This is a genomic window from Leucobacter faecis (assembly GCF_054456635.2).
Genome location: NZ_JBTJEP020000009.1, coordinates 1 through 46864, shown reverse-complemented (window position 1 = coordinate 46864; position 46864 = coordinate 1). Strand labels below are relative to the sequence as shown.

Annotated in this window: 41 protein-coding genes and 1 tRNA gene; 23 read left to right on the top strand and 19 right to left on the bottom strand. The window is 65.1% G+C overall.

Annotation, left to right across the window (positions count from 1 at the left end):
* The first annotated feature begins 914 nt into the window (after positions 1–914).
* Entirely contained in the window at positions 915–1244 is a 330-nt protein-coding gene (locus ACXR2T_RS08835; protein ID WP_489945513.1) for a hypothetical protein, read from the top strand.
* 149 nt (positions 1245–1393) lie between these two features.
* Here the strand turns inward: ACXR2T_RS08835 and ACXR2T_RS08830 are convergent, their stop codons facing one another.
* Both ACXR2T_RS08830 and trhA read right to left on the bottom strand, forming a co-directional pair.
* Positions 1394–2455, bottom strand: coding sequence for a CFI-box-CTERM domain-containing protein (locus ACXR2T_RS08830; RefSeq protein WP_458838911.1), 1062 nt, complete (start codon positions 2453–2455; stop codon positions 1394–1396).
* Between the two features lie 113 nt (positions 2456–2568).
* The gene (trhA, locus tag ACXR2T_RS08825) at positions 2569–3315 is read right to left on the bottom strand and encodes a PAQR family membrane homeostasis protein TrhA (protein ID WP_458838910.1); all 747 of its coding nucleotides are present in this window, start codon (positions 3313–3315) and stop codon (positions 2569–2571) included.
* 135 nt (positions 3316–3450) lie between these two features.
* Between trhA and ACXR2T_RS08820 the strand changes: the two genes are divergently transcribed.
* From ACXR2T_RS08820 to ACXR2T_RS08800, 5 genes are all read left to right on the top strand, one after another.
* Positions 3451–4329 (top strand): undecaprenyl diphosphate synthase family protein, encoded by an 879-nt coding sequence (locus ACXR2T_RS08820; RefSeq protein WP_458838909.1) that lies wholly within the window; start codon positions 3451–3453, stop codon positions 4327–4329.
* Positions 4330–4332: 3 nt separating this feature from the next.
* Complete coding sequence (locus tag ACXR2T_RS08815; RefSeq protein ID WP_458838908.1) at positions 4333–5193, top strand: SDR family NAD(P)-dependent oxidoreductase; 861 nt, start codon at positions 4333–4335, stop codon at positions 5191–5193.
* 42 nt (positions 5194–5235) lie between these two features.
* Positions 5236–6675 (top strand): amidohydrolase, encoded by a 1440-nt coding sequence (locus ACXR2T_RS08810; protein ID WP_458838907.1) that lies wholly within the window; start codon positions 5236–5238, stop codon positions 6673–6675.
* 251 nt (positions 6676–6926) lie between these two features.
* Complete coding sequence (locus ACXR2T_RS08805) at positions 6927–7682, top strand: nucleoside phosphorylase (RefSeq protein WP_458838906.1); 756 nt, start codon at positions 6927–6929, stop codon at positions 7680–7682.
* Positions 7682–8371 carry an HAD family hydrolase gene (locus ACXR2T_RS08800; protein ID WP_458838905.1) on the top strand — a complete coding sequence of 230 codons (690 nt, stop codon included), beginning with the start codon at positions 7682–7684 and terminating at the stop codon, positions 8369–8371. Before ACXR2T_RS08805 ends, ACXR2T_RS08800 begins: the two co-directional genes overlap by 1 nt.
* A 175-nt stretch (positions 8372–8546) precedes the next feature.
* Here ACXR2T_RS08800 and ACXR2T_RS08795 read toward each other — a convergent pair whose 3' ends face one another.
* On the bottom strand, positions 8547–9038 hold the full coding sequence (locus tag ACXR2T_RS08795) for an S-ribosylhomocysteine lyase (protein WP_458814756.1): 492 nt from the start codon (positions 9036–9038) through the stop codon (positions 8547–8549).
* Between the two features lie 109 nt (positions 9039–9147).
* Entirely contained in the window at positions 9148–10551 is a 1404-nt protein-coding gene (locus tag ACXR2T_RS08790) for an MFS transporter (RefSeq protein ID WP_458838904.1), read from the bottom strand.
* A 378-nt stretch (positions 10552–10929) separates the two neighbouring features.
* Between ACXR2T_RS08790 and ACXR2T_RS08785 the strand changes: the two genes are divergently transcribed.
* Positions 10930–11508 (top strand): PepSY domain-containing protein, encoded by a 579-nt coding sequence (locus tag ACXR2T_RS08785; RefSeq protein ID WP_458838903.1) that lies wholly within the window; start codon positions 10930–10932, stop codon positions 11506–11508.
* A 77-nt stretch (positions 11509–11585) separates the two neighbouring features.
* On the opposite strand, the gene ACXR2T_RS08780 is transcribed toward ACXR2T_RS08785, so the two are convergent.
* Positions 11586–11894 (bottom strand): hypothetical protein, encoded by a 309-nt coding sequence (locus tag ACXR2T_RS08780; RefSeq protein ID WP_458838902.1) that lies wholly within the window; start codon positions 11892–11894, stop codon positions 11586–11588.
* Between the two features lie 379 nt (positions 11895–12273).
* Here ACXR2T_RS08780 and ACXR2T_RS08775 point away from each other — a divergent pair, with 379 nt between their 5' ends.
* Positions 12274–13485: a sulfurtransferase gene (locus ACXR2T_RS08775; RefSeq protein WP_458838901.1), complete on the top strand. Its 1212-nt coding sequence runs from the start codon at positions 12274–12276 to the stop codon at positions 13483–13485.
* Positions 13486–13724: 239 nt separating this feature from the next.
* Here the strand turns inward: ACXR2T_RS08775 and ACXR2T_RS08770 are convergent, their stop codons facing one another.
* The 4 genes from ACXR2T_RS08770 to ACXR2T_RS08755 are packed head-to-tail and all read right to left on the bottom strand — an operon-like array spanning position 13725 to position 18623.
* Positions 13725–15377, bottom strand: coding sequence for a hydantoinase/oxoprolinase N-terminal domain-containing protein (locus tag ACXR2T_RS08770; protein ID WP_458838900.1), 1653 nt, complete (start codon positions 15375–15377; stop codon positions 13725–13727).
* Complete coding sequence (locus ACXR2T_RS08765) at positions 15374–16531, bottom strand: S-methyl thiohydantoin desulfurase family protein (RefSeq protein WP_458838899.1); 1158 nt, start codon at positions 16529–16531, stop codon at positions 15374–15376. Before ACXR2T_RS08765 ends, ACXR2T_RS08770 begins: the two co-directional genes overlap by 4 nt.
* Positions 16528–18012, bottom strand: coding sequence for a cytosine permease (locus ACXR2T_RS08760; protein ID WP_458838898.1), 1485 nt, complete (start codon positions 18010–18012; stop codon positions 16528–16530). The genes ACXR2T_RS08765 and ACXR2T_RS08760 overlap by 4 nt, the downstream gene beginning before the upstream one ends.
* Positions 18009–18623 (bottom strand): TetR/AcrR family transcriptional regulator, encoded by a 615-nt coding sequence (locus ACXR2T_RS08755; RefSeq protein WP_458838897.1) that lies wholly within the window; start codon positions 18621–18623, stop codon positions 18009–18011. The genes ACXR2T_RS08760 and ACXR2T_RS08755 overlap by 4 nt, the downstream gene beginning before the upstream one ends.
* Before the next feature lie 154 nt (positions 18624–18777).
* Here ACXR2T_RS08755 and ACXR2T_RS08750 point away from each other — a divergent pair, with 154 nt between their 5' ends.
* Positions 18778–19422 (top strand): phosphorylase family protein, encoded by a 645-nt coding sequence (locus tag ACXR2T_RS08750; protein ID WP_489945512.1) that lies wholly within the window; start codon positions 18778–18780, stop codon positions 19420–19422.
* 92 nt (positions 19423–19514) lie between these two features.
* Here ACXR2T_RS08750 and ACXR2T_RS08745 read toward each other — a convergent pair whose 3' ends face one another.
* The 3 genes from ACXR2T_RS08745 to ACXR2T_RS08735 all read right to left on the bottom strand — a co-directional run bounded on the left by ACXR2T_RS08745 (position 19515) and on the right by ACXR2T_RS08735 (position 22080).
* On the bottom strand, positions 19515–21050 hold the full coding sequence (locus ACXR2T_RS08745; protein ID WP_458838895.1) for an FMN-binding glutamate synthase family protein: 1536 nt from the start codon (positions 21048–21050) through the stop codon (positions 19515–19517).
* Positions 21051–21205: 155 nt separating this feature from the next.
* Positions 21206–21487, bottom strand: a complete 282-nt coding sequence (locus tag ACXR2T_RS08740; RefSeq protein ID WP_458838894.1) for a hypothetical protein — start codon at positions 21485–21487, stop codon at positions 21206–21208.
* On the bottom strand, positions 21484–22080 hold the full coding sequence (locus tag ACXR2T_RS08735; protein WP_458838893.1) for an RNA polymerase sigma factor: 597 nt from the start codon (positions 22078–22080) through the stop codon (positions 21484–21486). The genes ACXR2T_RS08740 and ACXR2T_RS08735 overlap by 4 nt, the downstream gene beginning before the upstream one ends.
* Before the next feature lie 98 nt (positions 22081–22178).
* Here ACXR2T_RS08735 and ACXR2T_RS08730 point away from each other — a divergent pair, with 98 nt between their 5' ends.
* The 7 genes from ACXR2T_RS08730 (at position 22179) to ACXR2T_RS08700 (ending at position 25670) form a co-directional block, all read left to right on the top strand.
* On the top strand, positions 22179–22682 hold the full coding sequence (locus tag ACXR2T_RS08730; RefSeq protein ID WP_458838892.1) for an Asp23/Gls24 family envelope stress response protein: 504 nt from the start codon (positions 22179–22181) through the stop codon (positions 22680–22682).
* On the top strand, positions 22679–22867 hold the full coding sequence (locus tag ACXR2T_RS08725; protein WP_458838891.1) for a hypothetical protein: 189 nt from the start codon (positions 22679–22681) through the stop codon (positions 22865–22867). Before ACXR2T_RS08730 ends, ACXR2T_RS08725 begins: the two co-directional genes overlap by 4 nt.
* Entirely contained in the window at positions 22867–23271 is a 405-nt protein-coding gene (locus ACXR2T_RS08720) for a hypothetical protein (RefSeq protein ID WP_458838890.1), read from the top strand. Before ACXR2T_RS08725 ends, ACXR2T_RS08720 begins: the two co-directional genes overlap by 1 nt.
* Entirely contained in the window at positions 23268–23846 is a 579-nt protein-coding gene (locus tag ACXR2T_RS08715; RefSeq protein WP_458838889.1) for a hypothetical protein, read from the top strand. The genes ACXR2T_RS08720 and ACXR2T_RS08715 overlap by 4 nt, the downstream gene beginning before the upstream one ends.
* The gene (locus ACXR2T_RS08710) at positions 23843–24478 is read left to right on the top strand and encodes an Asp23/Gls24 family envelope stress response protein (protein ID WP_458838888.1); all 636 of its coding nucleotides are present in this window, start codon (positions 23843–23845) and stop codon (positions 24476–24478) included. Before ACXR2T_RS08715 ends, ACXR2T_RS08710 begins: the two co-directional genes overlap by 4 nt.
* An 87-nt stretch (positions 24479–24565) precedes the next feature.
* A complete protein-coding gene (locus ACXR2T_RS08705) occupies positions 24566–24739 on the top strand; it encodes a CsbD family protein (RefSeq protein WP_458814720.1) in 174 nt (57 codons plus the stop codon).
* A 118-nt stretch (positions 24740–24857) separates the two neighbouring features.
* Positions 24858–25670, top strand: coding sequence for an alpha/beta fold hydrolase (locus ACXR2T_RS08700; RefSeq protein ID WP_458814718.1), 813 nt, complete (start codon positions 24858–24860; stop codon positions 25668–25670).
* A gap of 97 nt (positions 25671–25767) precedes the next feature.
* On the opposite strand, the gene ACXR2T_RS08695 is transcribed toward ACXR2T_RS08700, so the two are convergent.
* The 3 genes from ACXR2T_RS08695 to ACXR2T_RS08685 form a co-directional block, all read right to left on the bottom strand.
* Positions 25768–27246 carry a peptide MFS transporter gene (locus tag ACXR2T_RS08695; RefSeq protein ID WP_458838887.1) on the bottom strand — a complete coding sequence of 493 codons (1479 nt, stop codon included), beginning with the start codon at positions 27244–27246 and terminating at the stop codon, positions 25768–25770.
* Between the two features lie 348 nt (positions 27247–27594).
* Positions 27595–27683: transfer RNA gene (locus ACXR2T_RS08690), tRNA-Ser, on the bottom strand.
* A gap of 97 nt (positions 27684–27780) precedes the next feature.
* Positions 27781–30330 carry a LuxR C-terminal-related transcriptional regulator gene (locus ACXR2T_RS08685; RefSeq protein ID WP_458838886.1) on the bottom strand — a complete coding sequence of 850 codons (2550 nt, stop codon included), beginning with the start codon at positions 30328–30330 and terminating at the stop codon, positions 27781–27783.
* Positions 30331–30782: 452 nt separating this feature from the next.
* On the opposite strand from ACXR2T_RS08685, the gene ACXR2T_RS08680 reads away from it, so the two are divergent.
* From ACXR2T_RS08680 to mqo, 3 genes are all read left to right on the top strand, one after another.
* Positions 30783–35234 carry a choice-of-anchor G family protein gene (locus ACXR2T_RS08680; RefSeq protein ID WP_458838885.1) on the top strand — a complete coding sequence of 1484 codons (4452 nt, stop codon included), beginning with the start codon at positions 30783–30785 and terminating at the stop codon, positions 35232–35234.
* A gap of 79 nt (positions 35235–35313) precedes the next feature.
* The gene (gene radA / locus ACXR2T_RS08675) at positions 35314–36663 is read left to right on the top strand and encodes a DNA repair protein RadA (protein ID WP_458838884.1); all 1350 of its coding nucleotides are present in this window, start codon (positions 35314–35316) and stop codon (positions 36661–36663) included.
* Between the two features lie 118 nt (positions 36664–36781).
* Complete coding sequence (gene mqo, locus ACXR2T_RS08670) at positions 36782–38281, top strand: malate dehydrogenase (quinone) (RefSeq protein ID WP_458838883.1); 1500 nt, start codon at positions 36782–36784, stop codon at positions 38279–38281.
* A 318-nt stretch (positions 38282–38599) separates the two neighbouring features.
* Here the strand turns inward: mqo and ACXR2T_RS08665 are convergent, their stop codons facing one another.
* Genes ACXR2T_RS08665 through ACXR2T_RS08655 form a run of 3 tightly spaced genes read right to left on the bottom strand, consistent with a single transcriptional unit; the run spans position 38600 to position 41088 of the window.
* The gene (locus ACXR2T_RS08665; RefSeq protein WP_458838882.1) at positions 38600–39799 is read right to left on the bottom strand and encodes a glycerate kinase; all 1200 of its coding nucleotides are present in this window, start codon (positions 39797–39799) and stop codon (positions 38600–38602) included.
* 44 nt (positions 39800–39843) lie between these two features.
* Entirely contained in the window at positions 39844–40629 is a 786-nt protein-coding gene (locus tag ACXR2T_RS08660; protein ID WP_458838881.1) for an HAD-IIB family hydrolase, read from the bottom strand.
* A gap of 15 nt (positions 40630–40644) precedes the next feature.
* Complete coding sequence (locus tag ACXR2T_RS08655; RefSeq protein WP_458814676.1) at positions 40645–41088, bottom strand: DUF6941 family protein; 444 nt, start codon at positions 41086–41088, stop codon at positions 40645–40647.
* A 54-nt stretch (positions 41089–41142) separates the two neighbouring features.
* Here ACXR2T_RS08655 and argF point away from each other — a divergent pair, with 54 nt between their 5' ends.
* From argF to tyrS, 3 genes are all read left to right on the top strand, one after another.
* A complete protein-coding gene (argF, locus tag ACXR2T_RS08650) occupies positions 41143–42066 on the top strand; it encodes an ornithine carbamoyltransferase (protein WP_458838880.1) in 924 nt (307 codons plus the stop codon).
* A gap of 44 nt (positions 42067–42110) precedes the next feature.
* The gene (argH, locus tag ACXR2T_RS08645) at positions 42111–43547 is read left to right on the top strand and encodes an argininosuccinate lyase (protein WP_458838879.1); all 1437 of its coding nucleotides are present in this window, start codon (positions 42111–42113) and stop codon (positions 43545–43547) included.
* Between the two features lie 191 nt (positions 43548–43738).
* Entirely contained in the window at positions 43739–45025 is a 1287-nt protein-coding gene (tyrS, locus tag ACXR2T_RS08640) for a tyrosine--tRNA ligase (RefSeq protein WP_458838941.1), read from the top strand.
* Here tyrS and ACXR2T_RS08635 read toward each other — a convergent pair.
* Complete coding sequence (locus ACXR2T_RS08635) at positions 45022–45603, bottom strand: helix-turn-helix domain-containing protein (protein ID WP_458814670.1); 582 nt, start codon at positions 45601–45603, stop codon at positions 45022–45024. The genes tyrS and ACXR2T_RS08635 overlap by 4 nt on opposite strands.
* A gap of 129 nt (positions 45604–45732) precedes the next feature.
* On the opposite strand from ACXR2T_RS08635, the gene speB reads away from it, so the two are divergent.
* Entirely contained in the window at positions 45733–46680 is a 948-nt protein-coding gene (gene speB, locus ACXR2T_RS08630) for an agmatinase (protein ID WP_458814668.1), read from the top strand.
* Positions 46681–46864 lie beyond the last annotated feature (184 nt).

Genomic DNA, 46864 nt, shown 5'->3' with positions numbered 1-46864 from the left:
CCGTGCCCGTGCCTGCGCCCGTGCCCGTGCCTGCGCCCGTGCCCGTGCCTGCGCCCGTGCCCGTGCCTGCGCCCGTGCCCGCGCCACGCACGAGACGGTATCGAAACGACGAGACTGCATAGAAAAAGCGTATTTATCGGGCCGACTCGTCATTTCGATACCGAGTGTGAAAAGTGGTCGTGCGAGTTATCCACAGAATTCATTGGCGGGCCCAAAAGTCGTGCAGCTTAGGCGACACTCGAAGTATGAGCATTCCCGATCACATTGGACGGGTTGAAGCCGCGCTTCGGAGCACCCGACGATTGTTTGGCAGCGGGGTTACACCGCGCCAGTTGCGCGAGTGGGTGCAAACGGGGAAAGCGGTGCGGGTCGCACAGGGGTGGTTCGTTGATGGAGTCGTGTGGAACTCCTGGTATCCCGAAGGCCGCCACCTTGCGCGGGTGATAGCGGCGCATCGCAACGCGAAGACCCCACCGCTCTTCTCACACTATTCAGCAGCAGTCTTACTGCGTCTGCCTGTGTGGCATCTGCGGACTTCGCATGTTCACATCTTGAGTGAAGAGTACACGTCTACAAGCAATAGTGTGCAGCGGCATCAGCTCAGTATTGATGCTTCACATGAGATAAGTGTGGCGGGGTACCGGTGCACGACACATCAGCGCACTCTCTTTGACCTCGCGACCTGTACTAATGCAGAAACGCTGCTTGGCTGCCTGGACAAGTCCCTACGAGAAGCAAGTATGCGGGGGCGAGTCCTTGATGAAGGCGCACAGCAACGTTGGCGCAGTGAAATGGATGCTCTGATCGACTCTTCGTCACCTCGCAGGCGCGGCCTCGCCACCCTGCGGAGAACTCTCGCTATCGCCGATCCCAGAGCCGAGTCCGTGCTCGAGAGCGTGAGTAGGCTACAACTATTGCGATTGGGGTACGAGGTCGAACTACAGGTGCCGGTGCGAGCGCCGTCTGGGTCGCTCTACTATATGGACTTTGAGCTGCTCGGATATAACGCGTTTGGCGAGTGTGACGGTGACATCAAGTACACCGATCCCGAGATGCTCGCAGGGCAAACCCCAGCTGAGCGCGTGATTGGTGAGAAGCGTCGCGACAACTGGACGATGGGCACCACCAATAAGCTCATGGCTCACTGGGGCGCTCGTGACGTGGGCACCCCCGCGCAGTTAGCCAAGGCGCTGCAGTCGTACCATATTCCGCTCCCGCGCTATGCCGGGCGAACGGCAAAATAACGAGCCTGTCGAGCTTGAATCGCATGACCCGCAGAATCCAGGTGACCGACGAGCTACGACAGAACCTGCCCGCAATTGCACCTTGCCCAGCGCTGGTGAGTGGCCCTCACGCAGAGCACAGTTAATGGGCTCCCGAGAGCCGCGAAAATTCAGCGTGCCGCCGCGCCGCGTCGATCGAGCACCGCGGCGATAGCGAGGGAAGGTAGCGCCACGATGATCGCAGGCACCACGACCAAGGCAAGCGTGAGCCCGCGCAGCAGGTATGAGTCTGCGATGACATCAGCCGCGCGTGGCCCGACTCTGTAGTACCAATCGATAAACGCTCGGCCTAGCCAGAATCTGCGCAGCACACGGTCGCGGTATGCCTGTAGCAGGCGCACAGCAGGAGCACGCTCGTCACCAAATGTGGCAGTGATGACGAAGCACGAGCTGTTCGGGTTTTTGGCTTTCGGCATCGAGGGTGAATAGCCGGGCTCGTGCTGGCGCACCAGCGCAATGAATTCGTGGCGACGAAGGCGCATCCCCTCAGCGTCGGCGCGGCTTGTCTTGAGCCAGCGAGAGGCCGCAATGTCTTGCGAAACCAGGTCGACACCGAGCTTCAGCAGCGTCGCGTCGCCGCTCAGGTCGTAGCTGTCGCTGAGACACTGAGTGAGCGCAGCGGTACGCCCGCAGTGCGGGCTCCACGAGTCTTGGGTCTCTTGAAACCAGGGGTAACTCACCGCAGACGCTTGGTAGAGCAGGCTCACAACGGGCAGCACGGTGGTCGCTGCCCGGTACACATATGACGGGTGGTTCTCGGGCGTGACGAACTGTAGACCGGTGTTGAAACAGTGCATCATCTCGAACAGCATGCCAGTTGAGCGGCGTAATGGTTCTTGTAGTTCGGCCGGCGTGAGCCCCTGTGCAGGCACGGCCGACCAGCCGACCGCGCAGCCCTTCACGAGCCACCCCTGCGCGCTTGCGGGGTCAACCTCGAGTGCCCGGTTGGCGTATTCGTACGCTTCAGACGGGTTACCGGCGGCGATGGCGTTGTCGGCGATCGTGAGATATTTGCCGACATCGTCGGTGCGGTCGAGGCGCACGGTTCCCTCTACGAGAAGCTTGCGCGCCTCTGTGGGGGAGTACTTCGTGCGACAGTAGTCACACTGAAAGAACTCATCGAGCTTCGAAAAGCTGTTGCCTGAACATAGCTGACACACCATCGCTTGCATGGGACCCCTTCGACCGCCTGTACTAGTTCACGCTACTGGGCGCAGTCGGAGCGTACCAACCACCTACGACAGGCATGTGTCTGCGAAGATCGGCTGCCCGTCAATGAAAATGGCTAACGCAGATAGAACGGGTCGAGCACGAGCAGCAGGGCGGCGCTCCAGTGGCAGAAGAACGCGAGCACCGTGAGTGCGTGAAAGATTTCGTGAAACCCAAACACCCCGGGCACCGGGTTTGGCCGCTTAAACCCGTACACGATCGACCCCAGCGTGTACAGCAGCCCGCCCACCACCACGAGCACCATTGCGGCGAAACTCGTCGCCGCAATGTCCCCGAGATAGGCAACAGCCGCCCAGCCAAGGCCGACATACAGCGGTACATAGAGCCAGCGCGGTGCGCTGAGCCAGAACACACGAAACCCGATACCCATGAGGGCTACAGCCCAAACCACTATGAGGAGCACAACTCCCTTGTCGAGCGGTAGCGCAAGCAACGAGATAGGAGTGTAGGTGCCCGCAATGAGCAAGAAGATATTGGCGTGGTCGAGCCTGCGAAATACCTGCTTCGTCGTGGGCTTCCAGTTGAAACGGTGGTACAGGGCAGAAACGCCAAACAGCAGCATGCTCGAGAGCATGTACACGGCCGCTGCCCACTTGGCGACGGGCCCGTGCGCGACCGCAATCAGCACGATGCCCGCGGCCACCGCAACGGGAAATGTACCGGCGTGTAACCACCCGCGCCACAGCGGCTTGGGGTCACTCTGGGGGTCGCCCTTCGTTCCGGATCGACCCTGCGGCCCTACCCCCGCGCGACTGCCAGCGCCGTCGCGTGGCTCTGACTCGTGTGCGCACTGTGGGGCCATGCCTCGAGTGTAGAGCGGCTACAGGGCGCCGCGCGCATATGTGTGGATACTCTCCATGCGGGGCTGCGAGGGGCGCGCCCCACCGCGGCGAGAGCTTCCAGCCAGCGCGCGCACCTGGCCGATAGAATCAATCTTGTGAACGCGCAGCAGTCGACACCCCGAGCCGGTCTGCTCTACCGGCTCTATCAGCGACGCCTGCGCCGCGAGATCGACCCGAAGCGCGTGCCCGGTCACATCGCAGTGATCGTCGATGGCAACCGCCGCTGGGCCAAACTACGGTTGCAAGAGCGCGCTGCGTTCGGCCATCGCGCCGGCGCCAAGAAGGTGCCCGAGTTTCTGTCATGGTGCGAAGAGGCGGGCGTCAAGACCGTCACCCTCTACCTCCTGTCGGCCGACAACCTGGGCGCTCGCGACTCGCTCGAACTACAAGATCTCTTCGGCATCATCGCCGACCTCGCGACCGAGCTCGCCGCCCACGACGGCTGGTGTGTTAAACACGTCGGCTCAAGTGAGGGGCTGTCTGCCGAGCTCGCCACGGCGCTCGCCGCAGCTGAGGGCAACTGCGCTGAGGCCCGGCACTGTGGGCCCAGCGCCAAACCGGCCGAACCGTCCGAACCGTCCAAACCGTCCACGCCGCAACAAAACAAACAGTCCGAGCCCGCAAGGACCACGCTGCACGTCAACCTCGCCGTCGGGTACGGCGGGCGCAGCGAGATCACGGCGGCGGTGCGCGACATCATCGCTGAGCACCAGGCCGCGGGCGGCACGATCGAGAACCTGCCCGAGCGCCTCACTCCCGAGACGATCGGCGAGCACCTCTGGACCCGCGGCCAAGCCGACCCCGACCTCATCATTCGCACCTCGGGCGAGCAGCGCCTCAGCGATTTCATGATCTGGCAGTCGGCGCACTCAGAGTTTTACTTCGTCGAGGCGCTCTACCCAGACCTGCGTGAAGTCGACTTCTTACGCGCATTGCGCGACTACTCCACCCGACACCGACGCCTCGGAGGCTAACCCATGCAGCACCGTGACCACTCCCTGCCCGACCTCACCGGTCAGCGCGTGCTGATCACGGGTGCCTCAGGGGGTGTCGGCGGCGGCATCGCCGAAGCCTTCGCCGACGCGGGGGCCCGGGTCGCGGTGCACTATCGCGGCTCGGCAGAGGCCGCGTTCGAACTCGTCGAACGACTGCGCGAGCGCGGCAGCGAGGCGGTCGCGGTGCGTGCAGACCTGGGCGTACCCGGCGCCGCCGAGGCGCTGATCCAGGACGTCGTGCGCGCACTCGGCGGCCTCGACGGCCTCGTCAACAACGCGGGCGTGCAGCCGGTCCAGACGCTCGAAGAAACCACGCGCGCCGACTGGGATGCGGTGCTTGGCACCAACCTCGGTTCCGTCTTCGAACTCACGCGCGCGGCTGCGGCAGAGATGACCGCGGCGGCAAACGCTGCAAACGCTACAAACGCGGCAAACGCAGCGCGCTCAGCAGGCACCGCGACCGGCGCAGCCGGTGATCCGGCACCAAATCGCTGGATCACTCACATCGCGAGCGTCGAAGCGCATCGCCCGTCGCCCGCGCACGCACACTACGCCGCGGCCAAAGCGGGCCTCGTGATGCACGCGCGCGCGGCCGCGCTCGAGCTGGGGCCCGCGGGCATCAGGGTGAACACGGTGTCGCCGGGGCTCGTCGAGCGGCCCGGGCTCGAGGCGGCTTGGCCCGAGGGCGTCGCGAGTTGGCGCGCCCACGCGCCGCTTCGCCGCCTCGCGACGGCCCGCGACATCGGCAACGCGTGCGCGCTGCTCGCGTCGCCCGCCGCGAGCTTCATCACCGGCCAAGACCTCGCGGTCGATGGCGGCATGCTCGCGACGCCGGGCTGGTAGCGGTGTTGTTCCGGATCAAAATCGACATGATGGGGGAGAACAATGGGTAACCGAGAGACCGTGCTGCTCGCCGATGCGATGCTCACGCCCGGGGGCGTCGTGGCGCCAGCCGAGCTTGCCTTCGATGCGCCCGGGCGCATCGTATACGCCGGCCCGCCGCGTGTGGCGGGCAGTGGGCGCGAGGCGGTATCGGTGCAGATCGGTGGCGCTCTGTCGAGCGACGCGGCGAACGACGCTGCTCGTGACGGGGCGCACGCCGCTGGCGCGCGCCCCGACGGTGTAGCGGTGCACGACCTCGCGGGTCATGTGCTGATGCCGGGACTCGTGAATGGACACACGCACTCGGCGATGACGCTCTTGCGTGGGGTGTCTGATGACGACGGATTCATGCCCTGGCTTGCGGCCGTACAGTCGCTCGAGCAGCACCTTACGCACGATGATGTGGCGGTGGGGCTGCAGCTCGCGATGCTCGAGATGATTGAGACGGGCACCGTCGCGTTCGCCGACATGTACCACTGGGACGAGCGGCTGATTGAGCTCGTGCGGGGCGCGGGCATGCGAGCGATGGTGGCGCTGGCGTCGTTTGCGCCCGACGCGGTCGGATTCCCTGGTGTTGCACCCTGGAGCGGGGCCGACGCGATCGCGCACACCGAGGCGCTCGCCGAGCGCTACCGTGACGACCCGCAGATTCGTGTGGCCTATGGGCCGCACGCACCCTATACCTGCCCGCCCGAGTTCTTGCGCGACATTGCCCAGCGTGCGGTGCGACTGGGCATTCCGGTGCACACGCACGTGTCTGAGTCGGCGGCCGAGGTTGCACAGATCACCGAGCAGTATGGGGCGACGCCCGCCGCGCACCTCGCCGCACTCGGGCTATTTGACGCCGATGTGCTGGCAGCACACTGTGTGCATCTTACACAAGAGGAAATGGTGGAAATGGCCCGCCACGGCGTTGCCGTCAGCCACAACCCCGTCTCGAACCTCAAGCTCGGCTGCGGTATCGCGGCGCTGCCCGACTGGCAGCGGGCGGGCCTGCGAGTGAGCCTCGGCACCGACTCGGTCGCGTCAAACAACTCGCTCGACCTGTTTGAAGAGATCAAACTCGCTTCGATGCTGCACCGCGGTGCCCGTCAAGATGCCGCCGCCACCAAAGCCGCCGACGTGCTCACTATCGCCACGAGCGGCGGCGCAAACGCGCTGGGGTTCAACGATTCTGGCGCGCTTGAGGCGGGCCGCTTCGCCGACGTGATCGCGCTCGATGTGACGGGCTCAAACGCGACTCCGCTCGACCTCGCAGGCGCCGACGCTGCAGCGCTCACCTCACACCTCGGCTTCGCCGCCACCGGCGCCGACGTGCGCCACGTCTTCATCGGCGGCCGCCACGTGTACGCCGATGGCACACACCTCACCCTCGACGCCGACGCCGTGCGCGCCCGTGCGCGAGCCGCCCGTCGCCGCCTGCGCGAGGCGGCACAAGCGTGAGCATGGATTCTGCGACTCCTTCGTCGCGCAGAATGACGGTCGGGGTGGGGGCTATCGCGCGGTGCTCTCTCCGTCATTCTGCGCGCAGCGAGCTTGCGAGTGCGCCGTCTCGTCATTCTGCGCGCAGCGAGCTTGCGAGCGCCTGGCTCCGTCATCCTGCGCGCAGCGAGCTTGCGAGCGGAGTCGCAGGATCCATGCGCCCCGCACGCTAACCCAGTTTTCACTACTCACTACGAAAGAAAGGCCACATCATGGCACCCGTACGACTTCCTCACGACGCCGAACTGCCGCTCCTGCGCGCCCGCGTATCTGACCTCGCGGACCGCGCCCTCGTCGTGGGCGACCCCGGCCGCGCCGCCCGCGTCGCCGAGCTGCTCGACGACGCCAAGCAGCTCACCGCAAACCGCGAGTACCACGTCTACTCGGGCAGCTACAAGGGTGTGCCGGTCACCGTCGCATCGCACGGCGTGGGTGCTGCCGGTGCCGCGGTCTGCTTTGAGGAGCTCGCGCGCGGCGGGGTGACCCGCATCATCCGATCCGGAACAGCCGGAGGCATACAGCCCGAGGTGATTGACGGCGCGATCGTGGTCGCGACGGGCGCGGTGCGCGCAGACGGCGTGAGCCATCAGCTCGTGCCCACCGAGTTTCCCGCGATCTCGAGCCCCGAGCTCGCGCTCGAGCTGCGCGCTGCCGCACAAGCCACCGGCCTCGACGTGCACACCGGCATCGTGCTCACGGGCGACATGTTCTACCCGAGCGATGTGATCACCGGCATTGACCACCGCATGTGGCAGCGCGCAGGCATCGTCGCGGTCGAGATGGAGGCCGCAGCCCTGTTTGTGATCGCGTCGTTGCACGGGATCGAGTCGGGCGCGGTCTTCGCGATCGACGGCAACCCGCTCAACGCGGCCGACGACGCGATGGACGGCTACGACCCCTACCGCGAGATCGTCACCCGCGCCGTCGACGGGGCGCTCACGGCAGCGCTCGACGTGCTGGTGTCCTAGTGCGGCCCGCGTTTGCGGGGGTGCTGTTCGACTGCGACGGCGTGCTCGTCGACTCAGAAGCGATCACCAACGGTGTGCTGCGCGAGATGCTGCACGAGCTCGGCTGGCCGATCTCTGAGCCCGAGTGCGTGGCGCTCTTCATCGGCCGCGCCCTGAAAGATCAGTGGGCCGTGATCCTCGAGCGCACAGGTTTTCGCATCGACGACGCATGGATCGGGCAGTTTCGCGCCCGCCGCGACATCGCGTTGCGCGAGCGGGTCACGGCGATCCCTGGCGTGCTGGGCGCGCTGGAATTAATCAAGAGCGCGTACGGCACGAAGATCGCGGTCGCGAGCGGTGCCGACCGATCGAAGATCGAGATGCAGCTGAGCCTCACTGGCCTCGCCGATTTCTTCGGCGACCGGGTGTTTAGCGGCATGGAGGTGCCGCGGTCGAAGCCTGCTCCCGACGTCTATCTGGCGGCGGCGCGGGCGCTGAAGATCGCTCCGGATCGCGCCGTCGTTGTCGAGGACACCGTTGCTGGCGTGACCGCGGGGGTCGCGGCTGGCGCGACCGTACTCGGCTACTCGAGCGGTGCGCTCACGAGTGCGCAGCCGCAGGCGCTGCGCAAGGCGGGCGCGGTGAACGTGTTTCAAGACATGAGTGAGCTGCCGCTGCTCGTGTGCCAGACGGTGGGGTTGCCCGCGTAGCGCGCTGCGCGAGGTATGCCCCGAGATTAGGCGCTGCGCGAGGTATGCCCCCGAGATTAGGCGTTGCGCGAGGTATGCCGGGTCGTGTCGACACCGCAGCCCGCCTGCAACAGATGCCAGCTCACCGCCTGACTGCGCGGCGGCACCGCCTGACAGCGCGGTGCTCGCCGGGCGGTTACGCGATGCTGCTGCGGTCGAATGCGTCGAGGCTAATACCTCGGTCGAGTACACGCTTTGACCACTCCTTGGCCGAGTGCAGCGAGTGGTCACGGTAGTTGCCACAGCTCACGGCTTCGGTACCGGGGACGTCGTCCCATGTCACGCGCCAGGCGAGGTCTTCGAGCGAGCTCTTGATCGCGGCGGCGACCTCGGCGGGCGTGGGCTCGCCCCACAGAATCATGTGAAACCCGGTGCGACAGCCGAAGGGTGAGATATCGATGAGCCCTGCGATGCGGGTGCGCAACAGCCCAGCGATCGTGTGCTCGATGGTGTGCAGCCCGGCCGTGGGAATCTCTTCTTCATTGGGCTGCACGAGGCGAATGTCGTAGTTCGAGATCGCGTCGCCCTGAGGGCCGTGTTCCACGCCAATCAGCCGCACATAGGGTGCGAGCACCTTCGTGTGGTCCAGTGAAAAACTCTCTACTTCGGCCAGCTCTACGTCGCTCATGGCGCCAGTTTAGGCAGGTCGAGCTGCTCTCCGGCGAAGTATGACGCCGCGTAACGGTTCGCGTTGAGGCCACGCCAGGCCACGCCAGGGCGCGGGCGCGGGGGCACTGCTATAGCCGCACGGTGCCGCTGCGACTGGCGAGATCGCGGTACCCGACCGCGAGGGCCGCCACGACGACGACACCGATCGCCGCGAAGCTCGTGATGAATGCGGTCGCCCAGTCTGTGGCGGCGAGCACTGAGAACGCGAGCGCTGTGATCATAGCGATACCCATTGATGTGCCCATGCGCTGGCCGGTCTGCATGATTCCACCCGAGCTGCCAGCGTATTTCAGGGGCACCTCAGCGAGCGTGAGCGCCTGATTGGGGCTGATCACGAGCCCCTGCGCGACGCCGATAAACGCGAGCGAAGCGAGCAGCCACCACTCGCTCGCGAGCCCCTGGCCGCGCAGCCACACCACCAATGCACTCAGCGCAAGCCCGGCGAGCGCGAGATACAAACCGAGGAGTACGACGCTGCGACCCTTAGTGACTACCCGTTTGGCGCCCCAGAGAGCAGCGAAGGCAGACAGGATCGAGCTGGGCAAACCGATCAGTCCAGCTTCGAGGGCGGTGCGTCCGAGCCCATTTTGCATGTAGAGCGCCACGATCACCCACACACTGGTGATGCCTAAGAAGTAGAGTCCGACGAGCAGCGTTCCGTTGGCAAAACTCGAGACGCGAAAGATACCGAGATCAACCATGGGGGCGCGCCCCCTGCGGCGGTAGCGTTTCTCCCACGCGACCCAGGCCACGCCCAGCGCGATGCCAAGCGGCAGCGCGAACCAGGTGTAGGCCGACCCGCGCGCCTCCATAAAGGGCAACAGCACCAGCAACACGGTGGCGCCGAGCAGCAGGGATCCGACGGGGTCAAGATCTGCGCGTCGGCCCGCCGCACGGCCGCGGCGCACATCGCGTGCAATGAATTGGGGTTTGGGGATCCAGATGGCCGCGAGAATAATCGTGATGATCCCAACAGGCACGTTCACGAAGAAGGTTGCTCGCCAGCCCTGTTCAACACCAAACGCCTGAATCAAGACACCGCCCAAGAGCGGCCCGATAGCGACTGATACCCCAACGGCGCTGCCAAATATGCCGAAAGCGCGAGCTCGTTCAGCGCCCCGAAAGTACTGCTGAATCATACCAACGGCCTGCGGGTTCAGCATGCCCGAGCCAACACCCTGCACCGCGCGAGCAATGTTGAGTGATAGCGCATCGGGGGCAAATCCGGCCGCAATCGACGCGAGTGTAAACACGGCCACACCGGCGATGAAGAGCGGCCCACGGCCAAACAGATCGCCTGCGCGGCCGGCCGTGACGAGCACAATTCCAAAGGTGAGGGCGTACCCCGAAAGCACCCACTGCAGCTGTGACTCGGTCGCGTGAATACCTGCGCCAATCGACGGCAGCGCGACGTTTACGATACTCACGCCAACGAGTGACATGAACAGCGCGCCGACCAGCACGTACAGCACGCGCCACCTTCGCGGGTCTGGCACGTAGTCTGTGCCGTTGCCCCGCGGCATCGGTGAATCAGCGGCCAAATCTATCTGCCTCCTGACCAATACGCGCTGTGTGCTGTCTATTTGCGCGCCGGATCATGTAGTTGTCGCTGCGCGGCCGGGCGCTGGCGTGCAGTTGACGCTGTAGACCATAACGCACAGTGCGCCCAGATATTCCAGGGCTGGTCTTTTGAGCCGTGACGTGCTTACGGTGGCGACATGTTGAAACGCGCGCATCCTCGAGACCCTGTCGGTGGCGACAATGCCCAACAGTCACGGAGATTCAAACGTGCCCTGCTGGCAGTCTGTGCGGCAGCGATGCTGGCGGGTACAACGGCTTGCAGCAGCGCGATGACTGCCGAGACCGAGCCTGGCGCCACACCTGCGCCGCCACCGGCACAGTCAGATACGGCGACAGCGGCCACCGACGACGGGGGCAGCGATGCAGGTGGGGCTTCAGGTGCGGCAGATTCGTCACAGCGCGACATTGTCGCGGATCCGCCCGCTAAGACCGCACACGATGCGCTTGCGGCAGCTCAGAAGATCTTCGACGGCAAGCCGAGCAAGGTTGAACTTGAACGACGACACGGTGAAACGCTCGAGTACAAGGTGAAGCTGGTCTCTCCGCGTGAGGAATATGACGTGCAGTTTGATGCCGAAACCCTTGAGGTGCTTCGAGAAGAGCGCGAACCCCTCGACGCAGACGACAACGACTATGACGAGGTGTTTTCGTTCGAAGATGTGGTGCCGCTTGCAGACGCCGCGGCTGTGGCGCGCGAGGCGCAAAGTGGTTCGATACGTGAGTGGAAACTCGAGGGCAAAGACGATGGCCGTGTACTGTACGAGTTCGACATTGTGCCGCAGGGCGCGTCAGACGACGTTGAGGTCAAAGTGGACGCGTTCAGCGGCAGCCTCGTGTCACGCGGCTAATCCGTGTGGCTAACGCGTGCGGGAATACAAAGAGTGCGCGGGTGCTGACTTGCGTCGTACACCCGCGCGACTGAGACCTACGCGGCGCGCGCGAGATCGCGGCGGGTGAGGGCGATGCGGGCGCGTGATCCGGCAGGATCTTTTGCGACCTGTACATCCCAGCCCGCGCGATCGAGGGTCTTGAGATCGGCGCGTGCGTCGGCGAGACGCGACGTGTCGACCAGGTACAGGGTGCGGCCTGCGCTGCGGTAGACCGAGCGCTGCTCGGCCCAGCCGGGCACGCGCATCGCGTCGGCCGAGCCGAGCGAGTGGTAGGGCGTGCGCAGCGGTGCGACCCGAGGGCCGCCCGCACGGGCGAAGTTCTTGAGTTTGGTGATCGTGGTCATGATGTCCTTTCGTGCACACCGTCGTGGTGTGCGATGTGCGAGCGATGCTCGCGGGCTCGTGATCGAGCCAAATGAATGCCCGGCGCGTGTGCATGCAATATCGAGGGATCGAGTGCAGCGCCTGGGGCGGTGAATCGTGCGTCTAACCGTTGTCGCGGTGACGCGTGCGGAGCGCTTGTGGCGAGTTAGATTCGGGAGTCATGGCGACCGCCCCTCGGGCGAATCGCACGGATCATTCGCGCGCTCAGCTCATCAGTATATGGGAACATACTTCTGACCGCAAGCGCTGATGTGAAAATAGTGAGTGCCCCCGCCCGGCTAGCGCCCGACACGGCTCGGCCCACCTGGTGCGCCTGCACACGAGCGGTAGCATGCGGGCATGGCCGTTCGATCAACACTGCTCGTCACTCCCGCTGACCTCGCCCAAGAAATCGGGGCGCTGCGACACAGGTCCGCTGATCTTGCTGATCTTGCTGATCTTGCTGCGCCTGCTGCGCAACGTTCCGGATCAGGCCGCGCACCGCGCACTCTCGTGCTTGACGTACGCTGGAGCCTCGCTGCACCAGACGGGCGCGCAGCGTTTGCCGCCGGGCACATTCCTGGCGCGGTCTACGTTGACCTCGACACCGAGCTGGCGTCGCACGGACCTGCGACGAGCGGCCGGCATCCGCTGCCCAGCGATGAGGTGCTCACCGGGGCTGCGCGCCGCTGGGGGCTGCGGCCCGGCGATCGTGTTGTTGCCTACGACGGTGGAGGCAACCTGGCGGCGGCGCGCGCGTGGTGGGTGCTACGAGACGCGGGTATTGACGTGCGGCTGCTCGACGGCGCGTGGCCGGCGTGGCAGGCTGCCGGGCTGCCGGTAGAAACTGGTGCGGGCGGCGTTATTGACACCGAAATCGATGCAGCCACCGACACCGACACCGACACCGACACTGGCACCAGCAGCACCAGCACCAGCAGCAGCATCGACGCCGCGACCGCGACCGCGACCGCGACCGCGACCGCGACCGACACCGACACCAGGACACAACCTCTTACCGTCGCAGGCGGGCACATGCCTCGACTCTCGATGGACGAAGCGGCCGCGCTTGCGCGCGATGGGGTGCTGCTCGACGCCCGCGCGGCCGAGCGCTACTCGGGCGACACCGAGCCGGTCGATCCGCGCGCAGGTCATATTCCGGGTGCTCGCAGTGTCCCGACGACGTTGAACATCGACGCCGACGGCAAGTTCTTGAGCAGGAGCCAGCTACGTGAACGCTTCGCCGCGGTTGGAGTGCAGTTCGACGCCGGGGGGCCTACAGCGCGCGCCACCGGCATCGACTCTGACACAGGCATCGGATCCGACACCGACTCCGACTCCGACTCCGACACCGACACCGACTCCGACGTCGGGGCCGAGCTCGCAGCAAGAACCGCGCCAGTATCCGCTAGCGGAGTGGGCGTGGGAGCGTACTGCGGATCTGGCGTTACCGCGAGCCACACCCTCTTCGCGCTCGAGCTTGCGGGGCTTCGCGGCGCGCTCTTCCCGGGGTCGTGGTCTCAGTGGTCGAACCATCCCGAGCGCCCGGTCGCAACCGGCCCGCGCCCGTAGGCCGACCCGCTCCCGTAGACCTCGCCGCTGGCCTTCGACGAATCGGTATAGAAACGACGAGACGGTATCGAAAGTGCGTACTTTCGATACCGTCTCGTCGTTTTGATACAGTCTGTGCGCCGCTCCCGCTCCCGGCTGCGCGGGCTACGCGAACCGCTCGGGCCGCGCGGCTCCGCGGGCTGCGCGGGCTCCGCGGGCCGCGCGGCTACGCGAGCTGCGCGGCTACGCGAGCTGCGTGGCTACGCGAGCCGCCCGGCCGCTCGCGCTCGCACGATCACGGTGCCCTCCATGTACGCGACGGGCAGCTCTTCGAGCGCGATGATCTCGACGCTCGCAGGCTCGGCGCCCGCCTCGATCGCGCGCGCTATCGCGTCGGCGCGCACAACCTCGACGGCCTGCTCGCGGGTGGTTTCGCGCAGCGAAAACACCTGCTCGGCCTGGCCCGCGACATCGCCAAGGGCCGCCCCAACCGCGTTGGCGGCGCTCGAATGCTCTGGCCGAATCACGCGCGAAACCCCCTCGAGCTCGGCCGGCGACACCGCCGCACCGCCGCCCACGAGTACCACGGGCACGGGCGCCGCGCTCGGCTTCATCTGGTCGATGGCTTCTTCAAGAAAGCTCCGGATCGCGTCATCTGCGCCCGCCAGCAGCTCGGGATCGATCTGGGGAGCCACCGCGTCGTCGATGTGGAGGCGGCCGACCGCGACCGCAACGTCGGTGGCTGTAAGCGTCGCACCACCGAACACGAGAGCCTCGGTCGCGATGCGGTACCCGACGCTGTCGGGCCCGAGCGTAATCGGCGCGGCAGTACCAGTACCAGCACCAGCAGCACCAGCGCCAGCACCACCAGCACCAGCGGCACCAGCACCAGCACCAGCAGCACCACCAGCACCAACACCAACACCCGCAGCACCGGCACCGCCCCCGCGCACGATCGTGCCCCCGCCGAGCCCCACAGACAGCACGTCGGGCATGCGAAAGTTCGTGCGGATCCCCCCGATCTCTGCCGCGTGCGACGACTGCCTAGGAAACCCGCCTGCGAGCACACCAATGTCGGTGGTCGTGCCACCAATGTCGACCACGAGCGCGTCAGAGACGCCGCTTAGGTGCGCGGCGCCGCGAATCGAGTTGGTCGGGCCGCACCCGATCGTAAATACGGGGTAGCGCAGCGCGAAGTCGAGCCGCATGAGCGTGCCGTCGTTTTGACCGAAGTAGATGTCGGCTTCGATTCCGTGCGCGGCGAGTGAGCGAGCGAAACCGTCGGCCATGTCGCCGAGCGTGCGAATCAGCGAGGCGTTGAGAATCGTCGCGTTTTCGCGCTCGAGCAGCCCGATCGAACCTATCTCGATCGACCGCGATACGGGCACGCTCAACAGCTCTTCGACGAGGGCGGCTGCCCGCTGTTCGTGCGCGTCGGCGACGGGAGCAAAGACGCCAATGACCGCGACCGCGTCAACGACGCCCCGCATCTGTTCGGCGGCGGCACGCACCGCGTCTTCGTCGAGCGGGCTGATCTCGCGCCCGTCGAATTCGTGGCCGCCTGCGATCACAAACGAGGGGCCAGCCACGGCGGCGCGCAGGTCTTGGGGCCACCCCTCAAACGGTGGCACAGCGGTGGTGGCGGGGCCGCCCAAGCGCAGCACACCCACCCGGCCGAGGCCGCGCCGTTCGACGATCGCGTTCGTGCAGTGCGTCGTGCCGAGCATCGCGGCCGACACCTCGCCCACGGCGATCCCCGACGCCTCGAGCACCAGGTCGATCGCGCGGGCGACGCCCTCACCCGATCGCGCCTGCGTGGGCGTCTTGACCGATGCGAGCACGCGGCGTTCGGGGTCGAGCACGATCGCGTCCGTGTTCGTGCCGCCAACGTCGATGCCAATTCTGTAGCTCATGCGCGGGCCTCCTGCGTCGTCGAGTCTTGCTCCGGATCATTGGGCGCGGGCGGCAGCCCGGCCGCGGCCAGTTCTTCCACCGGCGTAAACGGTACGTCGTAGCCGAAGTAGGCGGGGCCTGCGGTGTCGAGGCCGCGCTGCGTGCGCCACTGCGGGTGGCACGGAAACGCGACGATGGTCACGCGCGCGCCGTAGCGCACCGTCTCGGTGGTGATGGGGTGCCCCGTCGCCTGGTCGAGCACCGCGATGAGGTCGGGGGTGACGGCGGCGACCTGGCCGTCGCGGGTGGCGAGCAGCATTTCGTTTTGAAACGCCAGTTCAAACGTGCGGCCGCGGTCGGTGCCGGTGCCGTCGAGCGCGGCACGGCCGCGCGTAAACCCGCCCTCGACGGCGCGCTCGATGGCGCTCACCTTACCGTCGAACAGTCGGTAGCCGCCGAGCCTGGTGAGCATCGCGTCGATGCGTTCGTCGTCGCGCACCTGTGAGCTGCGCAGCATGCGGCCGATTTCGCGGGCCATGGTGAGGGTGCCTGGAATCGCGCACTCGCGGGCGACGCGGCCGGGGTAGGCGTAGTCGATCATTGTCGCTGAGCCGCCCATCTCAAAGGTGAGCACGCGCGCGAGCCGCTCAGACCACGCGCCGTCGACCGGGTATGACAGCACGGCGTTGCCCTGCGCGTCGACGAGCACGGTCGCGCCCGGCCCGTAGCCTGCGAGGTGAAACGTGACCATCTGTGCCTCAGGAAACGCGCGCCCCATCGCGTCGCCGTCGACGATGGGCAGCCCGCGCTCGGCGGCCGCCGCGATCGGAATCAGCGAGTTGCCGCCCCCGATCTCGATTGGCATGATCGCTGCGATCTTGCGGCCGGTGCCCTGCTCGAGCAGGTCGAGGGCGCGGCCGAGCTCTTCGGCCCCCGCGATCTTCTCGATCGATACCGACGGCGCACCGATCATGCCGACGGGCACGACGAGGCCCTCGTCGTCGAGCTCGGCCACCTGCAGCACTCGCACGTCGCCGTGTTCGCGAATGGCGCGTTTGGCGTGCAGCGACCCGACGTGCGGGTCGCCGCCGCCGCCGGTGCCGAGCACGGCGGCACCGATCGCGATGTCGTCAATATCGGCCTCGGTGATGCTTGTGAGCACTGGGCTGGTCATCGTGTGGTTCCTTCGGCGAGGGGGTGGGCCGCCGCGTCGGTCGCGGCGGTATCTGGGCTGGGCTCGGCTTGATCCGGATCATCGCCCGTGGCGCGCTTACCCGTGCGCGCGAGACCGAGCAGCGCGTGGGCAACGAAAGCGGCGAGGATCGCGTCGAGCGCGGGGATCGTCGTGAGCGTGAACGCGCCGAGCCCCAGTCCGTCGCCTGCCTGCGTCGTGAGCACACCGGTGACGCAGCCAATGCCCCAGGCCACGAACGCCCAGGCGTCGACAGCGGGCGCGCTCGTGCTCGTGTCGCTGCCGTCAGTGTCGAGGTCGTCGGTGTCGCTGTCGTCGGTGTCGCGGTCGTCAGTGCTCGCATGCTGCCGCAGCCGGCCCGTGCGGCGGGTGAAGAACTCGGCGAGGTACACGCCGCCGTAAGGGGCAATGAACGTGCCCATGACCGAGATGAACGGAATGAACGCGTCGTAGATGCCTGCGACCGCGGCCCCGATCGCGATGGCGCCGCCCGCGAGCGTGAGCGTGCGGCGGCTCACGCGCGTGAACACGACCGAGAGGTTGAGCGCGGCAGAGTAGAGGTTGTTGGTGTTCGTCGTCCACTGCGCGAGGGTGAGCACGATGAGCGCGAACGCGCCCAGGCCGAGCATGAAGAACATGCGCATCAGATCTTCAACGCCCATCACACGCGAGAGCACGAGCGCGACGATCACGATCAGCGAGTTGCCGACGAAGAAGCCGGTGAAGCCGGCCGCCATGGCCTGCTTGGGCGTTTTTGCCCAGCGTGCGATGTCGGGGGAGATGATGACACCAAACACGAATATGCCCATGACGAGCGACACCGCGCCGCCAAACGTGAACTGCGCCGGAATGTCGGCCAGGAGGTCGCCCGCACCAAACTGTGCGAACGCGAGCACCACCGCGAGGCCGAGTAGCCCGATAAGCAGCGGCACTGCCCACGAGCTGAGGCGTTGAATGGAGCGGTAGCCCCACAGCGCGGTGAGCATCATGAGGATTCCACCCACGACGGTGAACAGGTGCACGGGTAGGTCGGCGCCCAACAGCTCATCGACGGCGATGCGTGCGTTATCGGCGAAGAACCCGGTCTGTACACCAAACCAGCCGAGCGACGAGATGGCCATCGCGATGGCGATCACGCGGCCGCCGATGGTGCCAAACACCGCGCGCGAGAGCATGGCGCTGGTGAGGCCGGTGGCGGCGCCGACATAGGTGCAGGCCATGGCGAGCAGCCCCAGCAGCACCGAGCCGAGAATCGTGGCAGAGAGCGCCTCGTTGAAGGGAAGCCCGTTGCCGAGCTGCACGCCCATGATGGTGCCCGACAGGTCGATGCCAATGGCGATCCAGATGCCCGCGATAGGCAGCCAAGACTTGCGTTCGCTGGCTGGCACACGGCCTAGTTCGTAGTCTGACTTGGTGGATTTAGCGCGTGCCTTGGCGGCGTTCGCGCGGGGTTCATGTGTCATGAGGTGGTGGTCTCCGTCGAAGCAGCGGGCGCGGCTGTGATGAGCTGCGCGAGCGTGCTCCAGGTGTGTGAAAGGTGCTCGTCGTAGAGCTCGGGCGTGTAGTGGCTCATCTGCAGGAACAGGCCGTCCATGAGGCACAGGAAATGCGAGGTGAAGGCCTCCGCGGGCAAGCTTGTGAATTGCCCGCGGTGCACACCGTCGAGATATGTCTCTCGAACGGCGGCCGACAGTTCGGCGTCCCAAACCTGAAACGCGTCTGTCAGACCGGATGTCTGAACCGTGGTGCGGCCCAGCGTGGTGCGAAGGTGAAGATTGAGTAGATCGGGGTGTGCGCGGTAGAACGCGCTCACGCCCGTGAGAAAGCGGTGCAGTCGATCGAGCGGGTCGGTGCCCGCCGAGTCGGCTACGAGCGCCGTGAAGTAAGCGCGGTGCTCGGCGAGCGAAGCGATATACACCTCGGTGTACAGCTCGTCTTTGCTTGCAAAGTGCGCGTAGATCGAGGGTGCCTTGATGCCAACATCGGCTGCGATGTCTCTGAGGGAGGTCTCGGCATAGTCGGCCCGTGAGAACCGCGTCAGCGCGGCCTGCAAAATGCGAGTTCGGGTCATCATCAATACCTAACTAATGGTCGTTAGGCTGAGCTTAGGGGGCGGCCCGACCGCACGTCAAACCTTGTACGGCGTGAACCACCGCGGTGCATTACGCTTGATCGGGGCCGCGCGCCCGACGCCGCAAGCCCGCTACACCGCACCACAAGGAGTCTTAGTGACCAACACGCTGCTCGTCTTTGCCCACCGCGACGAGGCCTCGGCGTTCGCCGACGTGCCCCACCTCGTAACCGGCGTCGGTAAGATCAACGCCGCGACCTCGCTCGCCCACGCACTCACTGCCGGTGCTGCTGCGGGTGCTGCTGCGGGTGCTGCTGCGGGTGCTGCTGCGGGTGCTGCTGCGGGTGCTGCTGCGGGTGCTGCTGATGCTGGGGGAGCCCGGATCACGCGGGTCATTGTGCTGGGCACCGCGGGCGTCGTGGGTGATGCTCCGGATCGCCCCAGCCTCGACGATGTGTATCAGGTGACTGGCGTAGTGCAGCACGACTTTTCGCTGCCGTCGCCGACGCTCACGCCCGCGGGCGAGGTGCTGCTGCCCGAGTTCACCGCGACGATTGCGACCGGCGACGTGTTCGTGAAAGACGACGCGCAGCGCGCACACATCGCGGGCCTCGGCGCGACGCTCGTCGACATGGAGGCGTACGCCTACGCCTCGGTGTGTGCGAAGTTTGACGTGCCGCTGCAGGTGTTCAAGATTCCGTCAGACTTCGCCGACAGCTCGACCACCGACGAAGAGTGGGACGAGATCGTGTTTCGTAAGAGCGAGCAGCTGCGCGACTTCTACGAGACGCGTCTGAAGTAGCACGCATGAACCTCCCCGCATGCCAAAAATATGCGCGACTACTTCCGCTTTAGCCAGGCCCATAAACGGAACTCGTCGCGCATATTTGACGTTCACCGCGCGGCGAGGCCGAAGCGGTGCGCATCAGCGAGCTGCCAGTCGAGTGCCCACTCGGCGGGAGCCTCAGCGAGCAGTTCGCCGGGCTCGAGCCACCGGTACAGCTCGGCGTACGAGGCGTTGCGCTCGCCGCTGACGTTCTGGCGCAGCATATGGGGCGAGAGTTCTGAACGGTCGCGCACGCCCATCGACGCCATCAGCCGCAGAGCCTCGTCGACCGTGTTCTTGTGATAGTTGTAGACCCGGTCGATCTTGGTGGGTACGTGCAGGGCACGCTGGCGAATGGGGCTCTGCGTCGCGATGCCGGTGGGGCAGGTGTTCGTGGCGCATCGCAGCGACTGAATGCAGCCGAGCGCCATCATCATGGGGCGCGCGGCGTTGGTGTAGTCGGCGCCCTGAATGAGTCGCTTCACGATGTCGGCGCCCGAAGCGATCTTGCCCGAAGCGCCAATCTTGATGCGGTCGCGCAGACCCGCCCCCACGAGCGCGTTGTGCACGGTCAACAGCCCCTGCGTGAGCGGCATGCCCACGTTGTCCTCGAACTCTTCGGGGGCGGCGCCGGTGCCGCCCTCAGACCCGTCGACGATGATGAAATCGGGCGTCGTGCCCACCTCGATCATCGCCTTGCACATGGCTAGCACGTCGCGCTGCGAAGTGACGCAGAGCTTAAACCCTGCCGGTTTGCCGCCCGCGAGTTCGCGCATCTGCGCGATGAACTCGACCAGTTCGATGGGGGTTGAAAAGGCGCTGTGCTGGGCGGGGCTCACACACTTGACGCCCTGCGGCACCCCGCGGGTTTCGGCGATCTCGGCGGTCACTTTGCTCGCCGGGAGCACGCCGCCCAGGCCGGGCTTTGCGCCCTGACTGAGTTTGAGTGACACACACTTCACCTGGTCGTGGTTCGCTTTCTCAGCGAACTTCTCGGGGCTGAATCGGCCGTCGTCGGTGCGGGCGCCAAAGTAGCCGCTGCCGATCTCCCACACCAGGTCGCCGCCGCCCGCGTGGTGGTATGGCGAGATGCCTCCCTCACCCGAGTCGTGGGCGAAGCCGCCCTTCTTGGCGCCAGCGTTGAGGGCGTGAATCGCATTGGCGGACAGCGCGCCAAAACTCATCGCCGACACGTTCATGAGCGACATGTCGTAGGGTTTGGTGCAGTCGGGCCCGCCGACCGTGACCCGGGGCGTTTCTGCGGGCGGTTCAAGCGGCGTAACAGAGTGCACGAGCCACTCGGCGCCCTCGCGTTCGACGTCGCGCAGCGTACCAAACGCCTCCTCAGACTTGGCGTTCTTTGACCGGTCGTAGATCAGCTCGCGAGTGGTGCGGCTAAACGGCCGGCCGTCCCAGTCGCGCTCGATGAAGTACTGCTGAATCTCGGGGCGTATCGCCTGCAGCAGGTAGCGTGCGTGCCCAATGATGGGGTGGCTGCGCAGCACCGCCTTCTTCTTCTGCGTGATGTCGTAGACACCGACGATGGTGAGCGCGGCCGCGGCCGCCCCCGCGAAGAGGCCCACTTTGTTCGAACGAGACGCCATTGTTCCTCCGTGCGGTGAGTTGAAGCCACGTAAGCTCTGTACGCTCAGTGACCTCGTCGGCATGATCGGTGTAACCACCCTTGCACAAGTAGGCAGTCAGGGCTACTGGTTACCCGCACGTCATGCCGGTGCCGCACGCGTTAGATGCCGCTTACCTACGGCTCACGTTTTTGTTTCAGCTCGTGTAGAACCCGGTGAAACCAGGGGCTCTCGGTGGCGCCTGCTCCTGCGCGTGACGCTACCTCGTCGGCGAGCTGGCGTAGTCGTTCAAGCTGCGCGACCGCGTGCCGCGCTTCGACACTGCGCTCAATGTCGTCTCGCAGCGGTGTGCGGCCGCTGGCGGCGTAATCAGCGAGCTCTGAGAGTGCGAATCCGCCCACGCGTGCATCGTCACCAGCGTCGTCGGTCGACCGATTGACCGCGTCATCTTGTGTCATGTCCATCCGCCCATTCCGCGTAGAAGCGCGCTTCGCGCTCGCGCTATCGCACCGCGCACCGTAGAGACGGGAACTCCAAGTTCGCCAGCGATCTCCAAATAAGAATATCCAGCCAGCTCGCGCAAAAGCCAGGCCTGACGCTGCAGATCCGGTAACGCATCGAGTGCGTGCGCAACCTCCTGCAGCTGAGACGCGACCTCGACGTGACGTTCAGGCTGTGCGACCCTCGATGCTGGCGCATTGAACTCAGTGAGCGGCTCGTTAGTTGGGCGTGCGCGTGTGCGATCAATCGCTTTGTGCCCCACGATCCTCATCAGCCAAGACTTTACTGACGCGTGATTCTCGAGGGAATCCAGCGAGTGCCAGGCAGTGATGAAGGCCTCTTGGACCGCATCATCTGCATCTGCGTTCGAGCACGTGAGCTTGCGGGCGTATCCCGACATGAGGGGCGCGTACCGGCGAAGGAGCGCTGCGAAGGCGCACCTGTCGCCGTCAACGGCCCGCGCAACAAGCACCGCGTCGGATAGACCCTCAAAATTGTGTAGCGACACGATCTCTCTTCCTAACAAAAACTTTGTAAATTCTTGTGACATATCGACGTGGGTGTGCGTCCTATGGGTAACACTAGGTCAGACCGTGATTCATCAGATGAACTAGTGGAAGATGCTCAGCTAAATCGAAGGAGATCGTCATGGCAAGCCAGCAAGGCACAACACCTGAGAAGTCAACGCGCCCAGAAACGGTAGGCGTCACGAAACCAGCGAACGCGGCGCCCAACGTAGACACCGACCCCGCTGGTGTGCGCGGCAAGACCGTGGTTGACGACTCGGTCGTTGCGAAGGTAGCGGGCATTGCGGTGCGCGAAATCGCGGGCGTATACGCCCTCGGCGGCGGAGTCGCACGAGTCGTCGGCGCAATGCGAGACGCGGTGGGCAATACCGACCTGGCCCAGGGCGTATCGGTGGAGGTGGGGGAGACCCAGGTCGCCGCAGACATCTCGCTCGTTGCCGAGTACCCCGTGCCCCTGCAAGAGCTGGGCGCCAATGTACGCGCGGCGGTGGGGCATGCGATCGTCGAACTCGTCGGAATGGAAATTGCTGAGGTGAATGTGACCGTGACCGATGTGCATGTGCCATCAGACGACCAAGACGAGGCGCCGGATCGTGAAGCTGGCGACGCATCGAGAGTGCAATGAACGACTCCGTGGTGGGGGCAGCGGCCGGCGCGACGCTTGCCCTCACGTGGGTCATCCTCGGGTTTTGGGCCTGCTTCTTTGTCGGCCTAGCCATGGTGGTGGGCGCCTTCGTCGCCAAAGCCCTCAGCGGCCGCATTGACGTGCGCGCACTCGGCGACGCGCTTCGCGGGCGACGGAGTTCGTAGTGGACAACGCACCAGTCGTGCACTCGCGCAGTGAAGCGCACGATAGCGACGAGGGTGAGGCACTCACGATCCGGGGCCGCACACAGATCACCTCAAGCGCGCTGCACAGCATCGTGGCGGGGGCCGCGGCCACCCAGCTGGCCGTGCCCACAGGCACGGTGACCGTGCGCATCACAGATGCCGACGGAGACCTCGGGATTCGGGTGAGTGCCCCGATCTGTGTAGCGGCGCTCGCATCGACAGCGGTTTCGAGCGCGTTGCCCGGCGAGACACTCACCCAGCGCAGCGAACGGCTGCGCCTGGCCATCGGGCGACAGATCACGGAGCTGACGGGCCACCGCGTGGGGAGTTTGGCGTTGCACCTGACAACGGCGAGGATCGCACAGAAGGGCCGTGCGCGATGACGAACCAGCGACTCTACAAGCGCATTGTGCGACGCGAGACTCACTCATCACGATCGCTCGCGACGGTGATCACAGTGGTATCGATCTCGATCGTGCTGATCTGGGTTGGCACCGAGATCGTGCTGCACTTGACGGAGCTACCGCCCCTCATTGCAGCGCCTCGCACACTCGCAGAAGCTGTGGGCGGCCAAATCGTGTACTCGAGCGTTCAGCTGGGCAGCGTCGCGGCTATCGGGCTCGCAGCGGGAACATTGGCCGTGGCAGCAGCGATCTCGCCGGGACGACGCGCCCGCCACTGCCGAGTAAACGACCGAGCCGCATTTGTTATCGACGACGCCACACTGGCGTCAGGGGTAGCTGCCCGCGTGGCACGCGTCGCCGGGGTTTCTCGAGACATGGTGCGCGTCACCGTGGGGCGCCGCACCGTTGAAGCCCAGGTCACTCCGGTGACGGGGGTTCCCGTGGCCGAGCACCTGTGCGAGCAGGCCCTGCGGGCAGAGCTCATTGCGGCCGAGCTTGCGCCGAGCATGCGGGGCAACCTGAGCGTGCGTACACAGGGGCGAGTCGGCGCATGAACACCACGCCCCGGCTACTCAACCGCGCGATCTTGCTGTGCGCTGGCCTAGTCTGTCTGGGAGTGGGCGCATGTGCGCTCGCCGCCGCTGTCATGCCCGAGTGGCGGGCTGCGTGGGAACGTACAGCGGCACGGCTTATCTCGTGGCTGACTGAACTGATCGCGTACGCACCGGTCGTCTTCCAGCTGCCGCTTGTTTGGCTGCTCATCCTTGTCGCGATAGCGGTACTTTTGGCGCTGGGAGTGCTCGTTATCGCTGTGCAGGGCGGAGGCCGCACAGCGACCCTGCTCAAGAGTGCCGCGCCGCGGAGCCGTCGTGGCAGGCCCGCCGCGGGGGAGCTTCGCGGCACTGTCACGATCGACGTGAAAGTCGCTGAGGTGCTGCTGAAAGAATCGCTCGCACCCGAGCTCGAGGTGCTGTCGGTGCGTGTGAGCGCCCACACGATGCGCGGCAGCACGGCGATGCGAGTGTCGCTCGGAGTACGCCGCGGTACGTCGCCCGCGACGATCGTGCAACTGGTGGAAGAAACGATTGGACAGTGGGATGCCCTGCTGGGCAAGCAACTACCAATCGTCATCGAGATCACGAGCCCGGTGCAATCGAGATGGCGCAGCGAGCTGCGCGCGGCATAGCCAGAAACCACGAACACACACTTACCTAATCCGCAGTACCCCCAACCGCAGTACCCCCAACCGCAGTACAACGAAAGGAACGGCACCATGAGCGCTGAAGACAAGATGAAGAACGCGGCACAAGACCTCGCGGGCAAAGCGAAAGAAGCGGTGGGCAAGCTCACCGGCGATGAAGCGAAGGAGGCCGAAGGTAAGGCCGATCAGGCTGCAGCGAGCGTCAAGAAGGCGGGCGAAAACGTGAAGGACGCGTTCAAGAAGTAGCGCGCCTCGTCGCAGTCGAGGGCGGGTGGTGTGGAGCGATCGAAGCGCCGCCCGCCCTCATCGCCTCCCACTGCGGTGAGGCTAGTCTGGGGCGATGGACAGTGCAGACCATCTCATCATGAGTAATCGACCACGCGAACGACGGTACGAGTTCGGCGATCTGGCGATCGTGTTCAATGACACACCCGCGAAGACGCCGCCGACTGAGAACGCAGAGCTCCCCAAACGCACATTTGTGCTCGTGCACGGCATTGGCATGGGGCGCATCGTGTTCGACGATGTTGCCCCGATTCTGGCTCAGCGGGGCCGGGTGATCGCGCTCGACCTGCCCGGCTTTGGTGACTCGCCTGAGCCGGGTTCAGACACCGAAATCGTCGAAACCGCGGCTAATCTGGCGAGGTTCATTCGCGATGAACAGCTCGGTCGAGTGGTGCTGGTGGGACACTCGATGGGCACCCAAATCACGGCTCAGCTTGCCGCTGACCACCCCGAGCTCGTCAACGGGCTCGTGCTCATTGCGCCCACCATCAACAGGCTCGAGCGCAGCGTGATGAAGCAAACCGAACGCATGGCGCAAGACCTCTCGGGCGAAGGGCTCAAAGTGCTCGCGACGGGGCTCTACGAATACTTCAAGACGAGCCCGCTGTGGTTTGCCAACAAGCTCAAGTTCATGCTCGATCACCGCCTCGAAGACGTGTGTCCGCGGGTCACGGTGCCCGCGCTCGTGCTCGCGGGCGAGACCGATCGCGTCTGCCCACGCGAGTGGGTCGCCGAAGTGGCCGCTGCGCTGCCGAAGTCTACAATGCGTGTGATTCCGGATCGCGGCCACGAGGCCGTCATCAAAAGCCCCGAGCCCGTCGCCTCCATGATCCTCGAGTACCTTGGTCAGCTCGATGAGCCTGGTGGGGTGGTTCGGCATACGCGAGACTGACCCAGCACTGAAATGACGATCCGGCACGCCAAATACGTATTTAACGTGCCGGATCGTTATTTCGATGCCTGCGCAGGGCCGGTGCGTGTGCTGAGAGTTAGCGCACGCCGCTCATCAGCTTGAGGATCGGCTTACGCACGACGAGCAGCAAGATAGCCACCGCGATCGAGGCGAGCCCGATGATGAGGAAGTACGAGACCTCGGCCTCCGCGGTGTACAGGCTCGCGAGCGAACCCGAGGCGGCCGAGCCGAGCGACACTGACAAGAAGAACAGCGCGACCATCTGCGAGTGGAAGGCGCGCGGCGCGAGCTTCGTCGACAGCGACTGGCCGACCGGTGACAGGCACAGCTCGGCCATCGTGAAGAGGAACAGGATCCCCGCGAAAGCGATGAGCGGCACCGAGCCGTCAGCCCAGCCCGCGAACGGAATGAAGCACAAGAACGCGACCCCCATGAGGCCGGTGCCGAGCGCGAACTTCACCGGGGTCGAGGGCTGGCGCGCGCCCAGCTTCACCCACATGCCGGCGAAGACGCCCGCGAAAATAATGATGAAGATCGGGTTGATCGACTGCACCATGCTCGGCGGCATCGTCCACCCAAAGAGGTTCAGGTTGAGGCGGGTGTCAGCGTAGAACGCGAGCGCGGTGAACTGCTGCTGAAACAGCGACCAGAACACGGCCGAGGCGATAAACAGCGGAATAAACGCGAACACGCGCTTGCGCTCGACAGCATCGATCTGGCGGCTCGTGAGCATCACGGTGAACAGCGCGATCACGGTCACAATCACGAGCACGACGACAATGTTCGACAGGTTCTCGGCGGTGATGAGGCCAAACGCGACGGCGAGCACAATTACGCCCAGCGCGGCCACGAACACGACCGGCCACACGCGCTTCTGCTTTGCTGTGAGCGGGTTCTGCGGCTTGCGGCTCGCGTCTGAGATGGTGCGCCCACGCATCAAGATGTACTGGATGAGGCCCGCGGCCATACCAATCGCGGCGAGCGCAAAGCCCCAGTGAAAGCCCTTCCAACCCCACAGCGCGCTCGTCGCCAGCGGGCCAACGAGCCCACCGATGTTCACACCCATGTAGTAGATCGAGAACGCGGCGTCTCGGCGCGTATCTTCACGCGTGTAGAGATCGCCCAGCACCGTAGAGGTCGTGGTCTTGAGAGATCCGGATCCAATGGCCACACCGATGAGGCCGATCGCGAGGCCCAGCGCGCCGGGTACGAACGCGAGCGCGAGGTGGCCGGCCATGATGAGGCACGCGGCGGTGAACAGGGTGCGTTCAGCGCCCAGCACGCGGTCGGCGACCCAGCCACCGAGCACCGCCGAGAGGTAGACAAGGCCACCGTAGGCGCCGACGATGGATCCGGCGGCCGCCTGCGACAGTCCGAGGCCGCCGTCAGAGACCGAGAAATAGATGTAGTAGGCCAGAAGGGCCTGCATGCCGTAGAAGCTAAATCGCTCCCACATTTCGACGCCGGCGAGGTTGGCAAGCCCCCAGGGGTGGCCGAAGAAGCCTCGCTTCGTCGTCTTGGGTGTATCGGTCGGTGTGTCAGTGGTTGTCGACACGGGTTCTCCTCGCGGATAGTGACGCGCAGAAGCCTCGCAGCGAGCCTGCGATGCAGCCGTCGCTTTGAGGCGCTGCATTGCAAACTTCAAATTTGATAACGTGCGACGTTGCAGGGCATAGCCAGTTGAAGCGACCCGGGTATGGGCCAAGAGAGCCGGCGGTGGCAGGTGGCCCCGTGTGGGGGCTCGGGCCGCGCAAAAACAGCCGCAGTCGCAAAGTTATTCTGGAGCCCACTATACCCGGGCTTTTGGAGCGGCCCCTGGACTGCGCGCGCTGTGGCCGCTGTGCCTGGAAACGAGAAAACCCCCGCGAATTCAGTTTGAAACTGAACTCAGCGGGGGTTTTGGTGGCGGTGACGGTGGGATTTGAACCCACGGTGGCTATTAACCACACAACATTTCGAGTGTTGCACCTTCGGCCGCTCGGACACGTCACCGAGAAAGAGAATACGGGATTTAGGGGCGCCTGCGCTAATCGAGGGGGTGTAATCGGTGATCGCGGGCGTGTCGCGCACTCATGGGACTGCGCTCTCCTCAGGAAGCAGCCGGATAGACAGCAGCATCTGAACGGCGGTGACGATTCGCACCGTAGCCGAAATCACGCAGGCGCTGGCCCAACTCTGCGCGCTTCACGGCCCCGAGTTTGGCGCGTGCGGTAGAGAGGTGTGACTCGACAGTACGGCTTGTGCAGCTCATCAGAGAAGCTATTTCGCCGTTACTCAAACCAGCCGCGGCATGCTGTGCCGTTTCGAGCTCGCGTGAGGTGAGGGTTGGTTGCAGGGGCTCTGCAATGTCGGCGACGGTGAACCACGGGAGACGCACCTGCGCGGCCGCCTCAATTTCTTTGAGTTTGAGGTGGCAGGCGGCAACGTTGCCGGTGGCACGCCTGCGTACATAGATGGCGTTTGCCTCCTGTGCCGCGTGTGTGGCTGGTCCCCAGTGGCCGAGTTGCTGCGACCTGTCGGCAGCAGCCAGCAGCGCCGACGGGTTCTGTGATTCGAACGCCTCGCTCTGGGCGTCGATGAGCGTAAACAGGGGCAGGGGCGAGGGCGGTGGGGTGGAGGCCCATGATCCGGCTCTAAGAGGGGCGCCGGGAGCATGTGCAGCGAGCGTGCACGCGTGTGCCTTGGTGCTGTGCGCGCCCTCAAACTGCGCTGGAAAATAGTACGCGAGCAGGTGCGCGACTGCGTTCGAGGGGCGGGGCTGCACGCCGTCGAGCGACCGCAGTTGGCAGCCAATTTCTGTGATCACGTTGCGCAGGCGTAGCGGGATGAACCGCGGGGCGCGTGCCTCGAGTCGCGTCCATTCTCGGCTCGCACGTGCGGCGTCGCCGGCGGTCAATGCGCTGGCGGCTTGCAGCAGGTGCCGCAGCCACACGGTATGAAACTGTGCGCCGGTGAGATGCGCGGGAATCTGCGACAGCACGCCAGAGGCGTCGACGTTCGCCCCGGTGATCAGGGTCAATACCCCTTCGGTGAGCGCGGCTGAAGCGAGCACATCTTGCAGCGCGTGCGGGCTCGTGATGGCGAGTGCCGCGATGCGGTCGATGCGGTCGATGCGGTCGATGCGGCGATCGGCCTTTTGGGTGGGAAGGATCGGCGGCGGGGAACACCCGAGGAGCGCGTACTCGAGGGCCACGAGCTGTTCGGCGTGCAGCGCTACCTCAGCGACCGGGTGATGGCGTGCGAGGTCGCAGATCGCGGCCGTGTCGTCACCGAGCTCGGAGTTGTCGTTCCAGCGTCGAAACAGCAGCGCTGAGGTGCCGTTGGTGTCGAAATCGGGGGTGCTGGTGTTGGCAATGGTATTGGCGCCGAGGAGCTTTGTCGGCTCAGGGGGCAGCCGCACTTCAGCGCGCAGCAGCTGGTTTAAGAACTCGGCCCCGTAGCGGGCGCCGCCAGCGGGAGCAAAATCTAGGGGGAGTTGCTGCAGCGAGCGCACGCTCTCAAGTGGACCGCTGAGCACGGCCGCGGCGCGCGTACGCTCGAGAGGCGTGAGAGGTTCTGCGTCGGTGATGCGCAGCAGCAGATCGCGTGCCTCGAGGCGCGCAAACGACAAGAACGTGGCGAGCGAGCTGCGCAGCACCCGGTTATGCGCACGGTCGGCCCGCGCATCGAGCGAGTGCCCGCCTGCCGCTCCACTGCTGGTGAAAGCCCACGCGCAAAAGAACGATTCTCGGTCTGACAGCGAGATGCCAAACTCGGTCTGCATGAGCAGCTGGGCAGCGGCGTCACGCATCGCATCGGCCACGAGCGCAGCTTCGGCGTGCCGGCGCAACTCCGCGGCATAGAACTCGGGCACTGTGTACACGCCCGCGGTACTTGCTGACTCAAGCAGGATCCGGGCATCAAGCAGCTGTGCGACCGCATCTGCCGAGGTTAGGTCTACTGCTCCAGTGGGCGTTCTCGGGTCGATGCTCGCAAGCACAATTGCCGCGGCGATGGCGTCCTTCGTGAGGCCGTGTTCAGCTGCGTGTGTGACGGCGGTGAGCGTGGGGAGGTGCGCGTCGCCAATGTCGAGTGTGGTGACCTTTGCTACCGGTGCAGCAGCCAGCTTGCCAGCTTCAGCGAGCACCAGTAGATCGAGAATCCAGCCGGGCCGGCCCCAGCCGAGATCTGCGATCACCGACGTGATGGCTGAGTCGAACGGGGTAGGGCGCTGGAGCTCAATGAGATGCGTGCTCTCTGACGCAGACATAGGGGGCAGAGTGGCATTGCGCGCTTCTGCAAGGACTGCGCTGAGATGTGGATGGTTTGAATGCAGCTTGTGTAGGGCCGCGTGATAGGTGGGCGCCGCGAGGTCGTTGCGGATCGCGGCGACGCAGCTTTCACCCGCAGCCACACGCTCGAGCACGCTGACGAGCACGGCGTAGTCGGCCGACTCGAACTCGTCGATGAGTACGGTGCAGTCATGAGGTACGGCCGTCAGCTGTTCGATCGCATCGGGCGCACTGAGATTGATGCGTGTGTGCGCTGACTTGCGTTCAGTGAACCGCTCGGCGAGGCCGGTGAGCATGTGGCTCTTGCCGATTCCACTGGGGCCGGTTAAGAGCACCAGCCCCGGCAGCGTGGTCGCCGATTCGAGCATGTTGAGTAGGTTTGTGCGCCAAGCATTTGGGCACTTCCGAAACACCATCGTCCTGCCTCCCCCGAAGCGTGCAATGCAACGTGTGATGCGTACCACTCTAACCAACAAGTGAGTAGTTATGTTGGAGAAATATGGATGGTGTTGCAGGAAATTGTGCAGTTATGGGTACTTAACTCAGGGTTTCAAAAAACAATCTCAGGGATATCGGCTGCTAGGCGTGCACCTGCGGACGGCATTTTCAGTACTACGTAAGTACCTAGGCTGTCGAGCGGTAAGCCCCTAGTCTCGGCCGTAACCGTCAAAGTTTGCTCTGACGTGAATGTAGTGAAAGCCACATTATTTTGGGGGGACACACCTTGAGACTGAATACCCAGGACCAGACACAGGGGAAGCGGCGCCGTAGACGCGCTCTCGCCTTTGTGACGACGGCCGCGGTTGCCGCAATGGGAGCGGTGACCGTAAGCAACGTTGCTAGCGCTGACGAGCAGACGCCGCCCACAGGAGCGGTATCAGCCGCTCACGGGCACGGGCTCTTCCTAGACGTTCTCGGACTAGATCTTGCTGGCACCGCCAGCGCACACAGCGCGTTCGACAGCAGCGACGCTACATGGACCGATAGCGATTCAGCGCAGCTTGAAGTTGCTTTGCTCGGTATGCCGATCAACCTCGGCACCGTCACGCTACCGCTACTAAAGGATCCCGCGAACCCGGCAGGGGGAGGCTTGCTTGATCTTGGCGACCTGAACGCCCTGATCGGAACGGCGGATTCTCCTTCTGAAACTACAAGTATCGCGACTTCGGGTATCGCCGGAGCCGGTGGTAGTGCCGTCATCTTGAACCCGGGGCAGGTTGACCCGACGTTCAGGCCGGCACAGTTGGATGCGAGCGCGCTCATCGCGCAGGTGCTGGGTCAGGGGACTGCCGATGCGGTCCTAGACACCGCTAACGTCACTATTGGTGCGGTTGGCGCAAAGGCAGAGAAGTCAAATAACGTCACAAGTGACGAGTACATGGTCGCGGGTCTGCGGGCCGAAGTGCACAGCCTGCTCGTAGAAGAGCTGGTGCAGACCCTGCAGGGCACGGTCAACGACATCGTTGATCCGGTTGTCGAACTCGCAGGGCCCGGCGGTGGCCTCGAAGCGGCGTTGCAGGGCCTCGTGGACGTGGTTGACGCGCTGCCACTGGTCGAGGCAGAAATCGGTGCGGCGTCTATTGACCTAAGCGGTCTCGCTACCGCAATCGACACTGAGCTTCTTTCTAACCCGCTTGAGAACGTCGACCAGACCGTCTCAATCGATTTGAACGACGGCATGATCACGCTCGATCTCGCAAAGCTGGTCGTCGAGAATCACCCGACAGCTACTTCGTTGAGCGAACTCGACCCGAACACCGAGGTGCTGTCGGGCGACGTAGTGAATGCGATCCTCGATGGTGTCAGCGATGCCCTCATCGGTGCAGGGCCCAACTCGGCAATTAGCAAGGTCGTGTCAGTCGTAACTGACGGACTGTACGCGGCAGAGGTGAACCTCGACCTGAGCGTTGCCCTTGAGGTTAACTATCTGATTGGCACTTTGAAGGTGGCTGAAGGCCCGATCGAGATTTCCGGCACACTCGGTGGGTTCCTGGGCCAGACCGGTCACACTGCTCCGGTCATCGATGTCAACGGAGTCACGCTGCTGCCCAACCTGCCGATACCTGTGAATATTGGCAATCTGTTGCAGCCAGTAGTGAACACGTTGACGCCGCTTGTCGCCGACATTGGCAGCACCGTGCTCGAGCCGGTTGTGAATGGCGTGATCGGAAACCTGCAGCCGGGCCTCATGGCAATCGTGCAGCCGCTCGTGGCGAGACTACTTGATGACGCGCTTGAGCCGGTATTGAGCGAGCTTTTGGCGATCACAATCAATGAGCAGCCGACTGAGTTGGCTACGCCCGAACCCGGAGACCTCGGCAGCGGCAGCTTCACTGTCCGTGCGCTCAGTGTGACCCTGCTTCCGCTCTTGAACGATGCCGTAAAGCTTGATCTCGCATCGGCCACGGTAGAAGCTGCAAACGCGCAGGCGAATCTCACCGCGACGCCGGGCCAGGTGGCCGAGGGCGAGACGGTGACACTGGAAGGAGCAGCGTTCACGCCCGGTGAGACCGTTTCGTTTGCGGTGAATGGAATCACCGACGCAAGCATCACCGCGACGGTCGCCGCTGACGGCACCTTCACCGCCACCTGGGTCGTCCCCGCGGGCTACGACGATGGCGACATTGTCGAGTTCGTTGCAACGACAGGTGCCGATGATCGGGCAGAAGCTTCGGTGACGGTGGTTGAAGCGACTCTGAGCTCGAACAACTCGATTCAGGGTGGATACATCACTATCAATGGTGGTGGATTCGTGCCGGGTGAAGATGTGACGCTCGAGAACCCAGATGGCACCACGAGCACCGTAACGGCGCTTGCCGACGGCACGGTTTCGTTCACGTGGCTCGTACCCGAAGCCTACGCGCCAGGTTCTGTCACCTTTACCGCAACGGGCGGCACCAGCGGCCGCACAGCGACCTCTGAGTCAAACGTTACCCGCGCCACGGCAACGCTCACGAGCACGCCTGTGGTGGAGCCAGGCGAGACAGTGACCATCACGGGCAGCAACTTCGCCCCGGGCGAAGGTGTCACGCTCACTCTGCCAGCTAGCTGTGCCGTGACGAGTGGAACTCCTGTGATCGCAGATACCAACGGAGCTTTCACGGTCACGTGTGCTGTGAACGCATCGGTCGCAGATGGCACGGCGCTGAACTTTAGCGCGGTGGGTAACGACAGCGGACGCTCGGCGACGTCAACCACTGACGTGATGGAAGAGCCGCCCGCTGGCACCAACACCAACGCATCGGCATCGGCAGCGGCGTCTGCGCAGGCAGACGGCAACAATAACGCTGCAGTAGAAGGCGCAGCAGTGGCAGCCGCTCGCGCAGACGCATCGGCAGTGGCTTCGGCCGCGGCAGACGCGACGGCAAACGCGGCAGCTGAGTCGGCGGCACATACGACGGCCTCGACCAACGCGTCAACGAACGCCACGACGACGAGCAACGCAGCAGCACAGGCCGCCGCGACAAACTCGACGAACGCAAGCGCCAACGCATCTGCGGCTGGCTCGATCGTTGGTTCGGTTGACTCTCGCGCAGCCTCACAGGCCGCTGCAGAGGCAGCGTCAGACAGCGATGCCTCTGGCATCGCGTCAAGCCAGGCCTCGACCAACGTCAACGCAAACGCCAACGCTTCAGCGTCGGCAGCAGCTTCGGCCAACGCGAGTGCTTCACAGCAGGCGCAGGCCCAGGCAGCCGCCCAGGCCGCGGCTTACTCGCAGGCAACCTCGCAGGCGAGCGCATCTTCGAATGCTGATGCAACCGCAGCGGCAGAAGCAGCGGCGTACACCAGCGTGGATGCCAACGCTTCGATGACTGCTTCGGCCGACACGACGACGAACGCGAACTCGGCAGCACAGGCAGCTGCGCGGTCGACCGCAGACACGAACGCAACGGCTACCGCCGCTGCGAGCGCCAGCGCCGACCAGAACGCTGACTCAGACGCGGCATCGAATAACGACGCCGACCACGATTCAGCCGCCGCCGCACAGGCCGCAGCGCGTAACGCCGCCGACGCCAACGCCGCAGCAGACCCCTCCGGCGAAGCATCGGCGCAGGCTGCGGCAAGCGTAAACGCCAACGCTAACGCTTCGGCTTCTGCATCGGCTTCGGCCGACGCGGACGATCGCAGCAACGCATCGGCTCAGACCGCAGCGCAGGCGGCGGCCATGGCCGACAACAGCAGCGCGGCAAATGCTGCGGCCGACCCCAACGCGAAGGCGGCTGCCCAGGCGGCCGCACGCCCGAACGTGCAGGCGACCGCTACCGCCGACGCAGCGCAGAACGCCGAGTCGTCAGCGCTCGCGGCAGCAACCACGACGGCCAATGCCTCGGCTGCGCAAGACGCAGACGCGAGCGCAGCCGCCAGCGTGAACGCTGAGGCATCGGCTCAGGCGGCGGCGCAGGCTGACTCCTCGTCGAATGCCTCGTCGAACGCCGCAGCAGATGTGAACGCCGCAGCATCGGCCTCAGCTTCGGCACAGGCCGACAGCAAGGCGAACGCTGCCGCTCAGGCTGCGGCCGAAACCTCGGCCATGGCTGATGCTTCGACGCAGGCCACGTCACAGGCATCGGCAGCCGCTACGGCGAACGCCGAGGCAGCGGCGCAGGCGGCATCGCAGGTCGCGGCCCGGGCAGACGTGGTGGCAGACGCTTCGCAGAACGCGTCGCAAGACACGTCTACCACCGCGAACGCAGCGGCGAACACGGCGGCGCAGGCCAGCGCCAACCATGATGCCACCGCGAACACTGCTACCGCAGCGCAGGCACAGGCGCAGGCTTCGGCCAACGCCAGCTCTGCGGCCAACGCGGCCGCAGAGACCGCAGCGAACGCTGACTCGTCGGCGACCGCGGCTGCCTCGGCCTCTGCTTCGGCTACGGGCACGGCACAGGCTGATCCGAAGGGCTCGGCTGACGCTGATCCGAAGGGCTCGGCTGACGCTGATCCGAACGGCTCGGCTGACGCTGATCCGAAGGGTTCGGCTAGCGCTGATCCGAAGGGCTCGGCTGACGCTGATCCGAAGGGCTCGGCTAGCGCTGATCCGAAGGGTTCGGCTAGCGCTGATCCGAAGGGCTCTGCAGCAGCCTCGACCAAGGGCGGCGCCAGCCAGGCGGCGTCTGAGGGTGCGGCCGACACCAGCGGTGCTAAGCGCCTGGCCGAGACCGGCACCATGCACAACGCGCTGTGGGGGATGGGCGCGCTGCTGCTGCTCGCAGGAGCGGGTGTCACGACGGTTCTAGCTTCGCGTCGCTTGAAGGAGAAGCGACTGAGCTAACACACCGTTAAGGCAACAGGGGCCGGTGTCGCGAGAGTGACACCGGCCTCTGTCGTACCTAGCCGTTAGGCTGCTGGGCATGGCGAAAACGACGAACGCGTACGCGTGCACCGAGTGTGGCTGGCAGGCCGCAAAATGGGTGGGGCGCTGCGGTGAGTGTCACGAGTGGGGCACCGTGCAAGAACGTGGTAGGCGTGGGGCGACCCTCGCGCGCACCGTGGCAGCTGCGACCCCGCTCGAAGAGCGCCGTGCAAAGCCCATTACAGAGCTCACTGGACACGTCGCACGCCACAGGTCGACGGGCGTCGGCGAACTCGACCGTGTGCTCGGCGGCGGCCTCGTGCCAGGGGCTGTTGTACTGCTGTCTGGTGAGCCCGGCGTCGGCAAATCGACGCTGCTGCTTGCTGCTGCCGCGCACGTCGCGGGGCAGGGCGCCACCGTGCTGTACGCGAGCGGTGAGGAGTCGACGGGGCAGATTAGGCTGCGTGCAGAGCGCACGGGTGCGCTGCACGACTCCCTGTTTCTCGCCAGCGAGACCGACCTGGCGACCGTCCTCGGCCACATCGACCAGGTTTCGCCGCACTTTGTAGTCGTCGACTCGGTGCAAACGCTCGCGAGTGACCAAATCGAGGGCACTCCCGGCGGCACGTCGCAGGTGCGGGAGGTCGCGGCGGCGCTGATTCGAGTCGCGAAAGAACGCGACATCCCTGTGATTCTCGTGGGTCACGTCACCAAAGACGGCTCGATTGCCGGGCCCCGTCTGCTCGAGCACCTCGTCGACGTCGTATGCCACTTCGAGGGTGACAGGCACACGGCGCTGCGCTTTCTCAGAAGTATGAAGAATCGCTACGGACCCACCGACGAGGTCGGCTGCTTCGAGATGACCGGCGGTGGCATCGCCGAAGTGCCAGACCCGAGCGGTCTGTTCCTGAGTCAGAGCACCGAAGTGCTTAGCGGCACCTGCCCCACGATCATGATCGATGGCCGTCGCGCGATGCCGGTCGAAGTGCAGGCGCTCGTCGCTAAAAGCGCGACGCCCAACCCGCGACGCGTGACGAGCGGCGTCGATCCGTCACGCGTCGCCATGGTGTTGGCAGTGCTCGAGCGGCACCTCGGCGTGACGCTCCACGACCAAGACGTCTACGTGTCGACCGTGGGCGGTGTAAAACTCACGGAACCCGCCGCAGACCTTGCGATCGCGTTTGCGGTGCTGTCGTCACGGGGCGACAAACCGATTGGGCCCAGTGTTGCGGCGTTTGGGGAACTGAGTCTCGCGGGCGAGGTGCGCCCCGTCATGGGTGAGGCGCAGCGCACGCGCGAAGCGCAGCGTCTCGGCTACTCGCAGGTCGTGTCGGGCGGTGCCCAAACGGTCAAAAACGCCTGCCTCACTGCGCGACTGCCCGCGGGCAAAGCCAGCGACACGGAGTGAGCTGGGCGCGGCACGCGGCATGATCCGGATCAAGAAGCCGAGCCCAAAGAGGCCGTAGATTGTTCGACGTCGAGAGACCTGGTCGCGGGATCAGAAATGACGAGTAGACTCAAAGATCGTGAGTAAGAACACGGTAGACGTCGTCCTTGTTGGCGGTGGCATCATGAGTGCCACCCTCGGTACCCTCATTCAGCAGGTGCAGCCTGACTGGACGATCGAAGTCTTTGAGTCTCGTGCCGCAGTGGCGACCGAGAGTTCCAATGGATGGAACAACGCCGGTACCGGCCACGCAGCGCTGTGTGAGCTGAACTACATGCCCGAGGGCAAAGACGGCACGATGACGCCCGACAAGGCGATCAAGATCAATGAGCAGTTTCAGCTCTCGCGCCAGTGGTGGTCGAGCCTGGTTGAAAATGGCACGCTGGCAGAGCCCTCTTCGTTCATCAACTCGACGCCGCACATGACGTTTGTGCGCGGGGCCGAGAACGTTGAGTACCTGCGCCGCCGCTTCGAGATTCTGAAGCAGGAGCCGCTGTTCTCAGACATGGAGTTCAGCGCCGACCCCGAGGTCATTGCAGAGTGGGCGCCGTTGCTCATCGACCGCCGCGCGAAAGACGACGTCTTCGCTGCGACTCGTTCGACGAGCGGCACCGACGTCGACTTTGGCGCGGTGACGACCCAGCTCATCGACCACATGGCCGAGCAGGGCGCCAACGTGCACCTCGGCACCGAGGTGCGTAAGCTGCGCCGCCGCGCAGACGGTACCTGGGACGTCTACACTCGCAACCGTGCAGGCTACGGCACGACCGTCGTGAACGCGAAGTTCGTCTTCGTGGGTGGCGGCGGCGGCGCACTGCCGCTGCTGCAGAGCACAGGCATCCCCGAGATCAAGGGCTTCGGCGGGTTTCCGATCAGCGGCAAGTTTCTTATGTGTGACGACCCCGAGATCGTCGCGCAGCACGACGCGAAGGTGTACGGCAAGGCAGCGGTGGGTGCGCCCCCGATGTCGGTGCCGCACCTCGACACCCGCGTGATCGACGGCAAGAAGAGCATTCTCTTTGGGCCCTACGCTGGTTTCACCCCCAACTTCCTCAAGAACGGATCGTGGTGGGATCTGCCCGGCTCGATTCGTGCGCACAACCTTGGCCCCATGATCAAGGTCGGCCTCACCGAGTTTTCGCTCGAGAAATATCTGATCACCGAGCTGTTTGCGAGCCGCGAGAAGCAGATGGACACGCTGCGCCAGTACATGCCGGGCGCGCAGACCAGCGACTGGAAGATGATCACCGCGGGCCAGCGCGTGCAGGTCATGAAGAACGACCCCGAAAAGGGTGGCATTCTGCAGTTCGGCACCGAGGTCATCGTCGGTGGCGAGGGCACGATCTCGGGTCTGCTGGGTGCATCGCCTGGAGCTTCGACGGCGGTGCACGCGATGCTCGGTGTGCTCGAGCAGTGCTTCCCCGAGCAGTACGCCAAGACCTGGTCGAAGAAGTTCAAGAAGCAGATTCCGTCGCTCGGTGAGGGCCTCAACGGCGACCTCGCCGCTGCACAGGCGTCGCTCGCGCACACGGCGAGCGTGCTGGGGCTGACCTCGGTCGAGACTCCGGCCGCGAAGTAGCTGCTGGCGCTGGCGCGTGTGCGCTGGCGCGTGTGCGCTGGCGCCGGCGCTGGCGCTGGCGCGTGCGCGCTGGCGCTGCCGCTGCCGCTGCCGCGTGTGCGCTGGCGCTGGCGCTGCCGCCGTCCTGTATGACGAGTCGGCATCGAAATAACGAGTCGGCCCGATAAATGCGTATTTATCGGGCCGACTCGTCGTTTCGATGCCGTCTGGTGCGAGTTCGGGGGCGTGGGCGCGAGTGGGCGTGCGCGGGCAGGCCCCGGCCCGCGCTGTTACGACACCATGCCGCGGCGCAGCAGCCGCCCGGTCGGCGTGACACCGTCAATCTGCGCCCCTCGCAGAAGTGAGAGAAGCCGCGATCTCGCGCGCTATCTGCTCGAGATAGTGCCCGGCGAGAGCGATGCACGACGCAGGATCCGGATCGAGATCGGCGATCGCATAACTCGCGCAGAAGCCAGCCTCGCGGGTAGCTCGCGCGCTCAGAGAACTCTTGCCACACACGAGGGCAGTTCGCACTCCAATGCCTCGCGCGATGTTCAACACCCCAATGGGCGTCTTGCCGCCGAGGCTCTGATCGTCAAACGACCCTTCGCCCGTGATGACGAGATCGGCGCCCTGCACGCTCGCAGCGAGCTTAGCCACCTCTGATACGACTGACGCCCCAGCGCGCTGCGTAGCACCGAGAAACGCGAGTGCACCGAACCCGACGCCACCTGCAGCCCCGGCGCCGACGGCCAAAGCATGATTCGGATCATGGGGGAGCGCGTGCATTGTGACCTCGGCGAGGCGGTCGAGCCCGATCTCGAGCAGCTTAAGTTCGGCTGGGTTTGCGCCCTTTTGTGGTGCGAACACTCGTGCGGCGCCGTGCACGCCGACGAGCGGATTATTAACGTCGCAGGCGAGCGTCACGTGGGAGGAAGCGAGCCGCGGGTCAAGGCCCGCGAGGTCGATGCTGTGTAGCAGCGATAGCGCGCCGCCGCCCAACGGTAGCGGGACGCCGTGAGCGTCGAGAAAGCGCACACCAAGAGCCGTGAGCATGCCCGTCCCGCCATCTGTTGATGCGCTACCGCCCACCGCAAGGACAATGTGGCGGGCGCCAGCATCGAGGGCTGCTTTGATGAGCTCGCCCGTGCCAAAGGTATGGGCTTCGAGGGGACGCCGATCGGCGTCGTGAAGCAACAGCAACCCAGATGCTGCCGAAAGTTCGATGACGGCGTCGTATTGGGCAGAGTCGGATACTGAGGGGTGGGGCGCTGGCGTTCCGGGTGCTGCGCTGGCGTGCGCAGCGAGTGCGAAGCTCGCCTCGACCGGGGCACCGAGCGGGCCGCGCACTTCGCGTGTGACACGAGTGAATCCGGCGGCGACCGCGGCATCGACCGTGCCCTCGCCGCCGTCCGCCATGGGCACCGCGTCAATCTGCGCGTCGGGTAGCGCCGAGGTGAGGCCCCGCGCGAGGTACGCGCACACCTCGGCAGCGTTGAGTGAACCCTTAAATTTGTCGGGGGCAAGAACGATACGCAATGTTGAACCTTCCTTTGCCGTAAGGGCGGTGCACGCTGCCGCCGCTACGCCGCGGCTGCCGCCGCGAGCAGCTGCTCGAGGTAGGCGGCGGTGTCTTCCCACCCCGCAACCGCGTGGCAGGTCACTCCCATCGCTAGAACGGGGTAGTCGTTGCCATCGGGGTCGAGGCGGTCGCCAATGAACAACATGTCGCCCAGGGCAACGCCGGTGAGCGCTTCGAGTTTGCGCATGCCGTACGCTTTGTCGATGCCGCTGCGGGTGATGTCGACCGAGGTTGAACCGCCGCTGCGCACCTCGAGGTCGGGCAGCCGGGCCGCCACGGCCGTGCGCAGCGTGTTCTTCTTCTCGCCGGTCGGGTCCCACAGCGCCTTCGCGGCGACGGGCGCGCGCTGGCCCAGCGCCGAGAATGTGACCTGCGAGCCGCGGTCTTCGAGCACTTCGCCCCAGGTCTCGGCCTCCCACAGCCCCAGCCGCTCGGCCTCCGAACGCAGTGCAGCGAGGGCGCGGTCGCGCTCGTCGGCGGTGAGATCTTCCTTATAGACCGTCACCCACGCGCCGTTTTCGCGGCGCTCATAGCGAGTGCCGCACGTGGGCAGTAGGTGCAGACGTTCGAGCTGCTCCTCGGTGAGCTCGGCGTGAGCGTCGAGCCGAGACACAAGCTGCTGCTCGAACTGCTCGAAATTGCCGCCCGAGATCACGGCAACGCGGGTGCGCTCAAGCAAACCAGCAAGAGCAGACAGAATGCGCTCGGGAGCGGGCGACTTCGACGGGGCGAGCGTGTCGTCGAGGTCAAACGCGACGAGCGCGGGCAGCGCGGAGAGTGCTTGCATGCTAGTGGTCACCTGTTACTCGTCGCCTTCGGTCGGTAGTTCTTCGTCAAGATCGGGCAGCGTGGTTGCGTTCGCGTAAAATCGCACATCGACGCGTTCGAGCCCCTGGCCCTCAAAGATGATGCGGTAGCTGCCCGTCATGGGTACGACAACTTCTTGCAGCGGCAGCACCATAGGAATGTACCCGAACGAGTCACTCGCGTGGCTCAGACTAAACGTGCCGTCGATGCTAAAGATTTCGCCGCCGCCCGCCGCGGGCTCACACCAGGCCTTAAAGCTGCGGTGCTGTTCACCGCGGCGCGCTTCGATCTCGTCGTATTCAACGACGACGACGAGCGTCGCGCCGAGTGCGGCCGGAAATTCTTCACGGTTAATCGTGTTGATGAACCCCGAGAGCACGCTCAGTGTGCCCTCGCGCAGGTTGGCCGCATCGGCCAAGAATGCTGCTGCAACGCGCATCGGCGCCTCCCATTCGTTGTGCCCACAACTCTATCGGGGCGCTAAGCTGGCGGGGTGACTAGGCACTTTCTACGCGACGACGACCTTTCTCCGGCAGAGCAGTTGGAGGTGCTCGAGCTCGCGGCCGCGCTCAAGCGCGACCGATTCTCGCGCCGCCCGCTTGAGGGGCCTAAATCGGCGGCGGTGTTTTTCGACAAGACGTCGACGCGCACCCGCTTCAGTTTCGCCACGGGCATCTCAGATCTGGGTGGCAACCCGATCATCGTGAACCCCGGTGAGGCGCAGCTCGGCGCGAAGGAGTCGATCGCCGACACCGCCAAGGTGCTCTCGCGCATGGTGGAGCTGATTGTCTGGCGCACGTTCGCGCACGCGGGCCTCGAAGAAATGGCGGAGAACGCGACTGTTCCCGTCATCAACTCGCTGTCTGACGATTTTCACCCCTGCCAGATCCTCGCCGACCTGCAAACCATTCGCGAGCAGAAGGGCGATCTGAAGGGCCTCACCGCCACCTATGTTGGCGACGCCGCCAACAACATGGGGCACTCATACCTGCTCGGTTTCGCGACCGCAGGCATGCATATTCGCGTGGCGGGCCCGGCGGGCTACGAACCTCGCGAAGACATCGTTCAAGACGCGCGCCGAGTAGCGGCAAAGTCGGGCGGCAGCGTCGAGCTCTTCACCGACCCGGTCGCCGCAGTTACCGGCGCCGACGCTGTCATTACCGACACGTGGGTATCGATGGGGCAAGAAGATGAGAAAGCCGACCGTATCGCGACCTTCGGCGCGTACCGCGTGACGGGTGAGCTCATGGCTCACGCGAAGCCCGACGCGATCTTCTTGCACTGCCTACCCGCGTACCGCGAGTACGAGGTCGCCCCCGAGGTCATCGATGGCCCGCAGAGCGTGGTGTGGGACGAAGCCGAGAACCGAGTGCACGCGCAGAAAGCGCTGATGACCTGGCTGCTCGACCGCGCCTAACCCACACCAAGATTTACGCGTAACCCATACGTAAGGAACACCACATGACTGACTCAAGTCTCACCAACGAGGCCGGCAACCGCGCGGCCGAGGCCGGCGCCCTCTGGGGTGGCCGTTTCGCGAGCGGCCCGTCGCCCGCGCTGGCAGCAATTTCGAAGTCGACCCAGTTCGATTGGGTGCTCGCCCCCTACGATATTCGCGGCTCGAAGGCGCACGCCACCGCACTCGCGGCCGCCGGATACCTCACCGAAGAAGACCTGCAGACGATGCACGCGGGCCTCGATGAGCTCGCCGCCCGCGTCGCCGACGGCCGGGCTGTTCCGGCAGAAGACGACGAAGACGTGCACTCGGCGCTTGAGCGCCTGCTCATCGACATCGTGGGGGTGCAGGTGGGCGGCAAGCTGCGCGCGGGCCGCAGCCGCAACGACCAGATCGCGACACTCGTAAGAATGTACCTGCTTGACCACGCAGCGGTGATCCGGAACATGCTGCTCGACCTGCTTGACGCACTGCACGAGCAGGCCACGAACCACATTGATGCGATCCTGCCGGGCCGCACGCACCTGCAGCACGCGCAGCCGGTGCTGCTCGCGCACCAGCTGGGCGCGCACGCATGGCCCATCGTGCGCGATCTCGAGCGCCTCGCCGACTGGTCGAAGCGCGCGAGCGCGTCGCCCTACGGCGGAGGAGCGCTCGCGGGCTCGTCACTGGGTCTCGACCCGCGCATCGTCGCCCGTGAGCTGGGGCTGGGTGACCCGCTCGAGAACTCGATCGATGGCACCGCCGCCCGCGATGTGGTCGCAGAGTTCACGTTCATCTGCGCCCAGATCGGCATCGACCTGTCGCGCCTGAGCGAAGAGATCATCATCTGGAACACCAAGGAGTTCGGCTTCGTCACGCTGCATGACGGCTACTCCACGGGCTCGAGCATCATGCCGCAGAAGAAGAACCCTGACATCGCTGAGCTCGCGCGCGGCAAGTCGGGCCGCCTGATCGGTAACCTCACGGGCCTGCTCGCCACCCTCAAGGGTCTGCCGCTCGCCTACAACCGTGACCTGCAGGAGGACAAGGAGCCCGTCTTCGATTCGATCGCGCAGCTCGAGGTGCTGCTGCCCGCGTTCACCGGCATGGTCGCGACGATGCGTTTTCACACCGAGCGCATGGCCGAGCTCGCACCGCAGGGCTTCTCGCTCGCGACCGATATCGCCGAGTGGCTCGTCAAACAGGGTGTCATCTTTAGGGACGCGCACGAGATCTCGGGCGAGATGGTGCGCTTCTGCGAGGAGCGCGGCATGGAGCTGCACGAGCCCACCGACGCGCAGCTCACCGAGATCTCTGAGCACCTGACACCCGCGGTGCGCGAGGTGCTCACGATCGAGGGGTCCGTGAACTCCCGCGTCGGCGCGGGCGGCACGGCGCGCGTGCGGGTCACCGAGCAGCTCGAGACCCTCGCTGGCAAGATCGCCGCGTTCCGCGCGTAGCTCGCCCCGCGCGCTGCACGCAGCGCAACTGCATTCGCGCAGGATGATTTCTCACGAATCATCCTGCGCGAGCTCGTTTCTGCGGCGTGCGTGTGTCGCAAGAAGCATGATCCGGATCGTGCCGCGCGCCGTCACCCGCGCGAAACGCTAGGATATGAGGCGTGTCTGTAACGAACGAACGCAACGAGATCATGGCCGCCCAGCGCAACGATGACAGCTTCGCCACACTGTGGGACGAGCTGGAATGGCGCGGGCTGGTGCACGTTTCGACCGACCCCGAGGCGCTCAGTGAGCTGCTCGAGGGCCAGCCGTTCGCGTATTATTGCGGCTTCGACCCGACCGCGGCGAGCCTGCACCTGGGCCACCTCGTACAGCTGTTGCTGATGCGCCGGCTGCAGCTGAAGGGCCACATGCCGCTGGGGCTCGTGGGCGGTTCGACCGGCCAGATCGGTGACCCGCGCCCCACGGCAGAGCGCACACTCAACTCGCGCGAGACGATTGCCGAGTGGGTAACCGCACTCGGTGAGCAGGTCTCGAAGTACCTGAGCTTCGAGGGCGAGAACGCCGCACGCCTTGTCAATAACCTCGACTGGACCGCACCGCTGTCGGCGATCGATTTCTTGCGCGAGATCGGCAAGCATTTCCGTGTCGGCACGATGATCAAAAAGGACATCGTCGCCAAGCGTCTCAACTCTGACGAGGGCATCAGCTACACCGAGTTTAGCTACCAGATTCTCCAGGGGCTCGACTACCTCGAGCTGTACCGCCAGTACGACTGCAAGCTGCAGTCGGGCGGCAGCGACCAGTGGGGCAACCTGACGAGCGGCACCGAGTTGATTCGCAAGGTCGAGGGCGCGCACGCGCACGCGATCGGTACGCCGCTCATCACTAACTCTGATGGCACCAAGTTCGGTAAGAGCGAGGGCAACGCGATTTGGCTGAACCCCGAGATGTGCTCGCCGTACGCGTTCTACCAGTTCTGGCTCAACCAGGCCGACGCAGACGTGGTCGAGCGTCTGAAGGTATTTACGTTCCTGTCGCGCGCCGAGATTGAAGAGTATGCGCAGCAGGTGGCCGACGAGCCGTTCAAGCGTGCCGCTCAGAAGCGGCTCGCGCTCGAAGTGACGACCCTGGTACACGGCCAGGCGGCCACGCAGGGTGCGATCGATGCTTCGGCCGCACTGTTTGGGCGCGGTGACCTCGAAACGCTCGACGCACTCACGCTCGCGGGCGCGACAGACGCGCTGCCCCAGGCTGCCGCCTCGGCGGGCGACGAGATTGCGCAGCTGCTCGTCGACACTAAATTGGTCGGTAGCGTGAGCGAGGCGAGACGCGCGATCAAGCAGGGCGGCGTGTACGTGAACAACGTGGCCGTCACGGCAGAAGATCAGGCGCTCACCTCAGCCGACCTGCTGCATGGCAAGTTCGCGGTGCTGCGCCGCGGCAAGAAGACGCTGGCCGCCGCGATCGCGGGCTAGTTCGAACCACTCCAGGCGGCCGGTGCGAGGATCCAAATGACCTCGGCGCCGGCCGCTTGCGTTTCCCAGGTGTGCGGTGTGCGACCGGGGAACGTGAGGGTGTCGCCCGCGGTGAGGGCCGTGCGGCCACCCGCAAACACGAGTTCCACTTCGCCCGAGATCACGTGAATGCTTTCGACCTCGCAGTTGACGGTGTAGAGCTTTGCTCCACCACTTGCGCGCGGGGCAAGCGACGAGCGCAGCACCTGCACCCGCTGTTCAGATCGCGGGGTCACGAGCCGCTCGTCGGCGCCCGAGCCACCCATGTTGATGGCTGGCGCATGTTCGAGCGCGATCAGTTGCACGTCGGGTTCTTCAAACAGTGACCCGACGGGCAGTGACAACGCTTGGCACAGTTGCACGAGCGTGGGAACGCTCGGCATTGTGTCGTCGCGCTCGATGCGGCTCACGAACCCTTTGGTGAGCCCGGCGGCCTGCGCAAGCTGCTCAATCGTGAGTCCCTGGGCGAGGCGAGATGCTCGTAGCTTGGCGCCAATGCGCACCGGATCGGTACCCGCGGTGGGGTGAATGGGGCGCATCTGAAACTCCTCGCTACTGGGCTCGCGCGGTCGCGTTGACCCGGGCCAGGATCCAGCCTATAGTGTGATTAAAGTTCACTAGTAGAACTCATGAGTTTACTCACAGAAAACTTGAAAGGATGGGATGCAGTGACTGAACACACTCCCCAGGGCCCCGTCGACGCGAGCCTGACCCCTCGTTACGCAGGAATTGCGACGTTCGCAAAGCTGCCCCGCATTGAAGATGTGCCGAGCGCTGACATTGCCGTCGTTGGTGTGCCGTTCGATACCGGTGTGAGTTTTCGCCCGGGTGCCCGCTTTGGCCCGAACCACGTGCGTGAGGCGTCACGACTGTTGCGCCCCTACAACCCCGCGCAAGACGTCTCGCCATTTGCCTTGAAGCAGGTCGTCGATGCCGGTGATATTGTGGCGAACCCGTTCAGCCTCGACGAGGCCGTCGCTCAGATTGATGCCGCTGCAACCGAGCTGGGCGAGAAGGTCGACAAGATCGTGACGATCGGTGGCGACCACACGATCGCACTGCCGCTCTTGCGTGCCATCAACAAGAAGCACGGCCCCGTAGCGGTGCTGCACTTCGACGCGCACCTCGATACTTGGGACACCTACTTCGGTGCGCCGATGACGCACGGCACCCCGTTTAGGCGCGCGTCAGAGGAGGGGCTCATCGACATGACCGCCTCGATGCACGGCGGTACCCGCGGCCCGCTCTATGGCAAAGAAGACCTTGTGCAAGACGCGGAGCTTGGGTTTCAGATCGTCACGACAGAGTTCATTGAAGAGAACGGTGTGCCCGCCGCGCTCGAGAAGATTCGCGCTCGGGTGGGCGACAAGCCGCTCTACATCTCCATCGACATCGATGTGCTCGACCCCGCGCACGCGCCGGGCACGGGTACGCCCGAGGCAGGTGGCCTCACCAGTCGTGAAATGCTGCGCATCATTCGCGGGCTCGCTGACCTCAACATCGTCGGCGCCGACGTCGTCGAGGTGGCGCCGGCTTATGACCACGCGCAGATCACCGCGGTAGCGGCCAGCCACGTGGTCTACGAGCTGGTCACCGCCATGGCGGCGCGCGACTAGGTTCGATCGAAGTGCGGGGTGGCCGCTTCTGGCGGCCGCCCCGTGCGCTGTTTCGCGGAAGCGATGCATTCGGGGCCCGAGCGACACGCCCGGCGCTGGGGCTCGGGTTGCCCTCGGGGGCAGATCTGCGTAATGTTATCTCTTGTCGCCGCAACGAAGCCGGGCCGCAGAGCGGGCCGGCTGA

Bases quoted from the DNA above. Each gene is read 5' to 3' on its own strand.
- ACXR2T_RS08635 (WP_458814670.1), bottom strand. From the start codon at position 45,603: ATGCGCCCCATTCACCCCACCGCGGGTACCGATCCGGTGCGCATTGGC.
- ACXR2T_RS08725 (WP_458838891.1), top strand. From the start codon at position 22,679: ATGAACGACTCCGTGGTGGGGGCAGCGGCCGGCGCGACGCTTGCCCTC.
- ACXR2T_RS08830 (WP_458838911.1), bottom strand. From the start codon at position 2,455: ATGCAAGCGATGGTGTGTCAGCTATGTTCAGGCAACAGCTTTTCGAAG.
- radA (WP_458838884.1), top strand. From the start codon at position 35,314: ATGGCGAAAACGACGAACGCGTACGCGTGCACCGAGTGTGGCTGGCAG.
- ACXR2T_RS08810 (WP_458838907.1), top strand. From the start codon at position 5,236: ATGGGTAACCGAGAGACCGTGCTGCTCGCCGATGCGATGCTCACGCCC.
- argH (WP_458838879.1), top strand. From the start codon at position 42,111: ATGACTGACTCAAGTCTCACCAACGAGGCCGGCAACCGCGCGGCCGAG.
- ACXR2T_RS08660 (WP_458838881.1), bottom strand. From the start codon at position 40,629: ATGCAAGCACTCTCCGCGCTGCCCGCGCTCGTCGCGTTTGACCTCGAC.
- ACXR2T_RS08745 (WP_458838895.1), bottom strand. From the start codon at position 21,050: ATGGCGTCTCGTTCGAACAAAGTGGGCCTCTTCGCGGGGGCGGCCGCG.
- ACXR2T_RS08705 (WP_458814720.1), top strand. From the start codon at position 24,566: ATGAGCGCTGAAGACAAGATGAAGAACGCGGCACAAGACCTCGCGGGC.
- ACXR2T_RS08740 (WP_458838894.1), bottom strand. From the start codon at position 21,487: ATGACACAAGATGACGCGGTCAATCGGTCGACCGACGACGCTGGTGAC.
- ACXR2T_RS08735 (WP_458838893.1), bottom strand. From the start codon at position 22,080: ATGTCACAAGAATTTACAAAGTTTTTGTTAGGAAGAGAGATCGTGTCG.
- tyrS (WP_458838941.1), top strand. From the start codon at position 43,739: ATGGCCGCCCAGCGCAACGATGACAGCTTCGCCACACTGTGGGACGAG.
- ACXR2T_RS08785 (WP_458838903.1), top strand. From the start codon at position 10,930: ATGACTGCCGAGACCGAGCCTGGCGCCACACCTGCGCCGCCACCGGCA.
- ACXR2T_RS08730 (WP_458838892.1), top strand. From the start codon at position 22,179: ATGGCAAGCCAGCAAGGCACAACACCTGAGAAGTCAACGCGCCCAGAA.
- ACXR2T_RS08770 (WP_458838900.1), bottom strand. From the start codon at position 15,377: ATGAGCTACAGAATTGGCATCGACGTTGGCGGCACGAACACGGACGCG.
- ACXR2T_RS08710 (WP_458838888.1), top strand. From the start codon at position 23,843: ATGAACACCACGCCCCGGCTACTCAACCGCGCGATCTTGCTGTGCGCT.
- trhA (WP_458838910.1), bottom strand. From the start codon at position 3,315: ATGGCCCCACAGTGCGCACACGAGTCAGAGCCACGCGACGGCGCTGGC.
- ACXR2T_RS08655 (WP_458814676.1), bottom strand. From the start codon at position 41,088: ATGCGCGTTGCAGCAGCATTCTTGGCCGATGCGGCCAACCTGCGCGAG.
- ACXR2T_RS08760 (WP_458838898.1), bottom strand. From the start codon at position 18,012: ATGACACATGAACCCCGCGCGAACGCCGCCAAGGCACGCGCTAAATCC.
- ACXR2T_RS08815 (WP_458838908.1), top strand. From the start codon at position 4,333: ATGCAGCACCGTGACCACTCCCTGCCCGACCTCACCGGTCAGCGCGTG.
- ACXR2T_RS08700 (WP_458814718.1), top strand. From the start codon at position 24,858: ATGAGTAATCGACCACGCGAACGACGGTACGAGTTCGGCGATCTGGCG.
- ACXR2T_RS08685 (WP_458838886.1), bottom strand. From the start codon at position 30,330: ATGCTCGAATCGGCGACCACGCTGCCGGGGCTGGTGCTCTTAACCGGC.
- ACXR2T_RS08780 (WP_458838902.1), bottom strand. From the start codon at position 11,894: ATGACCACGATCACCAAACTCAAGAACTTCGCCCGTGCGGGCGGCCCT.
- ACXR2T_RS08715 (WP_458838889.1), top strand. From the start codon at position 23,268: ATGACGAACCAGCGACTCTACAAGCGCATTGTGCGACGCGAGACTCAC.
- ACXR2T_RS08755 (WP_458838897.1), bottom strand. From the start codon at position 18,623: ATGATGACCCGAACTCGCATTTTGCAGGCCGCGCTGACGCGGTTCTCA.
- ACXR2T_RS08805 (WP_458838906.1), top strand. From the start codon at position 6,927: ATGGCACCCGTACGACTTCCTCACGACGCCGAACTGCCGCTCCTGCGC.
- ACXR2T_RS08775 (WP_458838901.1), top strand. From the start codon at position 12,274: ATGGCCGTTCGATCAACACTGCTCGTCACTCCCGCTGACCTCGCCCAA.
- ACXR2T_RS08765 (WP_458838899.1), bottom strand. From the start codon at position 16,531: ATGACCAGCCCAGTGCTCACAAGCATCACCGAGGCCGATATTGACGAC.
- ACXR2T_RS08795 (WP_458814756.1), bottom strand. From the start codon at position 9,038: ATGAGCGACGTAGAGCTGGCCGAAGTAGAGAGTTTTTCACTGGACCAC.